The 55610-nt window shown below is 69.0% G+C and carries 54 protein-coding genes (2 of these 54 only partly in view); 29 read left to right on the forward strand and 25 right to left on the reverse strand.

The genetic code is table 11. The features are described 5' to 3' along the window. The 6 genes from AZL_RS36770 to istB all read left to right on the forward strand — a co-directional run. Nucleotides 1–311, forward strand: the 3' portion of a protein-coding gene (locus tag AZL_RS36770) for an IncQ-type mobilization protein MobB (protein WP_042442206.1). The gene continues 187 nt to the left of window position 1, outside the view; only the last 311 of its 498 coding nucleotides appear in the window; the start codon falls outside the window, past its left edge; the stop codon is at nt 309–311. Nucleotides 312–517: 206 nt separating this feature from the next. Next, complete coding sequence (locus tag AZL_RS36775) at nt 518–1537, forward strand: DNA-primase RepB domain-containing protein (RefSeq protein WP_052293602.1); 1020 nt, start codon at nt 518–520, stop codon at nt 1535–1537. A 245-nt stretch (nt 1538–1782) separates the two neighbouring features. Further along, on the forward strand, nt 1783–2337 hold the full coding sequence (locus tag AZL_RS00290) for a hypothetical protein (protein ID WP_148219139.1): 555 nt from the start codon (nt 1783–1785) through the stop codon (nt 2335–2337). Beyond that, nucleotides 2334–2627 (forward strand): hypothetical protein, encoded by a 294-nt coding sequence (locus tag AZL_RS36170; protein ID WP_042442210.1) that lies wholly within the window; start codon nt 2334–2336, stop codon nt 2625–2627. Before AZL_RS00290 ends, AZL_RS36170 begins: the two co-directional genes overlap by 4 nt. Nucleotides 2628–2742: 115 nt before the next feature. After that, nucleotides 2743–4257: an IS21-like element ISAzs2 family transposase gene (gene istA, locus AZL_RS00300; RefSeq protein ID WP_012972683.1), complete on the forward strand. Its 1515-nt coding sequence runs from the start codon at nt 2743–2745 to the stop codon at nt 4255–4257. Between the two features lie 10 nt (nt 4258–4267). Next, on the forward strand, nt 4268–5023 hold the full coding sequence (gene istB, locus AZL_RS00305; protein ID WP_012972684.1) for an IS21-like element ISAzs2 family helper ATPase IstB: 756 nt from the start codon (nt 4268–4270) through the stop codon (nt 5021–5023). A gap of 563 nt (nt 5024–5586) precedes the next feature. On the opposite strand, the gene AZL_RS00310 is transcribed toward istB, so the two are convergent. The 5 genes from AZL_RS00310 to AZL_RS00330 form a co-directional block, all read right to left on the reverse strand. After that, complete coding sequence (locus tag AZL_RS00310) at nt 5587–5799, reverse strand: hypothetical protein (RefSeq protein ID WP_148219140.1); 213 nt, start codon at nt 5797–5799, stop codon at nt 5587–5589. Between the two features lie 361 nt (nt 5800–6160). Continuing rightward, entirely contained in the window at nt 6161–7036 is an 876-nt protein-coding gene (gene repC, locus AZL_RS00315; protein WP_012972685.1) for a replication protein C, IncQ-type, read from the reverse strand. Further along, nucleotides 7029–7976: a helicase RepA family protein gene (locus AZL_RS00320; RefSeq protein ID WP_148219141.1), complete on the reverse strand. Its 948-nt coding sequence runs from the start codon at nt 7974–7976 to the stop codon at nt 7029–7031. Before AZL_RS00320 ends, repC begins: the two co-directional genes overlap by 8 nt. 11 nt (nt 7977–7987) lie before the next feature. Beyond that, nucleotides 7988–8320 (reverse strand): hypothetical protein, encoded by a 333-nt coding sequence (locus AZL_RS00325; RefSeq protein WP_042442214.1) that lies wholly within the window; start codon nt 8318–8320, stop codon nt 7988–7990. Between the two features lie 3 nt (nt 8321–8323). Next, nucleotides 8324–8533, reverse strand: a complete 210-nt coding sequence (locus AZL_RS00330) for a hypothetical protein (protein WP_042442216.1) — start codon at nt 8531–8533, stop codon at nt 8324–8326. Nucleotides 8534–9273: 740 nt separating this feature from the next. Between AZL_RS00330 and AZL_RS00335 the strand changes: the two genes are divergently transcribed. The 4 genes from AZL_RS00335 to AZL_RS00350 all read left to right on the forward strand — a co-directional run bounded on the left by AZL_RS00335 (nt 9274) and on the right by AZL_RS00350 (nt 12320). Further along, on the forward strand, nt 9274–9519 hold the full coding sequence (locus tag AZL_RS00335) for a hypothetical protein (RefSeq protein ID WP_042442219.1): 246 nt from the start codon (nt 9274–9276) through the stop codon (nt 9517–9519). Nucleotides 9520–9662: 143 nt separating this feature from the next. Continuing rightward, entirely contained in the window at nt 9663–10106 is a 444-nt protein-coding gene (locus AZL_RS00340) for a ferritin-like domain-containing protein (RefSeq protein WP_042442221.1), read from the forward strand. Between the two features lie 151 nt (nt 10107–10257). After that, on the forward strand, nt 10258–10497 hold the full coding sequence (locus tag AZL_RS00345) for a hypothetical protein (protein ID WP_042442223.1): 240 nt from the start codon (nt 10258–10260) through the stop codon (nt 10495–10497). A 131-nt stretch (nt 10498–10628) separates the two neighbouring features. Next, nucleotides 10629–12320 (forward strand): hypothetical protein, encoded by a 1692-nt coding sequence (locus tag AZL_RS00350; RefSeq protein ID WP_148219142.1) that lies wholly within the window; start codon nt 10629–10631, stop codon nt 12318–12320. Nucleotides 12321–12538: 218 nt separating this feature from the next. Here AZL_RS00350 and AZL_RS00355 read toward each other — a convergent pair whose 3' ends face one another. Continuing rightward, a complete protein-coding gene (locus tag AZL_RS00355) occupies nt 12539–14362 on the reverse strand; it encodes a phosphoenolpyruvate carboxykinase (GTP) (RefSeq protein ID WP_012972690.1) in 1824 nt (607 codons plus the stop codon). Nucleotides 14363–14826: 464 nt separating this feature from the next. Then, nucleotides 14827–15678 (reverse strand): HugZ family protein, encoded by an 852-nt coding sequence (locus tag AZL_RS00360; protein ID WP_042442225.1) that lies wholly within the window; start codon nt 15676–15678, stop codon nt 14827–14829. Nucleotides 15679–16014: 336 nt separating this feature from the next. Between AZL_RS00360 and AZL_RS00365 the strand changes: the two genes are divergently transcribed. The 8 genes from AZL_RS00365 (at nt 16015) to ptsP (ending at nt 23423) form a co-directional block, all read left to right on the forward strand. Further along, the gene (locus AZL_RS00365) at nt 16015–16710 is read left to right on the forward strand and encodes a response regulator transcription factor (RefSeq protein WP_012972692.1); all 696 of its coding nucleotides are present in this window, start codon (nt 16015–16017) and stop codon (nt 16708–16710) included. 4 nt (nt 16711–16714) lie between these two features. Beyond that, on the forward strand, nt 16715–18496 hold the full coding sequence (locus tag AZL_RS00370; protein WP_012972693.1) for a stimulus-sensing domain-containing protein: 1782 nt from the start codon (nt 16715–16717) through the stop codon (nt 18494–18496). Between the two features lie 226 nt (nt 18497–18722). Continuing rightward, entirely contained in the window at nt 18723–19109 is a 387-nt protein-coding gene (locus AZL_RS00375) for a hypothetical protein (RefSeq protein ID WP_247894234.1), read from the forward strand. Between the two features lie 133 nt (nt 19110–19242). Next, a complete protein-coding gene (locus AZL_RS00380; RefSeq protein WP_012972695.1) occupies nt 19243–19701 on the forward strand; it encodes an HPr kinase/phosphorylase in 459 nt (152 codons plus the stop codon). Continuing rightward, nucleotides 19698–20744 (forward strand): RNase adapter RapZ, encoded by a 1047-nt coding sequence (rapZ, locus tag AZL_RS00385; protein ID WP_012972696.1) that lies wholly within the window; start codon nt 19698–19700, stop codon nt 20742–20744. Before AZL_RS00380 ends, rapZ begins: the two co-directional genes overlap by 4 nt. A 119-nt stretch (nt 20745–20863) precedes the next feature. Continuing rightward, the gene (locus AZL_RS00390; RefSeq protein ID WP_012972697.1) at nt 20864–21262 is read left to right on the forward strand and encodes a PTS sugar transporter subunit IIA; all 399 of its coding nucleotides are present in this window, start codon (nt 20864–20866) and stop codon (nt 21260–21262) included. A 9-nt stretch (nt 21263–21271) separates the two neighbouring features. Beyond that, nucleotides 21272–21574: an HPr family phosphocarrier protein gene (locus tag AZL_RS00395; protein ID WP_012972698.1), complete on the forward strand. Its 303-nt coding sequence runs from the start codon at nt 21272–21274 to the stop codon at nt 21572–21574. Continuing rightward, the gene (gene ptsP / locus AZL_RS00400; RefSeq protein WP_042442229.1) at nt 21564–23423 is read left to right on the forward strand and encodes a phosphoenolpyruvate--protein phosphotransferase; all 1860 of its coding nucleotides are present in this window, start codon (nt 21564–21566) and stop codon (nt 23421–23423) included. Before AZL_RS00395 ends, ptsP begins: the two co-directional genes overlap by 11 nt. A gap of 60 nt (nt 23424–23483) precedes the next feature. Here the strand turns inward: ptsP and AZL_RS00405 are convergent, their stop codons facing one another. Continuing rightward, complete coding sequence (locus AZL_RS00405; RefSeq protein ID WP_012972700.1) at nt 23484–24383, reverse strand: cytochrome c; 900 nt, start codon at nt 24381–24383, stop codon at nt 23484–23486. Continuing rightward, a complete protein-coding gene (locus AZL_RS00410) occupies nt 24380–25252 on the reverse strand; it encodes a thermonuclease family protein (RefSeq protein WP_042442231.1) in 873 nt (290 codons plus the stop codon). Before AZL_RS00410 ends, AZL_RS00405 begins: the two co-directional genes overlap by 4 nt. 366 nt (nt 25253–25618) lie before the next feature. Between AZL_RS00410 and AZL_RS00415 the strand changes: the two genes are divergently transcribed. Then, nucleotides 25619–27613: an adenylate/guanylate cyclase domain-containing protein gene (locus AZL_RS00415; RefSeq protein ID WP_247894235.1), complete on the forward strand. Its 1995-nt coding sequence runs from the start codon at nt 25619–25621 to the stop codon at nt 27611–27613. Nucleotides 27614–27678: 65 nt separating this feature from the next. On the opposite strand, the gene cobT is transcribed toward AZL_RS00415, so the two are convergent. The 3 genes from cobT to AZL_RS00430 all read right to left on the reverse strand — a co-directional run bounded on the left by cobT (nt 27679) and on the right by AZL_RS00430 (nt 31399). Further along, a complete protein-coding gene (cobT, locus tag AZL_RS00420; RefSeq protein WP_042442233.1) occupies nt 27679–29547 on the reverse strand; it encodes a cobaltochelatase subunit CobT in 1869 nt (622 codons plus the stop codon). 188 nt (nt 29548–29735) lie between these two features. Beyond that, nucleotides 29736–30740 (reverse strand): cobaltochelatase subunit CobS, encoded by a 1005-nt coding sequence (gene cobS / locus AZL_RS00425; RefSeq protein WP_012972704.1) that lies wholly within the window; start codon nt 30738–30740, stop codon nt 29736–29738. Nucleotides 30741–30814: 74 nt separating this feature from the next. Then, nucleotides 30815–31399 (reverse strand): J domain-containing protein, encoded by a 585-nt coding sequence (locus AZL_RS00430; RefSeq protein WP_042442235.1) that lies wholly within the window; start codon nt 31397–31399, stop codon nt 30815–30817. Nucleotides 31400–31609: 210 nt separating this feature from the next. On the opposite strand from AZL_RS00430, the gene AZL_RS00435 reads away from it, so the two are divergent. Together AZL_RS00435 and AZL_RS00440 are read left to right on the forward strand one after the other, a co-directional pair. Beyond that, nucleotides 31610–31885: a BolA family protein gene (locus AZL_RS00435; RefSeq protein ID WP_042442237.1), complete on the forward strand. Its 276-nt coding sequence runs from the start codon at nt 31610–31612 to the stop codon at nt 31883–31885. Between the two features lie 357 nt (nt 31886–32242). Further along, nucleotides 32243–32653 carry a ribbon-helix-helix domain-containing protein gene (locus tag AZL_RS00440; RefSeq protein ID WP_148219143.1) on the forward strand — a complete coding sequence of 137 codons (411 nt, stop codon included), beginning with the start codon at nt 32243–32245 and terminating at the stop codon, nt 32651–32653. A gap of 44 nt (nt 32654–32697) precedes the next feature. On the opposite strand, the gene AZL_RS00445 is transcribed toward AZL_RS00440, so the two are convergent. The 5 genes from AZL_RS00445 to AZL_RS00465 form a co-directional block, all read right to left on the reverse strand. Beyond that, a complete protein-coding gene (locus AZL_RS00445) occupies nt 32698–33330 on the reverse strand; it encodes a DUF2889 domain-containing protein (RefSeq protein WP_012972708.1) in 633 nt (210 codons plus the stop codon). A gap of 114 nt (nt 33331–33444) precedes the next feature. Next, nucleotides 33445–33906 (reverse strand): CBS domain-containing protein, encoded by a 462-nt coding sequence (locus AZL_RS00450; protein ID WP_012972709.1) that lies wholly within the window; start codon nt 33904–33906, stop codon nt 33445–33447. A 166-nt stretch (nt 33907–34072) separates the two neighbouring features. Then, nucleotides 34073–34564 (reverse strand): SRPBCC family protein, encoded by a 492-nt coding sequence (locus AZL_RS00455; protein ID WP_052293605.1) that lies wholly within the window; start codon nt 34562–34564, stop codon nt 34073–34075. Between the two features lie 117 nt (nt 34565–34681). After that, the gene (aroB, locus tag AZL_RS00460) at nt 34682–35827 is read right to left on the reverse strand and encodes a 3-dehydroquinate synthase (RefSeq protein ID WP_012972711.1); all 1146 of its coding nucleotides are present in this window, start codon (nt 35825–35827) and stop codon (nt 34682–34684) included. 64 nt (nt 35828–35891) lie between these two features. Beyond that, the gene (locus tag AZL_RS00465) at nt 35892–36578 is read right to left on the reverse strand and encodes a shikimate kinase (RefSeq protein ID WP_012972712.1); all 687 of its coding nucleotides are present in this window, start codon (nt 36576–36578) and stop codon (nt 35892–35894) included. Nucleotides 36579–37013: 435 nt separating this feature from the next. Between AZL_RS00465 and AZL_RS36550 the strand changes: the two genes are divergently transcribed. The 3 genes from AZL_RS36550 to AZL_RS00475 are packed head-to-tail and all read left to right on the forward strand — an operon-like array spanning nt 37014 to nt 40215. After that, nucleotides 37014–37154, forward strand: a complete 141-nt coding sequence (locus tag AZL_RS36550) for a hypothetical protein (protein WP_173380463.1) — start codon at nt 37014–37016, stop codon at nt 37152–37154. A 31-nt stretch (nt 37155–37185) separates the two neighbouring features. Continuing rightward, nucleotides 37186–39105, forward strand: coding sequence for a hypothetical protein (locus AZL_RS00470; protein WP_247894236.1), 1920 nt, complete (start codon nt 37186–37188; stop codon nt 39103–39105). A 42-nt stretch (nt 39106–39147) separates the two neighbouring features. After that, entirely contained in the window at nt 39148–40215 is a 1068-nt protein-coding gene (locus AZL_RS00475) for a site-specific tyrosine recombinase XerD (RefSeq protein WP_012972715.1), read from the forward strand. 172 nt (nt 40216–40387) lie between these two features. On the opposite strand, the gene AZL_RS00480 is transcribed toward AZL_RS00475, so the two are convergent. Both AZL_RS00480 and AZL_RS00485 read right to left on the reverse strand, forming a co-directional pair. Then, complete coding sequence (locus AZL_RS00480; RefSeq protein ID WP_012972716.1) at nt 40388–40699, reverse strand: polyhydroxyalkanoic acid system family protein; 312 nt, start codon at nt 40697–40699, stop codon at nt 40388–40390. A gap of 72 nt (nt 40700–40771) precedes the next feature. After that, nucleotides 40772–41074: a 4a-hydroxytetrahydrobiopterin dehydratase gene (locus tag AZL_RS00485; protein WP_012972717.1), complete on the reverse strand. Its 303-nt coding sequence runs from the start codon at nt 41072–41074 to the stop codon at nt 40772–40774. Between the two features lie 141 nt (nt 41075–41215). Here AZL_RS00485 and AZL_RS00490 point away from each other — a divergent pair, with 141 nt between their 5' ends. Further along, nucleotides 41216–41566, forward strand: coding sequence for a metallopeptidase family protein (locus AZL_RS00490; protein WP_086935320.1), 351 nt, complete (start codon nt 41216–41218; stop codon nt 41564–41566). A gap of 30 nt (nt 41567–41596) precedes the next feature. Here the strand turns inward: AZL_RS00490 and AZL_RS00495 are convergent, their stop codons facing one another. Both AZL_RS00495 and cobB read right to left on the reverse strand, forming a co-directional pair. After that, complete coding sequence (locus AZL_RS00495; protein ID WP_012972719.1) at nt 41597–42208, reverse strand: uracil-DNA glycosylase family protein; 612 nt, start codon at nt 42206–42208, stop codon at nt 41597–41599. Then, entirely contained in the window at nt 42198–42941 is a 744-nt protein-coding gene (gene cobB / locus AZL_RS00500; protein WP_012972720.1) for a Sir2 family NAD+-dependent deacetylase, read from the reverse strand. The genes AZL_RS00495 and cobB overlap by 11 nt, the downstream gene beginning before the upstream one ends. Nucleotides 42942–43049: 108 nt before the next feature. Here cobB and AZL_RS00505 point away from each other — a divergent pair, with 108 nt between their 5' ends. Beyond that, entirely contained in the window at nt 43050–43547 is a 498-nt protein-coding gene (locus AZL_RS00505) for a low molecular weight protein-tyrosine-phosphatase (protein ID WP_012972721.1), read from the forward strand. A 69-nt stretch (nt 43548–43616) separates the two neighbouring features. Then, complete coding sequence (locus AZL_RS00510; protein ID WP_042442241.1) at nt 43617–44813, forward strand: sensor histidine kinase; 1197 nt, start codon at nt 43617–43619, stop codon at nt 44811–44813. A gap of 33 nt (nt 44814–44846) precedes the next feature. On the opposite strand, the gene fliG is transcribed toward AZL_RS00510, so the two are convergent. Together fliG and AZL_RS00520 are read right to left on the reverse strand one after the other, a co-directional pair. Next, a complete protein-coding gene (fliG, locus tag AZL_RS00515) occupies nt 44847–45869 on the reverse strand; it encodes a flagellar motor switch protein FliG (RefSeq protein WP_012972723.1) in 1023 nt (340 codons plus the stop codon). A 200-nt stretch (nt 45870–46069) separates the two neighbouring features. Continuing rightward, nucleotides 46070–47461, reverse strand: coding sequence for a leucyl aminopeptidase family protein (locus AZL_RS00520; protein ID WP_012972724.1), 1392 nt, complete (start codon nt 47459–47461; stop codon nt 46070–46072). A gap of 418 nt (nt 47462–47879) precedes the next feature. On the opposite strand from AZL_RS00520, the gene AZL_RS00525 reads away from it, so the two are divergent. Both AZL_RS00525 and AZL_RS00530 read left to right on the forward strand, forming a co-directional pair. After that, on the forward strand, nt 47880–49037 hold the full coding sequence (locus tag AZL_RS00525; RefSeq protein WP_012972725.1) for a GGDEF domain-containing protein: 1158 nt from the start codon (nt 47880–47882) through the stop codon (nt 49035–49037). 85 nt (nt 49038–49122) lie between these two features. Further along, entirely contained in the window at nt 49123–49761 is a 639-nt protein-coding gene (locus AZL_RS00530) for a glutathione S-transferase family protein (protein WP_012972726.1), read from the forward strand. 212 nt (nt 49762–49973) lie between these two features. Here AZL_RS00530 and gltB read toward each other — a convergent pair whose 3' ends face one another. After that, the gene (gene gltB, locus AZL_RS00535) at nt 49974–54533 is read right to left on the reverse strand and encodes a glutamate synthase large subunit (RefSeq protein ID WP_012972727.1); all 4560 of its coding nucleotides are present in this window, start codon (nt 54531–54533) and stop codon (nt 49974–49976) included. 245 nt (nt 54534–54778) lie between these two features. Beyond that, a protein-coding gene (locus AZL_RS00540; RefSeq protein WP_012972728.1) for an NAD(P)-dependent oxidoreductase crosses the window boundary here: on the reverse strand, nt 54779–55610 show its 3' portion. Its footprint extends 614 nt past the window's final position; 832 of the gene's 1446 nt are visible here — the last part of the coding sequence; its start codon lies beyond the right edge, outside the window; it ends in the stop codon at nt 54779–54781.

Consider the following 55610-nt stretch of genomic DNA (forward strand, 5'->3'; position numbering starts at 1 on the left):
CGGCCATGGCGTCACTGACGGAGGAGACCAGGCGCACGTTGGAGCGCGTGACCCAGCAATCGGCGGCGGGTCATCAGCAGGCAGTGACAGCGGTCAGGGGCTCGACCCAGGCAGCCCAGCAGGCGGCGGACCAGTTGCGGGCGGGGATGCTGCGGGTAGAGGACCAGACCAGGCGCTTGCTGGAGGGGCTGCGCGACGCGAGGGAGACGCCGCCGCCCAGCCCGTGGCCCCCGGCGCTGGTGGCGGCCGTGGTGCCGCTGGCGGCGGTCCTGTGGCTCGCGTGGCGGGTGGGGGTGATGCCGAGCCTGTGATGCTGGAAGGGGACGATGCCGATGCAGCCGGACGATTCCTTCGTCGGTGGGCGGCGGCCGAGCGCCGCAGGCTGACCGCCAACGCCACTCGGCAGACGATCACCGGAGAGGGACTGCCGTCCCTGTCTCTGGGGGGCGGGGGCAAATCTGTTGACGCCGGCGAGCGGCGTCAACGTCAGCAGAAACCTGAAGAGGAGCGCCGACCAATGCCGCAGCCGACCTGTTCCCCCGCGACTGGCCCGGCCTTGCAGCGCGTGCAGGCCCTCGCCGGGCTCGTCCCCTCAGGCGACCGCACCCTTGATCAGGTTCGCCGCCAGCTGGCCGCGTTCGGAGCCGAGACCTACGAGTTCCAGCCGTTACCGCCGAAAGGGTCCGACCTCCCCAAGGAGCGGATCCGCCGGTCCGACGGCGCCGGGGTGGAGCGGTCGCTCGGCTGGCTCAAGCGGATGAACATGCAGGGGTATGACATCTACATCCGCCCGGCCGCACCGGACGGGCACGCCGCGCCGTTCGTGTTCGTGGACGACATCGGCAGCGACGTCGTCCAGCGCCTTGAGGCCGACGGGCTGCCCCTCGCCGTCGGCATCGAGTCCAGCCCCGGCCGTTACCACGGGTGGGTGCGGGTGGGCACCGGCCCCGTGGATCGCGCGGAGGTCACCGAGGCTGCCCGCCTCGTCGCGCAGCGGTATGGGGGCGACCCCTCGTCCGCGGATTGGCGTCACTACGGCAGGCTCGCCGGGTTCACGAACCGGAAGCCCGAGCGGCGCACCCCAAGCGGCCAGCCCTTCGCGATGCTCCGGGCAGCCTCGGGCGGCAACGTCGCCCCGGCCGCCGAGAACCTGCTCTCCGACGCCCGGCAGGCGATCGAGTGGGCCGAGCGCGCCCGCCAGCGAGCCGAGCAGGAGCGTCGGAGCCTCGCTGCCTACCGAGGCGACCGACGCCAGCTGGAAGGCGCTATGGCGGCATTCCTCGACGTCCGCGAGAAGGTCCGCACCGCCAAGGAGGGCGACCAGTCGGCCCGAGACTACGGTGCCGCGTTGGCGCTGCTGCGCCGCGGCTACACCGACGAGCAGGTGGCCGCCGCCATGCGGCAGGCGTCCCCTCATGCAGAACAGCACAGGTCCAGTCGGGATTTCGACTATGCCGAGCACACGGTTGCCAAGGCCCGCCGCACCATCGATTCCACGCCCTCGCCTTCGAGGGCGCCCGGACCACGGAGACGATGATGCGCGACGATGACGCCGACGACCTCCCCCCTGAGCACACCCCATACGCCGACCTGCTGCGTTGGCTGACGCAGCGCCTGGGGCGCCGTCCGACTCTCGCTGAGGTGGCCGAAGTCCGCGCAGCGCAGCGCGAGGCAAGCCGCCGCCGGGCGCGGAGGGCGCCCCGGCCCACGCTTGGAGGACAGCGGGCGCCCTCCCCCCGGGAGATCGTCCGCGAACTCCTCACCGGCCCGGAGGGCGTGGCCATGCTGGCCGCCATCGGCATGTTGCCGGTACTGCTGGCAGGGCTGGCGCAGACGCGCCGCCACGACGAATGGCTCACGAGACCGGAGACCGTCCAGCGCCTCGCCAAGGCCGCCGCCGAAGCGCCTCGGACTCCTCAGTTCGAGCTCCCCATGCGACGCCAGATTGCTGGGCTTCGCGCCTACTTGGAGTGGAAGCTCGGGCTTGACGACGAACCTGTTCCGGTCGGGTTCATGCCAGCCGAAGTCGAGACCGTGAATCCCAACGTCGCCGCCGCTGTCAACGCAGGGACCGACGATGCTGCCCGAGCGCTGCTGGCACAGCTGGAGGCCATTTCAGAAAGCGGCGCTCGGCTGATGTTGCGGCGGCTGCGCGACGAGGGCGCCCAGCTGCTCCAGCAATATGGCGCCTCACTCGGATGGCGGACGGGCGAGCCGCCAATCGGCCTGGTTCAACCGCCGCCTCCACCGCCACTCCCGAGTGAGGCAGAGGAGGACTGGGCAGCTATCTCGGCAGCCACGGCGCCGACGCCACCGTCTCCAGGCAACCCCCGATGAGCGTTGCCTACCGAATCGTCGGCGGCATCACCGAGACGGCGGAGATCCCGGCAGAGGGGCTGCCGGTGATGCTCTCCCGCGCCGACCTGCACCCGCGTCTCCTGCTGCCGGGGCAGGAGGGCGAGCACTGGCCCGCCCTCCTGCCCGTCGTCAGCGAGATCTCGGCGCGCGTGGCGCCGTGGGCCACTTGGTGGTGGGGCCCGACCATCGAGGGCGACTGGCGGGCACCTGCATATTTCGGCGGAAAGCACCCAGCGGGAACGGCGGAAAGCGCCCGGGCAGAACGGTGAAAGCGCCCAGCCGTTTCGGTGAATTCGCCCACCCGTAGGAGTGGTGGTATCGGGGTCCGAACCAGCCTTTGGCATCCCCATGATCTTTCCACGGCACAGGCCAAGGAGGATCGGGATGCCCCGAGCGAGGTCGGACATGCGGCGGATCAGAGAAGTCCTTCGTCTGCGGGATGAGTTTGGCGCCAGCCAACGGCAGATTGCCGATGCCTGCCGGCTGCCGCGCAGCACCGTGCGCGATTACCTGGAGCGGCTACGGGCCTCCGGGCTGCAGTACGCGGATGTGCTGGGCTGGACGGACGTCGAGCTGGAGGAGCGGCTGTTCCCGCCTCCGGTCACGTCGGCGCGCCCGGTGCCCGACTGGCGGCACATCAGCCGGGAACTCGGCCGCCGTGGCGTAACGCTGCGGCTGCTGTGGGAGGAATACCTGGAGGTCCATCCCGGCGGCTATCGCTACACCCAATTCGTCCAGCATTTCCGGGCATGGCAGGGTGCTCATGCCGAGCCGCGTCTGCGCCGGGAACATCGGCCGGGGGCGGCGATCGAGGTTGATTACGCTGGGATGACGCTGACCGTCGGGCTCGGCGCTGAGGCGCGGCAGGCCCAGGTGTTTGTCGCCTGCCTGCCGTATTCGGGCTACGTCTATGCCGAGGCGACCTGGACCCAGCAGGCGGAGGAGTGGCTGGCCTCCCACACCCGGCTGTTCGAACATCTGGGCGGCGTGCCGGGCAAGCTGGTGCCGGATAACCTCAAGGTCGGCGTCAGCCACGCCTCCTTCTACGATCCGGCGATCAACCCGGCTTATCACGATCTCGCCCGGCACTACCGCACCGCCGTCCTGCCGGCCCGGGTGCGGCGCCCGCGCGACAAGCCCAGCGCCGAGAACGGCGTGCAGCAGGTCGAGCGGCGGGTGCTGGCCCCGCTGCGCGATACGCCCTTCGCCACGCTGGACGCCGCCAACGCGGCCTTGCGCGACAAGCTGGCCACCCTCAATGCCGCTCCCTTGAGCCGCCGGCCGCAGGACACGCGCGCCGGCCTGTTCGCCGCCGAGGAGCAGCCGACCCTGCGCCCCTTGCCGCCGGACCGCTTCGTGCCGGGCACCTGGGCGCGCCACAAGGTCCCGCCCGACTATCATCTCGCTCTCGACGGCGGCGTCTACTCGGTGCCCCACACGCTGATCGGCAAGACGGTCGACGTGCACAGCACCGCCGGCGTGATCAGCGTCTTCCTGCGCGGCAAGCGGATGGCCTGCCATGTCCGCCGGCAGGACGGCGCCACCGTGACGCTGGACGCCCATCGCCCCGCCAACCACCGGGCCGTCGCCCGCTTCACCCCCGATGCCATCCAGACCGAACTGGCCGCCATCGGCCCGGCCGCCGCGCTGCTGTTCGAACGCATCCTGGCCGGCGCCGATCACCCCGAACAGGCGGTGCGGGCCGGGATCGGCCTGATCCGCTTGGCGGCCACCCACGGCACCAGCCGGCTGGAGCAAGCCTGCCAGGCGGCGCTGGAGGCCAACGTCGGATCCTACCGCTACGTCCAGCGCTGGTTGACCGCTCCCCCGGCCACAACGGCGGACGCGGCCGGTGCCGGCGAGCACACCAATCTGCGCGGCCCTTCCTACTATCACTGACGGAGATACGATGATGAAGCACGTCAACCACGAGCGGCTGCGCCAGTTGCGGCTGTACGGCATGGCCAAGGGGTTGGAGGCGCTGGAACGCCTGCCCGATCGCGGCCAACTGGCCTTCGACGAGCAGTTGGGCACGCTGATCGAGCGGGAAGCGGCAGAGCGCGCCAACACCGCACTCGCCAGCCGACTGAAACGTGCCCGGCTGCGCCAGACGGCCTGCCTGGAGGACCTCGACCTGCGCACCCCGCGTGGGCTCGATCGCGGTGTTGTGCGCGAGCTGGCCACCGGGCGCTGGGTGAAGGAGAACCGGCCGGTTCTGATCACCGGCCCGACCGGGATCGGCAAGACCTGGCTGGCCTGTGCACTCGGCAACCAGGCGGCGCGGGAAGGCCACAGCGTACTCTACACCCGGCTGACCCGCCTGCTGGACGATCTGGCCACCGCCCGCCTGGACGGTTCGCTCGCCCGGCTGCTGCGACGGATCGCCCGGCTCGACCTGCTGATCCTGGATGACTGGGCGATGACCGAGCTGACCGCGCCTCAGCGCCTGGACCTGATGGAGGTGATCGATGACCGCCACGACCGGGCCGCAACCATGCTGGCCACCCAAGTTCCCGTGGCCAACTGGCATCGGCTCATCGGCGATGCCACCTACGCCGACGCCATCCTCGACCGCCTCGTGCATCGGGCCTACCGCATCGACCTGCATGGCGACTCCATGCGCCGCACCAAGGCCGATGCCGCCAGCGAAACCCCCGACACCTAAGGCCGGTGCTTGGCAACCAAACCCACAACCTTCATAACGTAAATCCAGGGTTCGGCCCCGGCTCCCACCAGCTTGCAATTCGGGTGGGCGCTTTCGCCGAAACGGTGGGCGCTTTCAACCGAAACGCCTGGGCGAATTCGCCGAAATACGCAGGCACCGACCGATGGCAGCGATCGCCACCCCGGCGGGCTCGCACTGGCGCGCAGCGCGGTCATCATGCTGACCACGGCTGGCGAGCCCACCTGGACGGTCAGGGCCGCCTACCACGAGGCGTTTCACTGCGCCGACGATTGGTTGACCCTGGAGGAACGGTGCGTGCTCGACGCCGCCGTGGACCGTGGGCAGGGGTGGCCCACAGCGTACCTGCGATCGCGGGTCGAGCGGCGGGCTCGACTGTTCGAAAATTTCGCAATGTACATCGAGGATGGCGGCAGCGTCATTGCGGGACGACGGGTGCCGGAGGCTGAAATCCTCGCTGCCGTCTACACCGGCGAGATTGGCCGCCGGGTACTGGCGCGTCAGTCTGGCGCCAGCCCTGCGGGCCTCCTCGCTCGACTCCGGCGTTACTGGCCCTCGCGAGGCACGTCATCAACCACGACCAACAGTTCGTCCGGCCGGAATCCCTCGCTGGAATAGATCGCCACATCTGGATCGAGATCCGCCACGTCGTCGGCCAGCTCTTCAATCGACAGCCCAGCGAGCCACCCCTTCGTGAGATGCTGCTCAATGGCGCCGCCACGGACGGACTCGCTCATCATTATCACCCGCAAATGCATGCCCTGCTCCATCTTCGAGGGGCGACACCCGCCCTCCCCTCCGGGGAGGGGGAGAAAATCAGGGCCGCCCAGGTCCGGGCGAGATGGTGCTCACCGTGCGCGTGGTCGGCAAGGTCCTTTCTCTCCCTCCCCGGAGGGGAGGGCGGGTGTCACCTCCGGTTGCTGCGACTGCAAGGAGCAGCAGTTCCCTGCCAGCAAGCCGCCGACCGCGCGCCCAGCGCGGGCGGGGGCGTAGGAGATTTTAGTATCTCCTAGTAATGGACCGAATCTCGATTTTATATCAGTAGGTTACGAGCAACTGTGACGGCAAAACGACACGGGTGCGCGGGCAATTCGACACGGGTGCGCGGGCAAAACATCACTACCGCCGCCTTGGCCGAGGGGCGCGACGGACGGTCACGATCGACCGCAGGTTCTCGTCGGCCGACCAGCCCGGCAGGCCCGCGACCTCGGCGAGGGCGGCACGCAGAATGACCCGCCGGTCACGGCGCTGACGGTCCGATGTCGGGGGCTCACCGTACAAGCGGTCAGCGAGGCCGTCCAGCGCGACAGGCCAGTAGCCGCCGGGTCTGACCTGCACCGAGAGGGTGAGGTGCAGCAAGCGCCCGGCCTCGGTCAGCTGCCTGTGCTCCAGCAGGTTGATGCGGCTGTGTTGGGCTCCTCCGAGGACGGCTGTCGCGAACCGGGCGTTGAGCACCACCCGGAGTTCCCCTCCGACCTCGTCGGCGTCGAACCCGATGAGGTTCTGCCGGGCGCCCGACTTCATCCGCCGAGCGTTACCACCCTCCCGGCCGAGCTCGGCGTAGTGGATCCCCCGAAGCCGCCAGAGAGACTCTGCGACGCGACGATACGCATCCCCTCCATGGGCCAGCCCGGCCTCTCTGACGACTGCGTAGACGGTTGTCCGGAGCCTGACGTGCTCGTCATCGACTACCCCGCCCTCCGTCTCCAGCCCGTCCACGATGGCGATCCGGTGAGCCTCGCTGTGTGCCGCGTCCAACCGCTTGCCATCCATGCCCGCGAGGGCACAGACGGCGAGCAGCACCGACAGGTCGTCGGCGCCCAGGACAGGGCCACCGACGCGGAGAACGGCGCCACCGTGGGTGGTCGTCAGGTCGAGGTGGCGGTTTCGGGCCGCCGTCCTCCCCCGCCGCGGTAGCGGCCGGAAAAGCGGCAGCCCCATGAGCCCGGTGTCCACAAGGGCATACTCAGTCAACGTGAGGCGGGTGTCAGGCATAATCCCGCTCCCGCTTCTTCTTGCCGCCGTTGCCCTCGCGGGGGAGCGGTGGATCTCTTCCTTCGAGCACACCCCCAGCTTCGCGGTACAGCCATTGGTCCGCTTGCGGGGGGGCGTAGTTGACCTTGGTCAGCGCGAATCGCACCCAACGCCGCCGCTCTTCCGGTGCGATGTTGCGCGCCTCGGCATCGTCGGCCGACATCGTGACGAGATTGCTCTGCCATCGTGCGTTGTCGGTGATCGCCGAGGCTCCCCGCGCAGCTTGCTGATGGTCGCCTTGTCCGCCGAGGGACGCCGACTTGCTGGTGTGATGGAGCACGAGCCCGGCCGCACCGCACGCAGCGAGGATACGCTCCAACTCGGCGAGCACCCGCCCCATGGCTGCGTTATCGTTTTCAGACAGCCCCGCCAAACACCGGTTCATTGTGTCGATTGTCACCAGCCGAGCGCGTAGCTCCATGAGTTCCTGCTCCAACGTGAGCAGGTCCTCACTGGCCGTGAACCGGGTGCCGTTCCATTCCCCGAAGGAGAAGCCCCGGCCGTACACGCTCTTGATGCGGAGCCGGGCCAGCACTTCGGGATCCGACAGAAGACCAGGGACGGCAGCGGCCACCGAATGGAGCCGGTGGGCCAGAATGTCGGGCGGGTCCTCCGCGTTGACGATGACGACCGTGCCAACCGGCGGGTGCTCGCCATACAAGCCCCAGAAGTCGCGTCCGGCGGCAATGCTGATGGCCGTCTGAAGCGCGAGCATCGACTTGCCTGCGCCGCCGGGGCTTACCAGCATGCCCAGCGTTCCGACCAGCAAGCCCGGCACCACGAAGTCCAGTTCCGTGGGGTGACGGGAGAGGATCGCTGACACGTCCAAGTAGTCGGCGAACAGCTGGCGCGGAGGCAGGAGGAGATCGTCCTCCGCCTCCACGGTCAGCGCGGAGAGCATGGAGGGGCGCCTCACGAAGCACCCCCCACACCCAGCATGGCGGCAGATTCCGGATCCCAGAGCCAGAGCCCTGCCGCGACGTGAATCCAGTCCTCGTCGCTCCACAGTACGTGCCCGTGGATGACGAGGATGACACCGGGATCCGCAGCCTCGAAATCGACGCGGACGCTCTCGGGGCAGGAGGGTCCCTTTGCCCCAAGAGCCGCCACGAGGCGACCGGACGCCTCACGCGCCGTTGCGCGAGCGGTAAAGTAGCTTTCGTCCGGCGAAGAGGCAAAAATGAACACACGAGCGGTGTCAAAGGAATCCAGATGACCCGTCGCCGTCAGCTTGGGGCGAGCCATGCTTCAGCCCTCCCCACGCTGACGGCGGGCAATCTGCTCCGCCTTGGTGGGACGGCCCCGGCGGGGCGCCGCCGGGACCGAGGACGGCTGAGCCTCGCCCGCCAAGCTGGCGACCCAGCCCGGCAGTTCCGCGACCAGGATATGGATGGCGCGGCCAATACGGACATGCGGCGGCGGCGCAGGAATCCCGCGCGGCCGCTTGTCCGGCTGCATGAACGATTTTTCGAGGACGTGTTTAGGAATCCCGGTCAGCACTGAGGCATCGGGAATCCGTACGGTAAGTGGCGTTGCCACCATGGTGCACCTGCCAGCGGCAGGCACGCTTTAGTCGTGGCGTTTAACTGTTTTTAGGAATTCGGTTAACAGGACAGAGGACTACGTATATCGGGGATTGCGGCGTTCGGATAGCGATTCACGGAATACGTATAGCGAGGTCTGTGGTCGACTCTTCGCGGCCCTAGGCTGTCCCTATAAAGTTGAACCTCCCCAGAAGGTAGGCGAACTCATCCGAACCGTCAAGAGGATTATCCGTTTTTTCTGTTGACAAAGATGACGCACGTCTGGACAGCCGAACATGGCTCTTGGACCAATTTGGACCACGAACCTCGAGTCGCCACGAACCTGCACGAATGTCCAAGAAACTCTAATATGCTGAAAGTAAACGAATTTCTCAGAAAATCCAGTAAACCCAGTACCCCCAAAAGGGCTTCCCAAGCTTACGACGAGGGTTCGATTCCCTTCACCCGCTCCAAACGCCGGATGCTCCGTCTTTGCATCCGCCGCTATGGCGCTTCCCTCTTGAAAACCCGGTTTTGAAAACGAGCGGTTCGTATCCATGGGAACGGACGGGCGCTCTCTTTCGCGTTGGGAATTCGCCGATGGGGTGGTTGCGGTGGTGGGCGGCGATCCTCGAAACTGGATGGGTCTTGTCCGCCAGCCGAAGGGAAAAGCCCATGCCGCCGATCGAAAGAGCCCGCCGGCTGAGCCGGTCCCTGCAGGCGCGCTTCCGCATCGATCTGTTTTCCGCCCTTGTGGAGCGCGAGTTCGAGCGGCGTCTGGCGGAAACCATTCTGGAGGCCGAGCGCGATGCCTACCGGCGCGGACGCGAGGACGGGCTGGCGGGGCTCGACAGCGGCCTGGCCAGTCCTGCGCGTCCGCAAGCGGCGGAACGGCCCGAAGGTCCGCCGATGACCATGTAAGGTCCGTCACCCTGCCCCCAGCAGGCATAATGCCGGGAGTCCCGGCCGCCTCCGATCATCGCCGGCACCTGCGGCCGGAGGGAACATTCGGCCCTGCGCCGGGGTTGTCGCAACGCAGGGGACGCACCGGAGGATTCGCCGCCATGGAAAAGACCGAGATCGTCGATACGCTCAACGAGCTGATCCGCATCGTCGAGGACAGCCATGAAGGCTACCGGCAGGCCGCCGAATCCGCCGAGGACGAGGATTTGAAGGCGCTGTTCAACGACCTCGCCGCCCAGCGCGGCGCCATCGTCCGCGAGATCCAGCGGCTGGTCGCCGAACAGGGCGGGGCGCCGGACATGGGCGGCACCATGCTGGGCGGAGCCCACCGTTTCTTCCTGGAACTGAAATCGGCCGTGCTCGGCCATGATCGCGCCGCCATCATCACCGAGGTCGAACGTGGCGAAAGCGAATGCCTGCGCCGGTATGACGAGGCGATGGCGAAGGCGCTTCCGCTGCCGATCACCGCGGTGATCACCCAGCATCTGGCCCGCATCCGCGTCGACCGTGACCGCATGGCCGCCCTGCGCGGGGTGGTGGCGTGATGGTGCGTCGCAGCATTGCGGGGGTGAAAAAGCGGGCGTAGGCTTTTTCCCGTGGACGCACCGCCCCGGTACGGCCACAGGGTCGCAGGGAAGCCCCTGCCGAGCATCCGGCTCCGGTGGCCGGATGTCCACTCCATCTGGACATGGATCGATGAACAGCGACAAATCGAAAAACGCGGATCCGGTCGGCGGCGATCTGGTGACGAAGGGAGCTTTCGCCCTCTATCACGCCGAGAACGCCCATCGCGTGTCCGAGTTCAAGAAGTCCCAGAATGCCGAAGCGGCGATCGCCGCTGATTTCGACGCCTACCGCACCCGCTATCTGCGGAAGTTCAAGGACATCTTCGACAGCTTGTCCGAACAGGGTCTGACCGTCACCCGCGCGGTGTGATCCGGCCAGGGGAACGGCGCCCGGCCCGGCGGCGAACCGCCGGGCGCCGCCGCCGCGGAGTCCGGCGCGAACAGCCCTGAAACGATTGGGAAAGTCACGGGGCCGCCGCTATACTGCGCGGCATGGCCCGTATGCTGTTCCTCCGCGACATCGATGCCGACGTGCAACTGCGTTGCCGCAGTTGCGGACATGGCGGCGTGCTGCCCCGTGCCATGCTGGAGCGGCGCTTCGGTCCCAACTACCCGGTCCTGTCCATCGCACCGCATTACCGCTGTTCGCGTTGTGACTCCCGCGACATCGAAAGCCGGCCGATCCTGGCTGTACCGCCGGCCGATTCCCAGATCGCCGCCAGCGACGAACCATCCTTCAACGCGCCGTTGGCGGCGCTGAACGGTCTGCTCGCATCGCTGCGCGGTGATGCCCCGGACAAGGCCGGGGATGGAGGGCCCGTGGATGGCAGGATGGAAGATCCGGATCCCGCCACTCCCCCGCCGCTATCCGCCGTTGTTCCCCTCCCCAGCCGTGGCAAGTCCCCGTCCGGGTTGCCGCTGTCCGAGTTGCCACTGTCGGACCTTGTCGCCGATGGCCCGGCGGAGGATGGGGCGGTTCCGTTGTGGGAGCCCGTCTCACTCGCCGACATGGCGGCGCGCCTCGGCCGCGCCGATCCGCCCGAGGCGGATTGCGACGAGGCGGGAGACGATGACGACCGGCCGGAACCGCTCCCCAGGGAGTCCGCCGAAGCCGTCCCTCCCGATGACGGGGACGACGAAACGCTGACGGCGATGCGTCGGCTGCTGGCGCGGGCCTATGAGGTCGATGAGGATCAGGACGATGCCGCGCTTGATCGGGATGACCGTTACGGCCAGGGCGCATATGGCCGGGAGGAGTTCGGTCAGGGGGAGGACGAGCCGCCGGTCTTCTCGCACAGGACGCTGGTGCGCCGGGATTTCCGGGATGACCATGCCGGCGCCGAGGCCGATCCCTGGCTGGACGGCCCTGACCCCGGCGAACGGGATGAGGATTTCGAGGCCGGGGATTTCAAAGACGGGGAGCCGGAGGACGAGGAACCGTCGGAAGAGGAGATCCTCTCCTTCGCCATCCGCGATCCGGAAAGGCCGGCCCCCGTCAACCGCCCGGCCAAGCCCGTATCGTCTCCGCCGGCCGCCGAGCCGCTGGATTTCGATCAGCACCGTGCCGAACGCCGGGCCCTGCGTCCGCCACCGCCCGACGATGAGGAAGGGTTTGATCGGACCCTGGCCGCCCTGCGCTCGATGATCGAGGACGCGGCCAGTGAACCGGGCAATCACCCGACCGGTGAATTGGACGAGGATAAGGCGCCGCCGCCGCGCGGGGAGCCGCGTGGCGGCGGCAAGGCGGCCGACAAGCGCGCCTTCCGCACGGATGGCTTTCACGGGAATGAGGACGATCCGGTGGCGGAGACCGCCGGTCCGGACTTGGAGCTTTCCGGTTTTGACGCCCCCGACTTGGACAGCCCGCAACCGGCTGGCCGCCGTTCCGCCCAGGAACGCGAGATCGAAGAGGCGATGAAGGCCCTGCGCGGGCTGATCGAGGAGGAGGTGCAGCAGCAGGCTCCGCCGCCCCCATCCCAGCCGCCATTTCCGCTCTCGCCGAAGCCCCGCACCGGCAAGGCGCGTCCGCGTGCGGCGGCGACACAGGACGCGGAGCCGCCGGAGGCTCGGCCGCCCGCCGCGCCGCAGGAGGAGGGAAAGGCCGCGAAGCCCGCCGGGGAGCCGACACCGCTCAGCAAGACCATCGCCGCCCTGCGCGGCATGCTGGAATTGGACGGCCGCCGCAAGCGTTGAAGCGGCCGTCCGGTCGTCTTCCGTCGCCGCCGCCCGGTCCGTTTCCGGTTTGGCAAACGTCCGGCGGCGTTGTGGGAAAAAAACGGAAAAGCCAGCGTCTGGGAAATCAGGGGCGAAGGCGATGGGGAGGCCGTCCTTTTCCCCGACTTCCCGTCCAGACAAGGAAAAGGGGCCGCCTCGCGGCAGCCCCCATCCTTACCTGCGGGTACCCCAGCCGATCAACCGATGCGCCAGACCTCCGGGCTGTCCTCCAGCCGCTTCAGCACGGCGAGGCGCTGCTGCTCGATCTCCTCGGGCAGGCGGTCGCCGAAGCGGTTGAACAGTTCCTCCTGGTCCTTCGCCTCGGCCTCGGCCTCCTTGCGGTCGATGTCCATGATCTTGGCGAACTTGTCGGCCGGGAAGCTCAGGCCCGACCAGTTCAGATCCTGGTAGCGCGGGGAATAGCCGAAGGGCGACGCGGCGACGTCGGTGGCGCGGCCGCGGACGCGGTCGACGATCCACTTCAGCACGCGCATGTTGTCGCCGAAGCCCGGCCAGACGAACTTGCCGTTCTCGTCCTTGCGGAACCAGTTGACGCGGTAGATGCGCGGCAGGCTCTCGATCTTGCCTTCCATCGACAGCCAATGGTTCCAGTAGTCGGCCATGTTGTAGCCGCAGAAGGGCAGCATGGCGAACGGGTCGCGGCGGATGGCGGCCTGGCCGACGGCGGCGGCGGTGGCTTCCGAACCCATGGTCGCCGCCCAATAGACGCCTTCGCGCCAGTTATAGGCCTCGAACACCAGCGGGAAGGTCTTCGACAGGCGGCCGCCGAAGATGAAGGCGCTGATCGGAACGCCGGCCGGATCCTCCCAGGCCGGGTCGATCGACGGGCATTGCGCCGCAGGCGCGGTGAAGCGGCTGTTCGGATGGGCGGCGGGACGGCCGCAGCCGGGTGCCCAATCCTTGCCCTGCCAGTCGATCAGGTGGGCCGGCACCTCGTCGGTCAGCCCCTCCCACCACACGTCGCCATCGTCGGTCAGGGCGACGTTGGTGAAGATGACATTGTGGTCCAGCGTCTTCAGCGCGTTCGGGTTCGACTTCACGCTGGTGCCGGGGGCGACGCCGAAGAAGCCGGCCTCCGGGTTGATGGCGCGCAGCGTGCCGTCGGGCTGCGGCTTGATCCAGGCGATGTCGTCACCGATGGTGCGGACCTTCCAGCCCTCGAACTCCTTGGGCGGGACCAGCATGGCGAAGTTGGTCTTGCCGCAGGCCGACGGGAAGGCGGCGCCGACATAGGTCTTCTCGCCGGCCGGGCTTTCCACGCCCAGGATCAGCATATGCTCGGCCAGCCAGCCCTGCTCGCGGCCCATCGCCGAGGCGATGCGCAGCGCGAAGCATTTCTTGCCGAGCAGCGCGTTGCCGCCATAGCCGGAGCCGTAGGAGACGATGCGGTGCTCCTCGGGGAAATGGACGATGTACTTGTTGTCGGCGTTGCAGGGCCAGGCGACGTCCTGCTGGCCCGGTTCCAGCGGGGCGCCGATCGAATGCAGGCAGGGGACGAAATCGCCGTCGCCCAGGATGTCCAGCACCTTCTGGCCCATGCGGGTCATCAGCCGCATGTTGACCGCGACATAGGGGCTGTCGGACAGCTGCACGCCGATATGCGCGATGTCGGAGCCCAGCGGCCCCATGCTGAACGGCACCACATACAGGGTGCGGCCGCGCATGCAGCCCTCGAACAGGCCGTCCAGCTTGGCCTTCATCTCCGCCGGATCCATCCAGTTGTTGGTCGGACCGGCTTCCTCGCGCGTCTTGGAGCAGATGTAGGTGCTGTCCTCGACACGGGCGACATCGCCCGGATCGGAGCGGCAGAGGAAGGAGTTGCGGCGCTTGGCCTCGTTCAGGCGGATGAAGGTGCCGGAGGCGACCATCTCGTCGCAGAGACGGTCATATTCCTCCTGCGATCCGTCGCACCAGTGAACCCGCTCCGGCTTGCATTTCAGCGCGATCTCCTCGACCCAGGCCAGGAGCTTCTTGTTCCGCGTCCGTGTGTTACCAGTCATATCGTCCCTCTCGAAGGCTGGGCCGGTACCGTTGCGCTGGTCCGGCCGTTCTTTCGTCCGTTGTCGTGTCAGATGGACGGCGCCCGCCGCGTCAGCGGCGTGCCGGTCCGAACGGGCGGCCGGGCTGGATGCCCGCCGCGATGCGCCGCACCGGCGGGGTACGGCAACGATACGGGGCAAAAGGCGGTCCTGAGGCGACAGGTCTGGGGGCCGATGGCCCGGACGGGAAACGGGTCGATCCGTTATGGTCCACTGAAGTGTTCTCCTGGTTGCGCGTGCCCGGATACCGCGTTCTTGTTGTTGGTGCGGCGCCCGGTGGTGTCGAAGCGACCTCTCGGCTGGTCGTTCAGGCTGACGGTTGGCTGTTCGCCTCTCTCGCTATCGTCCTTGCGACTGACCGTTCTTGTTTTGTTATTGGTTTTGTTATTGGTCTTCTTGCCGTTCTTGTTGGGCGTCGGGGCCACTCAACCGCCCTCGCCGCCGGCTGTTCCGGTTCCAGCCCCTTCGCTCCCGGATGTCGATCCTCCGGGTTGTCCGCACCCGTCCTGCGGCCGGATGAGCGTATCCAGCATCAGTTTAGCCGATTCGGGGTCAGGGATTCTCTGTTCAAAATCGACGCGGGCGACGTACCCCCCGCGTCGCAGGTCGCACCCCTCCGGGTCGAGTCCGGTCAGGCTCCAGCCTTCGCGGGAGCTGGCGCCGTCTCCATCGGCTATCGGGACCAGCCGGGAGCCGTAGCCCTCGCCGTTCAGCTGGTCGAGCAGCGCCGCCTCCCCCGCCGCCAGCGCGGGAGCCGGGGCGGGAAGGTCCAACTCGGCGGCGGACAGCCGGTGGATGCGGCCGAAGCCGGCGACCAGATGGGCGCGCTCAACCGCCACGCGGTAGATCGCGAAATCGGCGAAACCGGCATAAAAGGCGGCGTCGGGATGGCGGCGCAGATAGCGTTCGCGATGGACCGGGTCGTCCGACCGCTCCGCCCGGCCCAGCACCGACAGGCGGGCGCCGGTCAGCGGCTGGGCCAGACCGGCGGTCGCGTCGAACAGCAGCCCGACCCGGCCATCGGCCAGCAGGTTGCGGGTGTGGTCGGCCAGCGTGGAGAGCAGAAGCAGCGGGCTGCCGTCATGGTCGAACGCCACCAGCACCAGCGAGGGATAGGGCCAACCCGCCGCATCATCACCGTCACCGGTGCCGTCATCGGCCGGCCGCCGCGCGGTCGCCAGCGCCGCGCGGTCGCACGCGCGCATCAGGCGCCGGGCGCGCAAGGCTGGTGCCTGGGCGGCCGCGACCGGGCCGCCCCGGTTCCTGTCCGGCGGCATCGCGTCCCCCTGTCCGTCCGGCGTGGCGCCGGCCGGAGAGGACGCGGAAAGGGCGTTCGAAAAACTCATGCCGAAACGAGTGCGTTCTCCCGCGCGGCACCGTTGTTCGGCGCCGCATTGCCGCCATATTGGACCATGCAAATGCTGCGGGAAAAGGGAAAATTGCCGCTGGTACCTGGAGTCTGGCGTAAAGTATTGGAATGACCACTCGTGCCATGCCCGATGTTTCCGCTAACATTACGAAGCGCCCGCACTTCGGCCCCCGCCCACCCGACCTGACTTGCCGAACCGACCTGACTTGCCCCCGACCTGACTTGAATGGGATCTCCGACGATCATGGCCCACACCGTCGCCCTGGTGGATGACGACCGCAACATCCTGGCCTCGGTCTCCATCGCGCTGGAGGCCGAGGGCTTCGACGTGCGCACCTATACCGACGGCGCCGAGGCGCTGCGCGGACTGAGCCAGCGCCCGCCCGACCTCGCCGTGCTCGACATCAAGATGCCGCGCATGGACGGCATGGAGTTGCTGCAACGCCTGCGCCAGACCAGCCAGATGCCCGTCATCTTCCTGACCAGCAAGGACGACGAGCTGGACGAGCTGATGGGCCTGCGCATGGGGGCCGACGACTACATCAAGAAGCCCTTCTCGCAACGGCTGCTGATCGAGCGCATCCGGGCGCTGCTGCGGCGCGAGGCGCTGCGCGGCGAGACCGCCGAGGCCGATCCGGGCCAGATCATCACCCGCGGCCCGCTGCTGCTCGACGGCGCCCGTCATGCCTGCAACTGGAAGGGCCAGCTGATCGACCTGACGGTGACGGAGTTCCTGCTGGTGCGGGCGCTGGCCCAGCGGCCCGGCCATGTGAAGAACCGCGACCAGCTGATGGACGCGGCCTATGGCGAGCATGTCTATGTCGACGACCGCACCATCGACAGCCACATCAAGCGGTTGCGCAAGAAGTTCAAGGCGGTCGATCCCGACTTCTCCCAGATCGAAACGCTCTATGGCGTCGGCTACCGGTACAAGGAATAGCGCGGTGTCCGCATCCGGCGGGGGAACGAGCGGCGGCGGCAAGGGCGGTGGCAAGGGCGGTGGCAAGGGCGGCGGCGCGGCCGGCCGCGGCAGGCCGGCGCGGCGGCGCGGCGTGTCGCCGCTGACGCTGCGCATCCTGGCGGTGAATGTGCTGGCGCTGGCGCTGCTGATGGCCGGGCTGCTCTATCTCGGCCGCTACCAGGACCGGCTGATCCAGGCGGAGACCGAGGCGCTGGCGACCGAGGCGCGCATCTTCGCGTCGGCCCTTGGCGAGGGGGCGGTGAACCGCATCCTGACCGCCCCTTCCCCCACCGGCGACGAGAGCGGCGAACGGTTCGAGCTGGCGCCCGAGCTGGCGCGGCCGATGATCCGCCGGCTGGCGGAGGCGACGGCGACCCGTACCCGCCTCTTCGACATCGACGGGCATATGCTGTCGGACAGCCGGGTGCTGGTGGGGTCGCAGGGCCGCATCGAAATCCGCGAGCTGCCGACCCCGCCGGCCGGCGACCCGGTCTCCCGCGCCATCAACGATCTTTACACCCGCCTGATCGACGTGGTGCCGAGCCGCGAGGGCCTGCCGGTCTACCGCGAGCGGCCGGGCCAGCCCAATCCCGACGTGGAACGGGCGCTCGGCGGTGAAACGGCGGCGACCGTCTGGCGTTTCGACGGGCCCGGCGGCGATCCGGAGCTGCTGCTGACCGTGGCGGTGCCGGTCCAGCGCTACCGCGAGGTGCTGGGGGCGGTGCTGCTGACCCGGAGCGGCGGCGAGATCGACCGCGCCATCCGCTCCGTCCGGTTCGACATCCTGCGGGTGTTCGCCGTGGCGCTGCTGGTGACGGTGGCCCTCTCCTTCTATCTGGCCGGCACCATCGCCCGGCCGATCCGCCGGCTGGCCCAGGCCGCCGACCGGCTGCACACCAGCCATGGGCGCCATGCCGGCATCCCCGACCTGACCGGCCGCGGCGACGAGATCGGCGAGCTGTCCGGCGTGCTGCGCGAGATGACCGACGCGCTGTGGACGCGGATGGACGCCATCGAACGCTTCGCCGCCGACGTGGCGCACGAGATCAAGAATCCGCTGACCTCGCTGCGCAGCGCGGTGGAGACCGTGGCCCGAGTCAGCGACCCGCGCCACCGCGACCGGCTGATGGCGATCATCGCCGACGACGTGCAGCGGCTGGACCGGCTGATCAGCGACATCTCCAACGCGTCGCGCCTCGATGCCGAGCTGTCGCGGGCGGAACCGGAACCGGTGGACATCGGCCTGCTGCTGACCATGCTGGCCGAGCTGCGCCAGGCGGTCGCCGAAACCGTCGCCGAAACCGCCAGCCAGCCGGTGGCGGCCGGCGAGGCTGGCGAGTCCGGGGGGGAGGGATCCGAGCCGCCGCGCGTGGTGGTGGACGTGCCGGCGGGAGAGCGGCTGGTGGTGCCGGGACTGGAGGGGCGCTTGACCCAGCTCTTCCAGAACCTGATCGACAACGCCCTGTCCTTTTCGCCGCCCGGCGGCCTGGTGCGGCTGACCGCGAGACGCAGCGGCCGCAGCGTCAGGGTGGTGGTGTCCGACCAGGGGCCCGGCATCCCGGAAGGCAAGGAGGAGGCGATTTTCGACCGTTTCTACACCGAGCGGCCGGCGGGTGAAAAATTCGGCACCCACTCCGGTCTCGGTCTATCAATCGTTAAACAGATAGTTGGTGCACACAATGGTTTTGTACTCGCGCGAAACCGCCAGGTATCGGACGGGACTATCGAGGGTGCCGACTTCATCGTGACTCTGCCGTTGCTGTAGGCCGGGCCGCGGAATTTCATAGAACCTTTCTCACTCTCGGCTAGACAAGCCTGACTGAAGAACCGATCATGGCTTTGGTCGTTCTCGCTTGTCGGCTGATGAGGCGGCCGAACCTTGTCGGTTCGGTTGTTTTTTTCCGGCTCCATACGGCAACGGGAGGGTGGCCATACCCCGGAACATCGATGTTGGGGTTGCCATGCCTGAGTCCGTTCCACCCGAAGCTTCCGTGCATCTCCTGCCACCGTCCGGCGGCCATTCCGTCGCCACTCCTTCGGGGCAGGCCGAGGTTGTCGATCTGCGCCGCTACCGGCTGTCCCGCCTGATCCGCGACGCCGGCCGGCAGCAGGGGGAGCTGGCGAAGCTGATGCGGGATTCCGCGCGGGAGCGGACCCAGCTGGCGGAGGCGCTCCAGGGCGCGCAACGCCATCTCGCCAGCATCGCCGACAATTACAAGGTGCTGCTGGTCCGGCTGAAGCGGGAGAAGGACTTCCGCGACGCCTGCCAGGAGGCGGCCGAACTGGATGATCTGGAGGAGATGATCCGGCGGCGCGATGCCCTCGCCCTGGAGTTGGAGGCGATCCGCTGCATGCCCCGCGGCGCCGCCGGTGGGTGACCCGCCTCTTCCGGACCGAAAGAGCGGTCACAAGCGGATGGGGGGGACCCGGACAGGTTTCCCCGCCTGACCCCTCCGGCAACATTCCGTTTCCATTGACAGAACCAGCGCCACGTCTCACCTTCGCGAGACTATGGTGACGATTCACGGCACCTGCGTCTTGCTCTCCGGAATCGGCGTGCTGCTGCGTGGGGAGTCCGGACGGGGAAAATCGGATTTGGCCTTGCGACTGATCGATGGCGGTGCCCTGCTGGTCGCGGATGACCGGGTGGCGCTGAGTGCCGAATCCGGTCGCCTGACCGCCTGTGCCCCGCCCGCCCTGGCCGGGCTGCTGGAGGTGCGCGGGGTCGGCATCCTGGCCGTTCCGTCCGCCGCCTCCGCTCTCCTCGGCCTTGTCGTCGATCTCGTTCCCCGCCCGGAGGTCGAGCGCCTGCCGGAGGCGGAGACCGAGACGCTGCTGGGCATGGCCCTGCCCCGTCTCGCCCTGCACGCCTTCGACGCCTCCACCCCCGCCAAGATCCGCCTTGCCGTCGCCAGCCTGTGCTGTGGCCGGCTGGACCGGGTGCCCGCCAGCCTGTCGGCCCTGTCATGACATCCGCCGACACCAGCTCCTCCGGCATCACATCCGTCGAGGCGGCGCCCGATCCCGCCGGTGGTGCCACCGCCCGCGGGCGCATCGTGCTGGTCACCGGCCTGTCGGGGGCCGGGATGTCGGTGGCGCTGAAGGCGTTGGAGGATCTCGGATACGAGGCGGTCGACAATCTGCGCCTGTCGCTGGTCCCCGCCCTGATCCGGCAGGCCGATCCGAAACGCCGGCCCTTGGCGCTGGTGATCGACAGCCGGACCCGCGACTTTTCCGCGCAGAGCTTTCTCGACGAGCTGGAGGAGCTGCGGCGCGGCGCCGAGCTGGAGGTCAGCCTGGTCTTCCTGGATTGCGGCGACGAGGTGCTGCAACGCCGCTTCACCGAGACGCGGCGGCGCCATCCGCTGGCGGAGGACCGGACGGTGCCCGACGGCATCCAGCGCGAACGCGCGCTGCTGTTCCCGCTGAAGGAGCAAGCAGACGTCACCATCGACACGACGCAACTGTCCATTCATGATTTGCGGCGCATCCTGTCCGGACATTTCCGCCGTGACGCGCAGGCAGCCCTCCAGGTGTTCGTGACCTCCTTCTCCTTCCGCCAGGGACTTCCGCGCGAAGCCGATCTGGTCTTCGACGTGAGGTTCCTGACCAACCCGCATTACGATCCGGATCTGCGGCCGCTGACCGGCCTCGATCCGGCCGTCGCGGCGCGGGTGGAGAGCGACCCCGACTATCCCGGCTTCTTCCGGAACCTGACGGAGATGCTGCGCCCGCTGCTGCCGCGCTACAACCAGGAGGGCAAGAGCTATCTGACCATCGCCATCGGCTGCACCGGCGGCAAGCATCGTTCGGTCTTCATCGCCGAACGGCTGGCGGCCTGGCTGAAGGAGCAGGGGCTGCGGGTGAACCTGAGCCACCGCGAACTCGACCGGCAGGGGCTGCGGACCGGCGGCCAGAACGGCAACGGCATCACCGGCAACACGGCGGCCGGCACCGTGGCCAACCATCCGGCCAACCATCAGGCCAACCATCAGGCCAACCATCAGGGATGATGCAAATTGCGCCTTGACGACCATGTGTCCAACCAACGATCCAGATGCGATGTGCGCGGCCACCCTGCGGCGGCCCTCGCGCAGGTCTCCGGGGAGGACCCAACCTTGAAGGATGTCCCATGATCGGTATGGTTCTTGTCACCCACGGACGGCTGGCCGAGGAATTCATCGCCGCACTGTTCCACGTCGTGGGCGAACAGCAGCAGGTGCGGGCCGTCTGCATCGGGCCGGAAGACGACATGGAACAGCGCCGCCAGGACATCCTGAATTCGGTGGCGGAGGTCGATGACGGGTCGGGGGTGGTGGTGCTGACCGACATGTTCGGCGGCACGCCGTCGAACCTCGCCATCTCCATCATGGACAAGGCGAAGGTGGAGGTGATCGCCGGCGTCAATCTGCCGATGCTGATCAAGCTCGCCAGCGTGCGCAAGACCGAGCCGCTCGACAAGTCGGTGATCGCCGCCCGCGACGCCGGGCAGAAATACATCAACGTCGCCTCCACCCTCCTGTCGGACTGACCGCCCGCGATGAGCCACCCCGACGACACGGCATCCGCCGATGGCGAAATCCGCCGCACCGCCACGATCACCAACCAGCGTGGCCTGCATGCCCGCGCCTCGGCCAAGTTCGTCAAGCTGGTCGCCACCTTCGATGCCGAGATCTCGGTGCGCCGCGGTGAGTCCGTGGTGTCCGGCGAATCGATCATGGGGCTGATGATGCTGGCCGCCGGCCCCGGCACCAGCGTGGAGCTGCGCGCCAGCGGCGCCCAGGCCGACGCGGCGATGGACGCCCTCCTGGACCTGATCAATCGCAAGTTCGATGAAGAGTGACCTGCCCCCCGGCGTTCCGGCCGGCGGACCGGTGGCCAGCCCCGACCGCGGCGGCTCCGGCGGATCGTCCTCCCCTGACAGCTGGAGTGGTTCGGCCGGTGGAGCCGGGCGTGCCCTGCGCGGCCTCGGCGTGTCGCCCGGCATCGCCATCGGCCCGGCCCATGTGGTGGAGAGCGGCGCCGTCGCCATCCCCGAATATGTGGTGGAGCCCGACGCGGTCGAAGCCGAGGTTGCCCGTTTCAACGAGGCGGCGACCAAGGCGCGGCGCCAGATCAAGAAGCTGAAAAGCAAGGCGCTGGTCCTGCCCGACTCGGCGTCGGAGGAGATCGGCTTCCTGCTCGACGCCCATCTGTCGATGGTCACCAACTCCCGCCTGACCCGCGGGGTGGAACAGCGCATCAAGCGGGAGCGCATCAACGCCGAGGCCGCCATCCAGGCGGAGATCGCCGCCATCGCCGCCACCTTCGCCGGCATGGACGACGCCTATCTCGCCGGCCGCATCGACGACATCCGCGAAGTCGGGCGGCGGCTGACCCGCAACCTGCTGAAGCAGGAATACCGGGCCTTCAGCACCCTGGCCCCCGGCAGCATCATCCTGGCGGAGGAGCTGACCCCGGCCGACACCGCCCTGCTCGACCCCTCCGTCGTCGGCGGCTTCGCCACCGTGCTGGGCGGGGCGGAAGGGCATACGGCCATTCTCGCCCGCTCGCTCGGGCTTCCGGCGGTGCTGGGCGCGCCCGGCCTGCTGGCCGGCGTGCGCAACGGCGTGACGGTGATCGTCGACGGTCTGCAAGGCCGGGTTCTGATCGATCCGCCGGCCGAGCTGCTGGCCGATTACGGCGAGCGCCGCGCCGCCCGCGAGCGCGAGCGCCAGGGATTGAAATCCTTGCGCAAGCTGCCCGCCGTCACCCGTGACGGCACCGCCGTCACGCTGATGGCGAATCTGGAGCTGCCCCGCGATCTGGACCATGCGCTGGAGCATGGCGCCCAGGGCATCGGCCTGCTGCGGACCGAGTTCATGTTCATGAACCGCGACCATCTGCCCGACGAGGAGGAGCAGTACGCCGTTCTGCGCACCATGATCGAGGGGATGGGCGGCCGCACCGTCACCGCCCGCACCATGGATCTGGGCGGCGAGAAGCTGGCGGGCTGGATGGCCGGGCGCTATGGCGAGCCGGCCAATCCGGCGCTGGGGCTGCGCGCCATCCGCCTGGGCTTGCGCGAACCCAAGCTGCTGGAAACCCAGCTCGCCGCCATGCTGCGGGCCGGCGCCCATGGGCCGCTGCGCATCCTGCTGCCGATGATCGCCTCGGTGGCGGAGGTGCAGAAGGTGCGCGAGATGATGGGGCAGGTCGCCCGCCGCCTGCGCCGCCGCGGTGTCGCCATCGCCGACCCGCTGCCGCCGGTGGGCGTGATGGTGGAGGTGCCGGGCGCGGCGCTGGCGGCCGACGCGCTGGCCTATGCCGCCGACTTCTTCTCGATCGGCACCAACGACCTGACCCAGTACACGCTGGCGATCGACCGTGCCGACGAACAGGTCGCGACCCTCTATGACCCGCTGCATCCGGCCGTGCTGCGGCTGATCCAGTTCACCGTGGAGGCGGCCTTGCGCGCCCGCATTCCGGTGTCGGTCTGCGGTGAGATCGCCGGCGATCCGCGCTATTCCGCCCTGCTGCTGGGGCTGGGGGTGCGCGAGCTGTCGATGGCGCCGCCGTCGGTGCCGGCGGTGAAGAAACGCATCCGCGCGCTCGACCTGGTGGAGGCGGGCCGCCGCGCCCGCGTCATCATGGACCAGAGCGACAGCGGCCGCATCGCCACGCTGCTGGACGATTTCAACGCCATCCTGTGACTGCCGGGGAGAGGGGGCGCGAAGGCCCCGTCTCGCCCCTGCTCACCGGGACGCCTTCCGTCAGGGCGCCTTCCGTCCCGCCATGTGGCCGAGATAGGCGACGACGCGGTCCAGGTCGGCATCGCTCAGCATCGCCGGATCGAAGCCCGGCATCTGCTGGCCGGGCCAGGTCCGGACGGAGCGCGGGTCGCGGATCAGCTTCTTGAGCCCGGCGGGCGTCAGATATTCGGTCGGGTTCATCGGCCGGTTCAGGTCGGGGCCCATCGCGGCGCTGCCGGCGCCGTTCAGGGTGTGGCAGGCCATGCATTGGGTGACGAACACCGCCTGCCCGGCGCGGACCGGCGACTCGGCGGCCAGCCCCGGATCGACCGCCAGTTGCGGCCAGCGCCGCAGCGGATCGTCGGAGCCGACGATGCGGGCCAGCTGGTAGGGCCATTGCTCGCTGCGCACCCCCGACGCCTCCGGCCGCAGCCACACCAGATAGAAGGGACCGGCGGAGACCTCCTTGCCCGGCAGGTTCGGCCAGGGCTGATCGGCCGGCTCGACCGCCAGGAAGGCGACGGCGCCGTCGGGGCCGGTGCGCAGGCACAGCTCCGGCGGCAGCTGCGCGGTGAAGCCGTCCGACGCCACCCCCTCCAGCACGCCGCCCGGCGGGAAGGCGGCGGTGCCGAGCAGGCTGGCCAGCGGAACGGCGCGATAGCGCATCGGCCGGCCATAGGACACGTCGGCGGGGATGTCGACGGTCACCGTGTCCGGCCGGGTCAGCAGACTGTCGCGGTCGAACACCCGCTCGGTTCCGGCGAGGGCGATCGTCAGCGCCGGCCCGCCGGCCAGAACCGGACGCGGCGGCACGGCGATGAGCAGTGCCGCGGCGAGCGGAACGGCCAGCATGGTTGGCAGGATGGTGGGCAGACGCCTGGCCAGGCGTCCGACCATGCGCGCGATCGACGGCTTCATCATTCCGGATCATCCTCCCCTTCGTCGTCATTCCATGGGTCGTCATCGTCGGCGCCCGCGCGTCGCGGGGTTGCCGACACCGCTTCCCGTTCCAGCCGCTCGATCTGTTCGGGATGGGTGATCTCGATCATGGGGCCATTGCGCAGCGTGATCCAGCCCCGCACGCGCAGGCGGCGTCCCTCGTAGGACAGCGGGTCGATGCCGGCGCGGGTGACCTCGCGCATCGCGGCGCGGCCGATATGGATGGTGACGTCGCTGCGCCAGTCGGCGCCGAAATCCAGCCAGCTCTCGCCGCCGCCCTTGGTGACGGCCAGCACCACTCCCTCGACCAGCTGGAAGCTGTCGCGGTCGCGGGCGAGCCCCTCCGGATCGGCGGCGTCGCGCACGGCATAGACCCGGCTGCGCCACAGCCCGCGCCCGGCATTGCGCGCCGCTTCCTCGCCGGCCAGCAGCTCGGCGGCATAGGCGCGGGCGTCGGGCCGGGTGTGGACCCGCGCCAGCCCGCGCGCCAGCAGCGCCGATTGCAGCCACAGCCCATCCTCCCGCACCAGATGGGCGAGCAGCCGGCCATGGCGGTCCACCGGTGCCGGTCCATGCAGCGCGACCCGGCGGCCCAGCGCCAGGTCGCTCAGCGCCATGGTCGCCGCCTCCGCCAGCGGCCAGACGCGGCCATCGGCCGGGTCGGCGTGCCGCGGCGGCTTGGCCGCCTCGATGCCGGCCAGCCGGACCCGGCGCCCGTCCTCCAGCTCCAGCGTGTCGCCGTCCAGCACGGCGGTGACCCGCGGCGACTCCGCCGGGGCGGCGCCGGTCAGCAGCAGCCAGCCCAGCAGCAGGACCGGCAGCCGTAGGAGCGGGAGCGTGACAAGGCGCATGGCGAGCCGTCGTTGCGGAACATCCGCCGCCGGGCGGGATTCTGACCGGTATGACGACCGCGATCTCCTTCCGCAAGCGTGACGAGGTGGCATGACGGTGCGGCGCTGGGCGCACGGGCGCATCCCCGCCGCCGATGAGTTGTTCCGGTTCATCCGGGATCTTCCGCCCGGAACGGCATTGCACCCCGGTCACCGGGTCAGGTTGATCGTCGGCGATTAGCCCCTCGCATGGCGGCACGGGCATGACCGTATGAAATCCAGGTAAGGATACCGTCCCGCGGGTTGCCGCGGGACGGGCGGGCGGGTAGGCTGCCGGGCATGTCCGAACCCCCGTCAGCGCTCCACCCGCCCGCCCCGGCACGTCTTGTGACGACCGTGACCCCGGCCGGCAAAGCGGCGCCGAAGCCGGGAGCGAAATCCGGATCGAAGCCCGCCGGGCGCCGGCGGCTGCGGCTGCCCATCGCCGCGGTGCTGGTGGCGGGCTTCGGGTCGCTGATGCTGGCGGCGGTGGCCAGCGTGCTGGTCCTTGGGCTGTTCAGCGCCGGGACCAACACTTTCGCCCTGCTGAACGACAAGGCCGATCTGGCGTTGGCCGGGGTGGAGGTGCGGGTCCGCCACCAACTCGACCCCGCGCGGGAAATGGCGCGCTTCGTCGCCGGGCTGATCGAGCGCGGCGAGTTGCACCCCGGCGACACCCCGGCGATGACCGACACGCTGCGCGGCGCCCTGGCCGGCGCGCCGGACGTCACCGGTCTCGCCTTCATCCGCCCGGACCTGACCGGCGTACGCATCGCCCGGCTGAATGGCGAGCTGAGCGTCGAACGGATCGACATGCAGGGCGAGAGCGACATTCCGCCTGAAATCCTGGATGGTCCGAACCGCAGCGCCGCCAGCTGGGCCGATCCGCGCTGGTTGAAGGATGCCCAGAACAGCTTCGTCAACGTGTATCAGCCGGTGCGGCGCGACGGTCGCTATCTGGGGCAGGTGGCGGTCGGCGTCTCGCTCGGCGACCTGTCGCGTTTCCTCCAGGTATTGTATGTGGATCAGGGGCTGAACGCCTTCGTGCTCTACGACCAGAGCCATGTTCTGGCCCACCCGGCGCTGGTTGGCCGCAGTTTCGATTTCTCCGGCAAGCGGGACGGCCCGCCGCTGCCGCGTGTCGATCAGGTCGATGATCCGGCGTTGGCGGCGCTGTGGTCGAACGGCGTTCCGGTGCAGTCGCTGAAGAAACGGGTGGAGGCGCGCAGCGTGCGCGTTCTCGGCAGCGATTACATCTTCCTGACCCGCAAGATGGCGGGATACGGCCAGCAGGACTGGATCATCGGCATCGGCTACCGCGACGGCGAAATGAATGTCGAGGTCCGCCGGCTCTACATCACCGGCGCCGTCGGTTTGGTCATCCTGCTGGTGTCGGTCGGGGTGGCGCTGCTGGTCGGGCGGCGGATCAGCCGGCAGGTGGCGCGGCTGGCCGAGGCCGCCGACCGTGTCCGCGCCTTCGAATTCCGCGCCATCCCCGACCTGCCCGATTCCCGCCTGCGCGAGATGGCGCGGGCCGCCACCGCCTTCAACGCGATGGTCGCCGGCCTGCGCTGGTTCGAGACCTATGTGCCGAAGGCGCTGGTGCTGCGCCTGATGCGCCAGCGCGAGACCGAGGGCGGGCTCGATTCGGTCCAGCGCGAGGTGACGGTGATGTTCACCGACATCCGCGGCTTCTCCCGCATGGCCGAGCATATGGCGGCCGCCGACACCGCCGCCCTGCTGAACGAGCATTTCACCCTGCTCGCCGCCTGCATCGAGGCGGAGGGCGGCACGGTGGACAAATTCATCGGCGATTCGCTGATGGCCTTCTGGGGGGCGCCCGAGGCGCAGGAGGACCATGCCGTCCGCGGGTTGCGCGCGGCGCTGGCGATCCACCACGCCATCCGCGCCGACAACCGTCGCCGCGTCGCCGACGGCCGGGCGCCGATCCATGTCCGCGTCGGCCTGCACAGCGGCCCGGTGGTGGTGGGCAACATCGGCTCCGACAGCCGGATCAACTACACCATCGTCGGCGACACCGTGAATGTCGCCGCCCGCATCGAGGAGCTGTCGGCGGCGCTCCAGGGCGAGTCCGAGGTGATCGTGCTGACCAGCGGCGTCACCGCCGCCAAGGGCAAGGACGCCGTCCCGCTGGTCCGCCAGGGCGGCCGGTCGCTGCGCGGCCGCACCGGCATGACCGAACTCTGGCGTCTCGTGCTGGAGGAGGAGAGGAAGGAGGCGGCGAAGGCGGGGGGCAATCCCGCGCCATCACCGCCTCTTCCGTCGGTGCCGGTTCCGGATGAGGGCGTCAAGCCAGCGTTGGCAGGTAAGGATACGCTCTGAACCGAGGCGATATTACCAGCCAAGTCACTGACAAAGCTGGAAATACCCCGGCCAGTTTCCTTACCTCAGCGCCAAGTGCGGCGGCCACCGCGGCGGTCGTCCTCGTCGAACAGCTCGGCCAGCTTGTTCATCATGGTGCCGCCCAGCTGTTCGGCATCGACGATGGTCACGGCGCGGCGGTAATAGCGGGTGACATCATGGCCGATGCCGATCGCCACCAGCTCGACGGGCGAGCGGGTCTCGATCTGCTCGATGGTCTGGCGCAGATGGCGTTCCAGATAATTGCCGGCATTCACCGACAGGGTCGAATCGTCCACCGGCGCGCCGTCGGAGATCACCATCAGGATGCGGCGCTGTTCCGGCCGGCCGAGCAGCCGGTTGTGCGCCCATTGCAGCGCCTCGCCGTCGATGTTCTCCTTCAGGATGCCTTCGCGCAGCATCAGGCCCAGATTCTTGCGGGCGCGGCGCCACGGCATGTCGGCGGCCTTGTAGACGATATGGCGCAGGTCGTTCAGCCGGCCGGGATGGGGCGGCTTGCCGCCGGCGACCCAGGCCTCGCGGGCCTGGCCGCCCTTCCAGGCGCGGGTGGTGAAGCCCAGCACCTCCACCTTCACCGCGCAGCGCTCCAGCGTGCGGGCGAGGATGTCGGCGCTCATCGCGGCGATGGAGATCGGCCGGCCGCGCATGGACCCGGAATTGTCGATCAGCAGCGATACCACCGTGTCGCGGAAGTCCATCTCCTTCTCCTTCTTGAAGGAGAGCGGCAGGACCGGGTTGGCGACGACGCGGGCGAGCCGGGCGGCGTCGAGGATGCCTTCCTCCAGGTCGAAGCTCCAGGAACGCTGCTGCTTGGCCATCAGCCGGCGTTGCAGCCGGTTCGCCAGTTTGGAGATCACGCCCTGAAGATGCAGAAGCTGCTGGTCGAGCAGATGGCGCAGCCGCTCCAGCTCCGCCGGGTCGCAGAGGTCGGCGGCGTCGACCACCTCGTCATACTGGGTGGTATAGGCCTTGTAGGCGTTGGGATCGGGCTCGTTGCGGCGGTTGGCGTCGTTGCGCCAGGGCTGGCCGGGGCCGGCGGGCTCCTCCGCCCCCTCGCCCTCGCCCATCTCCATGTCGCCTTCCTCGCCGGAGCCGTCCTCGGCGCTGTCGCCGGCCTCCGACGAGTCCTGCATCTCCGACGAGGCCATGGATTCGGAGTCGGACTGGTCCTCGTCCTGGCCGCGGGTCTGGCCGTGCTGGGGCGACTCCTCGTCCTCGGAGGATTGGGTCTGCTGGTCCTCCTCCTCCTGGTCGGCCTCCTGGCCGACCTCCATGTCGAGATCGGCCAGCAGGCGGCGGACGGCCTTGGCGTAGGCCTCCTGATCGCCGGCATGGGCCGCCAGCCCCTTCATGTCCCGGCCCAGCCGCTCCTCGACCCAGGGACGCCAGAGATCAACGGCATGGGTGGCGGCGGGCGGCGGCGGGGCGCCGGTCATCACCTCGCGCGCCATCAGCCGCAGGGCTTCGGACAGCGGCACCTGGCCGCGATCCTCGAAGCGGTCGAAGCCCTGACGGGTGTAACGATCCTCCAGCGCCGCTTCCAGGTTATGGGCGACGCCGGCCATGTCGCGGCTGCCCACCGCCTCGCAGCGCGCCTGTTCCAGCGCGTCATAGGCCTGGCGGGCGGCATCGCCCAACGGCATGCGGTGCGCATGCACCGTGGCATCGTGATGGCGCAGCCGCAAGGCCACCGCATCGGCCGCTCCGCGCAGCTTGGCGACATCGACGGGGTTGAGGTCGCGCGCCGGCAGCGGCACCCGCACCCGCTGGCCCGCCACCCCCGGCGGATCGGACGAAAAGCCGACCTGGACCTCCGCCCGCCGGGACATGGCGCGCACCGTGGCAGTGGTGGACCGCTTGAAGGCCTCGACGGGGGTGTCGTTCTGGGTGGTCATCGCGGGGGCGTCTTTGTTCTTGGGAGAGTTACGGCGCGGTTGGCGGGATCGGCACGGCGCGAACGGACCAAGCCGGGCTTGCACCACGCTCGCAGGTCATCGCCCGGCCATGCCGCCCGTTCCGATCCATGTGAAGCCTCGTATGCCGCGCCCCGGCCTTACCGAGGGACAGGGCGCAACGCACGAGATCACACGAGGGTCGCCTGGACCCCCGTCTCCGGCAGCTCGACGCCGAAGCAGCGCTGGTAGTATTCGGCCACCGTCGGTCGCTCCACCTCGTCGCACTTGTTGAGGAAGGTGATGCGGAAGGCGAAGGCGACGTCGTTGAAGATCTTCGCGTTCTCGGCCCAGGTGATCACCGTGCGCGGGCTCATCACGGTGGAGATGTCGCCGTTGATGAAACCGGCGCGGGTCAGGTCGGCGAGACGGACCATCGAGGCCACGCTGTCGCGGCCCCTGGCGTCGTCATAGGACGCGACCTTGGCCTGGACGATCTTCACCTCGGCATCGACCGGCAGGTAGTTCAGCGTCGCCACGATGTTCCAGCGGTCCATCTGGCCCTGGTTGATCTGCTGCGTGCCGTGATAGAGGCCGGTGGTGTCGCCCAGACCGACGGTGTTCGCGGTGGCGAACAGGCGGAAGGCCGGGTGCGGGCGGATGACGCGGTTCTGGTCGAGCAGCGTCAGCTTGCCCTCCACCTCCAGCACGCGCTGGATCACGAACATCACGTCGGGGCGGCCGGCGTCATACTCGTCGAACACCAGGGCGCAGGCATGCTGGAGGGCCCAGGGCAGGATGCCCTCGCGGTATTCGGTGACCTGCACGCCGTCGCGCAGCACGATGGCGTCCTTGCCCATCAGGTCGATGCGGCTGATGTGGCTGTCCAGGTTGACGCGGATGCAGGGCCAGTTCAGCCGGGCCGCCACCTGCTCGATGTGGGTCGACTTGCCGGTGCCGTGATAGCCCTGGACCATGACGCGGCGGTTGTAGGCGAAGCCGGCGAGGATGGCCAGCGTCGTGTCCCGGTCGAAGCGGTAGGCGCTGTCGAGGTCGGGCACATGTTCGGTGCGCTGGCTGAAGGCCGGCACCTGCATGTCGCTGTCGATGCCGAAGACCTCACGCACCGAGACCGTCGTGTCGGGCTTGTGGTCGAACAGGGCCGAGCTGGCCTGGGTCGCTCCTTGGGAAGCCATGGGTGGTTTCTTACGTTCCAGCGAGTGTCGGTTGTCCGGCGGCCGCGGGATTGACCCGGCCCGCCAACGGGGGTTCAGGCAGCATAACAGGCTTTCAGCGTATTGTAGGCCTGATTGATCTCTTTCAGGCGTTCTTCCGCAGCCTTGTCGCCGCCATTGGCATCGGGATGGTGCTTTTTCGCCAGTTCCCGATAGCGTGCCTTGATGCGCGTGAAGTCGACGGGTGGTGTCAGATCCAGGACCGCCAGCGCCTTTTCCTCGTCGGTACGGGCGTGGCTCCGCCGGTGCGCCTTTTCCTCGTCCTTTGTCTTGCCGGCGTCATGGCCGAATTCGAAGCTGAAGCTGTTGACCACGCGGTCGCGGATGAAGCGCTCCTGCGTCGCCCATTTGCCGAGCGGCCAGCTCGGCCGCTGCCAGGTGGTGTCGCGCCGCACCTCCGCCTCGATCTGGTCGGTGGACATGCCGGCGTAATAGTCCCAGGCGCGGTTGTACTCCCGTACATGATCGAGGCAGAACCACCAGTATTCATTGAGGCTGCTGCGGCTCTTCGGCGCACGGTACTCCCCGGTGGCGACGCAATCGGGATGGTCGCACACACGGGTGGCCGCCCGCGGCGCGGCGTAGCTGTCATAACTGGAGCGGGTGCGGTTCCTGGTCATCGGCCAAGTATGGGAAGAGCCGTCGCCTCTGGCAAGCACGCCGAATCAGGCTTCCGTCATCCGCAATCCGCGGGACCCGGCGCTTGACAACGGCTTGACAGGGCGTCGATCGCGCCATCTCCTGACTGAAGGGATGGGACCGCCGGGAACCGCGTTCCCGGCACCCGTCCATTCCATCCCGAACCAGTGCCAAGACAGCAGGACCCCGCCATGGAATACGCCACCCGTATCCGCGAGAAGCTCACCGCCGGACTGGCGCCGGACCGGCTCGACGTCGTCGATGACTCCGCCCGCCATGCGGGGCATGCCGGCGCGGACGCCGCCGGGGAAACCCATTTTCATGTCACCATCGTCTCGGGCGCCTTCGCTGGCAGGTCGCGGGTGGAGCGTCAGCGGATGGTCTATGCCCTGTTGGCCGAGGAGCTGCGGGAGCGGGTGCATGCGCTGGGGCTGACCACCCAGGCTCCGGGCGAAGGGGGGGCCTGACACCTCCCGCCGGCACAGCGGGGGCTTTTTCGGGAAGACCGGTCGCCGGCACGGCGCATCATCATCGCTCCGCAAATATAGCGCGAAGGGGTGGCCGAAATAACATACATATGCATGCAACTAAGGCGCGATTTTTGGAATTGATGCAACAATGAGAAACGTTAGCGTGGTTGCATTTCCTGGTGCGTTTAGTAGAGTGCAGTATATGCAACCATTTATCGCGCCGTGGCGGACACAAACTTCGCATGTCCGCCGGCGGCTTCGTGGAAGGGGCTGCGGATGGCGAAGCGTGGGCCGAAAAAGAAGCGTACGACTCCTTCCCAGACGGGGGTGGAACCGCTGAGGAGCCAGAACATCATGATCGGCGGTCACCGCACGAGCATGCGGCTGGAACCATCGATGTGGGATGCTCTGGAGGACATCGGCCGTCGGGAGGGTCTGACCGTCAACCGTCTCTGCACCCAGATCAAGGAGCGGATCGAGGAACAGGCGCGCCGTCGGGGCATAAATCCGGAAGACGCGGATGTCACGCTGACATCCGCGGTTCGCGTCTTCATCGCCTCCTATTACCGCCGCGCCTGTACGGAGGATGGGCACATGCGCGCCGGCCATGGCGGCAGCGATCCGTTCATCGGCACGCCGTTCGACCTGCCGCCGGCCGACGAGGCCGACGGGGGCAAGGCCGCGGTCGCCGCCGAGGGCGGATACCCGCCGGGATCGGCATTGTCCAGTTCCGCCGGCTCCTCCCATCCCCGTCTGGACGCCTGACCGGCGCCGCTGCGGCGTCAGGGCGGTTCCGCGGGACAGCGAGTCTACTCCGCCGCCTCTTCGTGGGCGGCGTCTCCGTTTTCGGGATCGGCTGTCGGGCCGGTATAATGGCCGGGCCAGGTCTTGCGAGCCACCTCGCCGTTGCTGTCGAAGATGTGGCACATGTTCAGCAGCACCGGCCGCTTGCCATCGTCCCGCGGCCGTTTTCCGGCCGCCTTGGCGCGCTCGGCGGCCTCGCGGGACAGGATCGGGAAGATGGTCTGAAAGGCGGTGGTCGCCATCGGTCCCAGCAGTTCGACCAGATGGGTGCAACCCTTCGGTCCGCCCAGCCGGGCCTTCACGGCATTGGTCCAGCCGGGCGCGATGCGCAAGCCAACCAGCGCCTGGAATGCCGGTGTGATGCTGCCGCAGGCTTGGTAGGGGCTGTGCCGGGTCACCGCCTCCACCGCCTTGACGGTCATCGTGTCGTCGACCGTCAGGCGCATCCACATCTCGTGGACCGGCGTTCCGGGCTCCACATGACCGCGCTCATCCGTCTGGAAGCCATAGCTCTTGACGTCGGTCAGGTGGCCTTCGATGTCCCACAGCCCGTCGGCGCGCCGGAAGCCCTCGCAGGTGACGCGGCGGGTGTGGATCGGCTCGCGCGCGGCGGGGGCGGACAGCGAGGGCGCGGACATCGGGCGTTCCAGTTCAGCGGGAATAATGGCTCACCCTGGACTATCGGCGGGGCCGGGCGCCCGGTCAACCCGGCCCCGCCGCAATGCAGCGTTACCTATGGGTCAATCTTGCCGTCAACCCAGCGTCGCTTCCGCCGAATAGCCGGAGCCGAACATATAGGCCTCGCGGCTGCGCAACTCGTCCTCCAGATGGGTGCGCACCACCGCGAACAGGTCGCGGATCGACACCATGCCGACGACCTCGCCATCCACCGCCACCGGCAAGTGGCGATAATGGCGCCGCTCCATCAGGTCGAGTGCCGCCAGCGCGGTGGCCGAAGGTTCCAGCGTGTCGGGATCGGCGGTCATCACCGAGGACAGCGGGGTGGTTTCGGGGTCGAGGCCGGCCGCGACCACGCGGGTGGTCATGTCGCGTTCGGTGACGATGCCCTTCAGTGCGCGGCCTTCGGTGACCAGGACCGCGGCGATGCGCCGTTCCGCCATCAGCGTGGCGGCGTCGCGCACGGTGGCCCCCGGAGGCAGGCAGGAAAGCTCCTGGTTCCTGATGACATCAGGCATCAGTCGGCGTGTCGGCATGTGTCCCATCTCCTTCATGATTGCAGGTTTTGTGGACGAACGATGCACTCGACCGCGATTCCCCAGCGCGGCATGCCGATCCTGTCAGCTTTCTGTGCTGATCGTCAATGTAACTGATTGTTGTCTACTTGTTCAGTATGCCGGGTCCTCTTCGCCGGCGGAGCCGTTACTGGCCGGATTCCAGGCGCTTGCGCAGCCCGTCGAAGCCGCTGGTGTAGATGCCGGCGACGGCCTTGCGCGCTTCGGCATCGGGGGCGCCGTTGGGCTCGAAGCGGGAGGACCAGACGATGCGGGTGTTGTGGGCATCCACCGCGCTCAGCCGGATGGTGGAGCGGTAGTTCCTCACCGGAAGCGGCCCGTTCAGCAACGCATAGCGCAGCCGGTGCCTGGCGTTGGACAGGCCGGTCAGCCGTTCCTCGATGCTGCCGCCGCCCTTCAGCGCGATGTCGCGTTCCTGCCTGCCGGCGGTCTTGCGCAGTGTGCAGCCCTCGACGGCCGGATGCCAGTCGGCGATGGCGCAGAAGGGGGCGATCTGTTTCCACACCTGCGCGATCGGCGCCTTGATCGTCGCCTGCTCGCGAACCTCCAGCGCCATCGCCGGCGCCGCCGCCAGCAGCGCCGCCGTTACCAGAGCCGACATGCCAAGCATCGCCTTCATCACCCATCCTCCCCGGTCATGCCGCGGCGGAATGGCCGCGGTCTTGTCGGGGAACTATGGGCGGGCGACCGCCGACGTGGCTATTGTGCGAAAGACGGATTGTCCGCGACTCGGGCGTCAGGCCGGCGTCACCGCCTCCTCCAGCACGGCGCGGACGGCGTCGGCGTCGACGTCGCGGCGGGTGAAGGCATTGCCGATGCGGTCGGCCAGGATGAAGGTGATGCGGCCGTCCCGCACCTTCTTGTCCTTGGCCATCGACCGCACCAGCCCATCGACGTCCCAGGTGACGCCGGGGATGTCGGCCGGGCGGACCGGCAGCCCGACATCGGCCAGATGGGCGCGGGCGCGCCGGGCATCCTCGGCCGGGCACAGCCCGAGCCGGACCGACAGGTCGAAGGCCAGAACCATGCCGATCGCCACCCCCTCGCCATGCAGCAGGGTCTGGCCGAAGCCGGTCGCCGCCTCCAGCGCATGGCCGAAGGTGTGGCCGAGATTCAGCAGGGCGCGGTCGCCGCTCTCGCGCTCGTCCACCCCGACGATGTCGGCCTTGGCCCGGCAGCTGACCGTCACCGCATGGCGCCGCGCGTCGCTGTCGCCGTCCACCACGCGCCGGCCGTTCCCCTCCAGCCAGGCGAAGAAGTCGGGCTGGCGGATCAGGCCGTATTTCACCACCTCGGCATAGCCGGCCAGCACCTCGCGCCGTGGCAGGGTGTCGAGCGTGGCGGTGTCGGCGATCACCAGCCGGGGCTGGTGGAAGGCGCCGATCAGGTTCTTGCCGTGGCGGCTGTTGATGCCGGTCTTGCCGCCGACCGAGCTGTCGACCTGGGACAGCAGGGTGGTCGGCACCTGGATGAAGTCGATGCCGCGCAGGGCCGTGGCGGCGGCGAAGCCGGTGATGTCGCCGATCACCCCGCCGCCCAGCGCCAGCAGCATGGTGGACCGCTCGATCCCGCGGCCCAGGATGTCGTCCATCAGCTGCTGGAAATGGTCGAAGTCCTTGGTCTTCTCGCCGGCCGGCAGGATGATGGCCGGCTGCGGCGCGATCCCCGCGTCCAGCATCGCGGCGTTCAGCGTGTCCAGATGCAGCGGTGCCACGTTGGCGTCGGTCACCACGATGGGCGCCCGGCCGCGGGTGACGGCGGCGATGCGCTCGCCGGCGTCGGCCAGCACGCCGTCGCCGACCAGGATGTCGTAGCTGCGGGCGCCCAGCTCCAGGCGGACGGTGTCGAGTTCGGCCGGGATGGAGGCGTTGACGGAGGTCATCGGGGTGGTCCGCGAGGCTGGTGGTTCGGGAAGGAGGGGGGCGATCCGGGTCAGGGGCTGTCGATCAGGGGGGATCGGCCTTGCCGGGTCGGCCGATGCGTTGGGTGGGGCCGTGGTCCTGGCCTTGCTGTCCCTGTCCAGCCCCAGCCCCAGGCCCTGGCCCATGGCGGCGGGGAAGCTGGACGCCGAAACGCGCCTCCAGGGCGTCGATCACCAGTTCCACCGTCACGTCGGGCGGGCGTTCGTCGCTGACCACGGTCAGGTCGGCCTCGGCATAGGTGGGATAGCGCTGCTCCATCAGCCGCTCCAGGATGGCGCGCGGGTCGCCCTGGTTCAGGATGGGGCGGTGGGTACGCCGGGCGGTGCGGGAAACCAGCACGTCCAGTTCGGCATGCAGCCAGACCGAAACGCCATGCTGGCGGATGGCCGCCCGGGTCTCCGGGTCCATGAAGGCGCCGCCGCCGGTTGCCAGGATATGCACCGGCTCGTCCTTCAGCAGGCGGGTGATCATGCGGCGTTCGACGGAGCGGAAGACCGGTTCGCCGTCGCGGGCGAAGATCTCGGCGATGCTGCAACCGGCCGCGGCCTCGATCTCGGCGTCGGCATCGCGGAAGGGCATATGCAGGCGCGTCGCCAGCCGGCGCCCGATGGCGCTCTTGCCGGCTCCCATCAACCCGACCAGCACCACGGTGCGCGGCAGCAACGGCTTCGCATCCTCCGCCGCCCCCATGCCCGGACCCTGGGCCGTCATCGCCTTGCGCAATCCCATAACATCCTTCCGATCCGCCCGATCCGCCACCCGCACTCTCCGGCGCCGGCATGCCGGCGTCCCCGCCCGCCGTCATACCGCTGCAACAGACAACACTCATACCCGCCGAACGCTCGCCGGCACAAGCGCCCCGGTCCGGTGGGCCTGTCGCGGGACAAGTCCCGGCCAGGTTCCGGTGGACGGGTTGCGCGGCGCTCCGACCTGTGGCTACACTGCGCCGCCGTCCGACAGGTCTCCCGATGGCGGGAGCCCCGGCAGCGGCCCCCCGGTCGCCGGCCAGCGCCCTGGCCGGGGGTGCGGATGCTTTAGCAGAAAAGCCATTGCTTGTCCCAAGCCCTGCGGGCGCAGGGCGTGGCGGATCCGCTTCGATCCTCCGCTTCGATCCTCCGTTTCCCGACACAACATGTTCCTGGTGCCATGAGCCGGTTTCTCTCGATCCTCTTCGTCCTGCTGTTGCTGGTGGTCGTCGGCGGCACGGTGTTCCTCGCCTCGTGGGACCTGCCGGCTCCGTCGAAAACGGTGGAGAAAGTCCTGCCGGATGAGCGCTTCCCGCGCTGAATCCCGCCCCTCCGCCGGGGTTGGCCGGCGGATGGCCGTTCCGCCGCCCGCCTGTTTTCCGGCCGGAGTCCTGCCCGGCTTTCTGGCCGGGGTGCTGACGGTCGGCTGGGCCGTCGCCGCCGCGGCGCAGCTGGCCGGTCCGCCGGTCCGGCTGACGCCTGACGCCGCCGCGCAGGGCCCGGCCCGGAATCCCGCCCCGTCCACGCCTCCTCCTCCGGCCTCAACCCCAACCCCAACCCCAACCCGGGTCACCGTGCCGCCCTATCCGCCCGCGGTCGCCCAACCCCCCGCCGTCTCCCCGGTGGTGGCGCGGCCTGGACCGGTGGCGCGCGAAGCGCTGGGCGCGCCCGATCCGGACGGGGCCGGCCCCCTTGGCGGCGTGCAGGGGCTGGGCGGCGATGCCTGGCGCGGCATCGGCCGGGCGGAGCTTCTGCCCCTGCTCGCCGCCTTGCCTGTCGATACCCCGTCCCCCACCGTCAAGGCGCTGGAGCGCCGGCTGCTGCTGAGCGCCGGGTCTCCCGCCGTCTCTACCGGAGAACCGCCGCCGTCCCGCCGCTTCGGCGCCCTGCGCATCGAGAAATTGGCCCGGCTCGGCGATCCCGCCGGGGCGGCCGATCTGGCCGGGCTGCTGCCGACGGCCCTGGCGGCGGACGAGGCGGCGGCGAAGGCGCTGACCGATGCGGAGCTGGTGCGCGGCGGCCTCGATTGCGGGCGTGCGTTGGCGCGGGGCAAGGGCTTCGCCTCCGCCTATTGGACCAGGCTGGCCCTGTTCTGCCATGCCCGCGTCGGCGACCGCGCCGGCACAGACGAGGCGCTGGCGCGCCTGCGCGCCGCCGGCCGGCGGTCCGACTCCTTCCTGCTGGTCGCCGAGGCGCTGGCCGGTGCCGCCCCGCCGCCCGTCCGTTCGCTGTCCCTGCAAGGAGACGGCCAGGAGGGAGGAAGCGGGCCGGCGCTGCTGCTCGCCGCCATGCGCACGGCACGGATCGGCATTCCGCCCGACCGGTTGCCGCTGGACAACCCGCCGGCGCTGGCCGCCATCGCCACCAACCCCTCGACCGATCCCGCCACCCGCGCCGCCGCCGGCGAGCGGGCGGCCGCCTCCCTGTTCCTCGACGCCCGCCAACTGTTGGACATCTACGCCCAGGTGCCGGCGGTGGGCGACGAGCTGTTGCGGGTGCGCGACATCGCCCAGCGTGATCGCGGCGCCCGCACCCGCGCCCTGGTCCATCAGGCGATGGCGGCGGCGATGGAGGGGCGGCGGCGGGTGGCGCTCGCGACCCTGGCGGTGGAACTGGTCGATCCGCGCCTGCGCGCCGGGCCGGTCGGCGCCGCCGCCGCCTGCCTGCTCGACAGCGTGTCGCCGGCGGCGGACGCCGCCACGCTGGCCCCGGCGGCGGCACGGCTCTATTACGCGCAAGGGCGTTTCGATCAGGCCCTGCGCTGGCAGGATCTGGCCCTGCGCAGCGGGCGGAGCGCCGACACCGCCTGGCTGTGGCCGCTGGCGGTTGTGGCGACAGGGCAGGGCGCCGGGGATCCGCGCGCGCTGACCGCCTGGCTGGACGAGGTGCTGCGCGGCGCCGACGGCGTCGCCCGCAGCCGCGTCGCCGGCCAGTTGGCGCTTCTCCAGGCGACCGGCGTCGCGATTCCCGACGAGGCGTGGATGGCCGCCACCGATGGCGCCGGGCCGCCGAGCGGCAGCGATGCCGGTGTCGATCCCGCCTTGTGGCAGCGGCTTGGCGAGGCCGCGGCCGGCGGACGGATCGGCGAGACGGTGACCATCGCCCTGCTGCTGCTGGGAGAGACCGGACCGGTCGGGCTGCCGCCCGTCGTCACCGCCCGCGTGGCGGCCAACCTGACGGCGGTCGGGCTGGAGCCGGACGCCCGCGCGCTGGTCCGCGAGGCGATGGCCGCCATCGTCGACCCCACCGCCCCGCTCTCGACCGCCGAATGACCGCATGTCCGGGGAGCCCGCCACCACCATGACGCCGATACCATGACCGGCAGCAAGACCACCGGCAGCAAGATCACCGGCGGCAAGACCACCGCCGGCGGGGCGGGCGCCAAGCGGCGCGGCCGGCCCTGCAAGCCGCGTCCGCTCGCCGCCTCTCCCCATCTGGATGCCTTCCTCGACATGCTGACGGCGGAGCGCGGGGCGGCGGTGAACACGCGGCTGGCCTATGAGCGCGACCTTGCAGACCTCGGCCGCTGGCTGGCCCAGCGCGGCGTCGCGCTGGAAGGGGCGGGGACCGAGGATCTGCGGGCCTATCTGGCGGTGCAAGGCAAGGATGGCGCCCCGCGCACCGTGGCGCGGCGGTTGTCGGCGATGCGGCAGTTCTACCGTTTCCTGCTGTCCGAGGGGCGCCGCTCCGACGATCCGGCCTCGCCGCTCGACAGCCCCAAGCAGGGCCGCCCGCTGCCCAAGATCCTGAGCGAGGCGGAGGTCGGCGCCATGCTGTCCACCGCCGAGGCGCGCGGCGGGCCGGAGGGCTTGCGGCTGGTGGCCTTGCTGGAGGTGCTCTACGCCACCGGCCTGCGCGTGTCGGAGCTGGTCGGCCTGCCGATGACCGCGATCATGCGCGACGGCCGCGGCCTGCTGGTGCGCGGCAAGGGCGGCAAGGAACGGATGGTGCCGCTGTCCGATCCGGCTCTGGCGGCGCTGGCCGCCTACATTCCCGTCCGCGCCCATTTCATTCCGCCGGGCACCGGGGCGGGAGGGGGCGGGGCAGGGGGAGAGGGCGGGCACAGCCCCTTCCTGTTCCCGTCACGCATCTCCGCCGAAGGATACCTGACGCGCCAGCGCTTCGCCCAACTGCTGAAGCAATTGGCCATCGACGCCGGCATCGACCCGGAAAAGGTCAGCCCCCACGTCCTGCGCCATGCCTTCGCCACCCATCTGCTCGACCATGGCGCCGACCTGCGCTCGGTCCAGAAGATGCTGGGCCATGCCGACATCGCGACGACGCAGATCTACACCCATGTGGTGACGGAGCGTCTGAGGAAGGTCATGCACGATCACCATCCGCTGGCGCGCCGCCGGGTGGTAGAGGCGTCGGAGGAGTAGGGGAGGTAAGGATGGGTGGGGAGGTGTCGGCTGCCGATGCCCCCTCCCAACCTCCCCCGCTTCGCAGGGGAGAGACTATAAGTGTATTTTAAATCAAGTTCTTACTCCCTCCCTCACCCAGCGGGGGAGGGGCGGGGTGGGGGCATCGGCAGCCGATGATTTCCCATCATCCTTACTTCTTCTCCAGCATCAGCGTGCCTTGGCGCGTGACCTTGCTTCTGATCCGGTCGGCCAGCAGGGCGAGCGCCCAGGGCAGCCGCACCTCCATCTCGACGCTGTCGTCCAGCACGTCGATATGGCCGGCGATGGTCTGGGCCAGCGCCACGACGCGGAACTCCAGGCGGTCGCCGGTCCAGCTCTCCTCGACGCTGGCGGACAGGGCGCTCAGGCGCGCCCGCGCCTCGCCCATGCCGTCGACCAGCCGGCGCCTGGCCTCCGCCCGGCCGAGCGAATGGGGAATGGACAGGGTCAGGGGCTTCGGCATGGTCGGCGGCTCCGCGCTGAACGGGTCAGGGGTAACGCCGGGGACGGGCGTTTGCTCCCATGCCGGCCGGCCTCAACGGTCATGCAGGGGCGCCATCTGGTCCAGCCGGTGGGCGAACTCGATGTCGGCCGGGGTCACGGCGTCGGCGCTGCGGGTGTAGAGGATGACCTCGACCCGGCCGAGATCGTTGAACCATTCGGGATGATGGCCGGTCCGCTCGGCCAGCAGGGCGACCTGGCTCATGAAGCCCCAGGCGGCGGTGAAATCGGCGAAATGGTAGGTCTTGCGGATGGCGTCGCGCTCCAGCACCTCCGCCCAGCCGTGCAGTTCCTTCAGCGCCGTCTGACGCTGCGCGCCGACAAGACGATCGGACATGATGACCTCCCTTTCCTTCATCGCATTTTTGCCGCCCCCGCCGTCTTGGCGAACGGGCGGCGGTTCGCTACCTTCTGCGGCATGATACGGAAACCTTCAGGTCCCCATACGGTTCCGCCCACGGTCGAAGACCTGGAGCGCATGGCCGAAGAGGCGCTCGACACCATCCCGGCGGAGCTGCTCGCCCCGGTCGGGAACCTCGTCATCCATGTCGAGGATTTTCCCGATGAGGATACCGAGCGGGAGATGGAGCTGGAAAGCCCCTTCGACCTGCTGGGGCTGTATCGGGGGGTGGATCTGACGCGGCAAAGCGTCGCCGACCTGCGCGGCGGGCCGGACATGATCTTCCTCTACCGCCGCCCGATCCTCGATTACTGGTGCGAGACGGGGGAGGAACTGCCGGCCATCGTCCGCCATGTCCTCATCCACGAGATCGGCCATCATTTCGGCTTCTCCGACGACGACATGGAGCGGATCGAGGCGAGGGAGTAGGCGGAACAGGGGCGAGCAGGCGGGGGCCGCTCAACCCTCAAGCGCTTCGGCCACCCGGCGGCGCAGGGCGGGCGCCAGCTCCTCGTCGAACCAGGGGTTCCGGTTCAGCCAGGCGGTGTTGCGCCAGCTCGGATGCGGCAGCGGGATGAAGGCCGGTCCATACTCCCGCCAGCTCGCCACCGTCTCCGTCATCGTCGCCTTGCGCCGCCCGCCCAGATAGCGCGCCTGGGCGTATTGCCCGATCAGCAGAGTCAGCCGGATGCCCGACAGCGCCTCCAGCAGCGGCGGATGCCACAGCGGGGCGCATTCCGGCCGCGGTGGGTAATCGCCGCCCTTCGGCATGGTGCCGGGATAGCACAGCCCCATCGGCACCACGGCGATGCGGGATTCGTCGTAGAAGGTGGTGCTGTCCATCGCCAGCCACTTGCGCAGCCGGTCACCCGATGCATCGTCCCACGGGATGCCGCTGGCATGCACCCGCGCGCCGGGCGCCTGCCCGACGATCAGCAGCCTTGCGGTGGCGCCGCCGCGCAGGACCGGGCGGCAGCCATGGGGCAGCGCGGCTTCGCACAGCGTGCAGGCGCGCGCCTGCGCGAACAGGCGGTCGAGGGCTGGGCCGCCCTGACGGGTCTCATCGGACAAGCGTCAACAGATCCTGGACGAAGGCCGGCACCACCTGGGTCGCCAAGCCGTGGATGGAGCTGTGGAAATGGGAGGCGCCCTCCGACGGTTCCAGGTTCAGCTCGACCGTATAGGCGCCGGACGCCCGCGCCTCCGCCACGAATCCCGCGGCGGGATAGACATGGCCGGAGGTGCCGATCGAGACGAACAGGTCGCATTCCTCCAGCGCCCGCTGGATGCGCTCCATCTGATAGGGCATCTCGCCGAACCAGACCACGTCGGGCCGCATGCCGCCCTTGCGCCCACAGGTCAGGCAATGGTCATGGACCGACAGGTCGCCCCGCACCTCCACCACCGTGCGGCAATGCAGGCAGAAGGCCTTCAGCAGTTCGCCATGCATGTGCAGCGGCGCCGTCGATCCGCCGCGCTCATGCAGGTCGTCGATGTTCTGCGTCACCAGCAGGACCCCGCCCTTCCAGCGCCGCTCCAGCTCGGCCAGCGCCTTGTGCGCGGCGTTGGGCTGCACCGCCGGGTCGGCGAGGCCGCGGCGGCGGTCGTTGTAGAAGCGGTGGACCAGATCGGGATCGCGGGCGAATCCCTCCGGCGTCGCCACATCCTCCAGATCGACCTGGCTCCAGATGCCGTCGGCGCAGCGGAAGGTGTCCAGCCCCGATTCCTTGGAGATCCCGGCGCCGGTCAGGATGACGATGGAATCCGTCGGGCGCAGGCGGTTGGTCAGCGCGGGTGAGGGCATGGCATCCCCTTAGCGGTTCGGAAACCGGTCATGTGGAAGACTGCTGCGGCGTACGCCCGTCGCGTCCGGAAGTAAAGCCGCGCAAAACAAGGAAGAGGCATGTCAGGGGTGGTCAAGGTCCTGTTCGTCTGCACGGGCAACATCTGCCGCTCGCCCACCGCCGAGGGGGTGTTCCGCCATCTGGCCGGGCAAGCCGGTCTGGGCGCCGTCGTCGCCGCCGGGTCCGCCGGCACCCATGGCTATCACGTCGGCGAGCCGCCCGACCCGCGCAGCCGGCGGGCGGCGCTGGCCCGCGGCGTCGATCTGTCCGCCTTGCGCGCCCGCAAGGTGACGCCGGCCGACTTCACCCGCTTCGATCATATCCTGGCGATGGACAAGGGTCATCTGGACGAGCTGCGGCGCATCGCCCCGCCGGGCGCCGGCGCGGTGCCGCGCCTGTTCCTGGACGACGCGGCCGGGCTGGAGGGGAGGGAGGTGCCCGACCCCTATTACGGCGGTCCCGACGGCTTCGAACAGGTGCTGGATTTGTGCGAGGCCGGATCGCGCGGCCTGCTGGCGCGCCTGTCGCGCGAATGCGGCTTTCCGATTCGCGACCGCATCGGGTAACCTGTCGCGGTGCCCCGGCCGCTTGGTCTATGCTGTCGGGATAGGGCCTATCCGGAGCATCCCAAAACCATGACCAGCGCAGCCACCGGCACCATGACGCCCGGCGGGATCCTCGACGGCATCGTGCTGTTCGAGGCCTTCACGCCGGAGGAGCGCGCGGCGGTGGCCGCCCGCGGGCGGGTGTTCGACGCGCCGGCCGGCACGATGCTGATGCGCGAGGGCGACAGCGCCAGCTCGCTCTACGTGCTGCTCGACGGCACGGTGCGGGTGGTGCGCAGCGACCCCTTCGGCGGTCAGGTCGAGGTCGGCTTCCGCCGCGCCGGCGACTGTTTCGGCGAAATGGCGCTGATCGACGGCGGCTCCCGGTCGGCCTCGGTGATCGCCGCCGCCCCGGTGCGGGTGTTCGAGCTGGAGCGCGATCTGTTCCTGGCGCTGATCTCCCCGTCGCCCGCCCTGCTGGCGAAGCTGCTGCGCGAACTCAGCCGCATGATCCGCGACGTGTCGGAGCGGGTGGTGCGCGAGGATCTGGAACGCCGCACCCGCATCGCCGAATCGGCGCTGGCCCGCCAGCGCGCCATCACCCAGGCGGTGACCGGGCTGGCGCATGAGCTGAACACGCCGCTCGGCGTCTGCGTCACCGCGGCCAGCCACTTGCAGGATCTGGCGGCTTGCGGTGGCGGTCCGCTGTCCAGCGAGGAGCTGCGCGAGCCCGCCGCCCTGCTCGGCGCCAATCTCGGCCGCGCGGTGGAGCTGGTGGAGACCTTTTCCGCCATCGCCGCCTGCCAGACCGCCGAACCGCTGGAGGCGCTCGACCTGCGCCGCATGGCGGAGGAGATGGCGGCCCTGTTCGCCGTCCAGCATCCGGACCTGCCGCTGACCATCCGGGTCGCGACCGGCCCCGCCTGTCCCTGGCTCGGCTATGCCCAGCATCTGGGGCGGGTGCTGCAACAGCTGTTCGCCAACGCCGCCGCCCACGGCTATGGCGGCGGCCCCGGCGTGGCGGAGGTCGAGGTGGAGGCGGCGACGCTGGACGCGATTCCGGCTTGGCGCCTGACCGTCCGCGACCGTGGCGCCGGCATCCCGGCGATTCATCTGCCCACCCTGACCGACGCCTTCTTCACCACCGCCCGCGGACGGGGCCACAAGGGGCTGGGGCTGGCCGTGGTTTTCAACACGGTGACCGGTCCGCTCGCCGGCCGTTTCGCCATCGACAGCAGGCCCGGTGACGGCACGACGGTGACGGTCATCCTCCCGCAGGAGTTGTGAGCGCCCCGGCTCCCGGTCCGTAGGGCGTCCGGGTCAGTAGATCAGTTCGTTCTCGCCGCTGCCCTCGGCCAGGACCAACTCGCCGCGGGCGGCCAGATCCTTGGCCAGCTGCACCATGTACATCTGCGCCTCGTCGACGTCGCGGACGCGGACCGGACCCATGGCGGCCATGTCCTCGCGCAGGATCTTGGCGGCGCGTTCCGACATGTTGGAGAAGAACAGGTCCTTCAGCGACTCCGACGCCCCCTTCAGCGCGGTGCCCAGCTTCTGCTTGTCCACCGTGCGCAGCATGGTCTGGACGCCGCTGGGATCGAGCTTCGACAGGTCCTCGAAGGTGAACATCAGCGACTTGATGCGCTCGGCGCTGTCGCGGTTGCGTTCCTCCAGCGCCGCCATGAAGCGGTGCTCGGTGGTGCGGTCCAGGCCGTTGAAGATCTCCGCCAGCATCTCGTGGCTGTCGCGCCGGCTGGTGCGGGCGAGGTTGGTCATGAACTCGGTGCGCAGCGTGCGCTCGACGTCGTCCAGAACCTCCTTCTGCACCGCCTCCATGCGCAGCATGCGCATGATGACCTCCATCGCGAAGCTCTCCGGCAGCTGGGTCAGCACGCGGCCGGCATGTTCGGGACGGATCTTGGAGAGGACGACGGCGACGGTCTGCGGATATTCGTTCTTCAGATAGTTGGACAGCACCGACTCGCTGACATTCGCCAGCTTGTCCCACATGGTGCGGCCGGCGGGACCACGGATTTCCTCCATGATCTGGTCGACCTTGTCCTTGGGCAGGGTCTTCAGCAGCAGGCGTTCGGTCGAATCGAAGGAGCCGACGAGCGAACCGGTCGCCGACATCTGTTCGGCGAACTCGACGAACAGCCGCTCGATCAGGTTGGCCGACACGGTGCCCAGGTTGGCCATCACCTGGGACAGTTCCTTGATCTCCTCGTCGTCCATCAGCGAGAACAGCTTGGACGAATGCTCCTCGCCGAGCGCAAGCATCATGATGGCGGCCTTTTCCGGGCCGGTGAGGGTCCGGTAATCCTCACGAACCTTCAACGCCATCTGTCCGCCTCCACAACGCCGCCGCCCGCCGCCCTCAGGGCCGGGCCGGCTGGCGGTTCATTCTTGCACGTCCGGTTTTCGATTGTTCTCTTGTAATACGATCCCTTGAGCCGTTCCATCCCCGTGGAAGGGCGGGGCGGGGACAAATTTCGCCTGTCCCCGCCCCGTCCTCCCGCCTTTCACGGCCGGTGGCTGTGGCCTCAGCCGAAACGCTTGGCGATCACCGCATAGGCGGCGCGCAGCCCCAGCGCCTCGCCACCCTCCGGACGGCCGGGGCGATTGCCGCCGTTCCAGGCATAGGTGTCGAGATGGGCCCAGGGCGTGCCCTTGGAGACGAATTCCTGGAGGAACAGCCCGGCGGTGATGGCGCCGGCGAAGCCGTGGGTGGTGACGTTGTTGATGTCGGCCACCTTGCTGTCCAGCCCCTTGCGGTAGGGCGCCCACAGCGGCAGCCGCCACATCGGGTCGTCCACCGCCGTTCCCGCCTCGGTCAGGTCGTTGGCCAGCGCGTCGTCGTTGGACATCAGCGCCGGCAGCTCGGGGCCGAGCGCCACGCGGGCGGCGCCGGTCAGGGTGGCGAAATCGATCAGCAGCGCCGGCTTCTCCGAATCCGCCTCGGCCAGCGCGTCGCACAGGACCAGGCGGCCTTCGGCGTCGGTGTTGCCGACCTCGACCGTCAGCCCCTTGCGGGTCTTCAGCACGTCCTGCGGCTTGAAGCTGTCGCCGGAGACGACATTCTCCACCGCCGGAGCCAGCACGCGCAGCCGCACCGGCAGCCCGGCCATCATGATCATCCGGCCGAGCGCCAGCGCATGCGCCGCCCCGCCCATGTCCTTTTTCATGATCAGCATGGCCGACGACGGCTTCAGGTCCAGCCCGCCGGTGTCGAAGCAGACGCCCTTGCCGACGATGGTCACCTTCGGGTGGTCCGGGTTGCCCCAGCGCAGGTCGATCAGCCGTGGCGCGCGCGGGCTGGCGCGGCCGACGGCATGGATCGCGGGATAGTCGCGGTCGAGCAGATCCTGGCCGACGATCACCTCGACCGCGGCGTCGAACTCGGTCGCCAGATCCTGCGCCGCCTGGGCCAGCTCGGCCGGGCCCATGTCACAGGCCGGGGTGTTCACCAGATCGCGCACGAGATAGGTCGCGGTCGCCGCCCGCTCCACCTCGCCGTGATCGGCTCCCTCCGGCCAGACCAGGCTGGCGAAGCCCTTCTCGGGCGGCTTCCTGTAGCGGCCGAAGCGATAGCTGCCGAGCGCCCAGCCCAGCGCCGCCCGCGTCGCCGCCCGCGCGTCCAGCGCCCCCTCGATCTCGCTGTCGATCCGGTAGGAGCCGGCCGGCAGCGAAGCGGGCAGGCCGGCGAAGGCCCACAGGTCGTCGATCGCCGACACGCCGACCAGAACCCGCGCGATGGCGCCGTCCGGTCCCGGCAGGAAGACGGTCGATCCGGCCTCGCCGGTGAAGCCCAGCGCCTTGACCCAGGAGGCGGTGGCCGGCGACTGCGCCGCCAGCCAGTCGGCCAGTCCGGCCTTGGTCACGGGGGTGAGGGCGACGGTGTCCGGGCCGTCGACGGCTAGCAGGGTGGCGAGCAAGACGGGGAATCCTTCCTACGAAATCACTTCACGCATCCGATGCGGATGCCCATCCCCAAGGATGGCGCGTGAAGCGCCCGCTGGAAAGGGGGTGTGGAACAGGATGAAACGCTTTCCGGCCCGGTGTTTTCCATCCATGGCGGTAGGGAAAATTTAACCATCAACAGAATTTCGTTGTCTGACTATCAAGTTGCGGTTCCAAAATAAAGTGAATAACGGCATATTGAAAATTAAAATTACTCTAAATGAGTGTGCTACCCAAGAGCGGCATGGCAAAAATATCGCCTCCGATATCTGTTCATATAAAAGAAATAATCCATCGGCTGTTTTGAACTGATCAGCAATGCCTTATCAATTTGTTCACCAGAGAGGATCGTCAAGCTATAAAGGTTGATCCGACCAACCGCCGTTGCCGTCCATGATCACGCTCGACATCACCACCGTGCTGTTTCTGTACCAGTCGTCGCTTCTGGTCGGCGCGGCGGTGTTCCTGCTCGCGCGGCGGCGGCGGGCGGCGTCCTCGGGGTTTGGCACCCTGGCGGCGGCCTTTTCCCTGGTGGGAGTCGGGGGTGTCCTGGCCGGGTTCGGCGAGCAGGCCATGGTGCCCAAGCATGTCTGGACGCTGGGCAGCCTCACGCTCGGTCTGTTCGGGCATGGCCTGCTGGTGCTGGGGATGGAGCGCCTGCGGTCGGGGCGTCTGCCCCGCGCCTGGCATCTGCTGGCGGTCTATCCCGTTCCGTTCTGGATCGCCGCCGTGATTACCGGCTTCCATCTGGACAATCACATCCGCGCCTCGATCTTTCATCTGAACGCCGCGCTCTGCCTGCTGCTGGCGGCCCGGATCATGAACCGGCTCCGGCGGGTCGAACAGCTGCCGTCCTGCCTGCCGCTCGAAACGGTCCTGACGCTCAGCGGCCTGTCTTTCCTGTTCGGCGCCGGGGTCATCCTCTTCGTCGCGGATTTCGTGCCCTGGCTGGCTCTGGAGTTCTTCGTCCAGATCCTGGGCAATTTCGCCATCGCGATCCTGATCTACAACATCGCGACCGACCGGGCGGAGCGCAAGCTGGCGCTGATGGCGGAACTGGACAGCCTGACCGGCATCGGCAACCGGCGCTGGCTGGAGAAGATGGCGCCGAGCCATCTCAGTCCGGGCGACACCATCTTCTATATCGACCTCGACCATTTCAAACGGATCAACGACCGGTTCGGCCATGCCGCCGGCGACACCGTGCTGGTCGCCGTGGCGGCGACGCTGCGCAACCTGAAGCGTCCCGAGGATGTGCTGGCGCGGATGGGAGGGGAGGAGTTCCTGCTGTTCCTGGCGGAACTGCGGGTCTCCGAAGCTCTGACGATCGCCGAACGGATTCGCGAGGCCATCCAGGCGATCCCGTTCCAGTATCAGGGAATCCCCTTGGGGGTGACGGCCAGCATCGGCGTCGCCCAGGTCTCGCGGCAGGGAGAGCCATGGCCGGAGCTTGTCCATGCGGCCGATATGGCGCTCTATGAGGCGAAGCATGGCGGACGCAACCGCGTCGTGCATGCCTCGCAGGTTTCGCAAGACCGCATGTCGGCATAGGATAGGGGGGCGCCGGCATTCGATCCGGCATTCGATCCGGCATTCTCCCGCTCCCCTGTTCCCCCCCCGCGAGAGGCGCTCCCCGATGACCGACCTGACCCTGGTGGTGGGCAACAAGGCCTATTCGTCCTGGTCGCTGCGCCCCTGGCTGGCGATGAGGCAGGCCGGGCTGGCCTTCGCCGAGACCCTGGTCCAGCTGCGCCAGCCCGACACCGCCGCCCGCATCGCCGCCCATTCGCCGTCGGGGCGGGTGCCCTGCCTGATCCATGGCGGGCTCGCCGTCTGGGATTCGCTGGCGATCTGCGAGTATGTGGCGGAACTGGCGCCCGAGGCCGGGTTGTGGCCGGCGGACCGGGCGGCGCGGGCGGTGGCGCGCTCGGTATCGGCGGAAATGCATTCCGGTTTCGCCTCGTTGCGCGGCACCATGTCGATGGACCTCAAGCGCGACCGCAAGGGCGAGGGCATGACCGAGGCGACCGCCGCCGACATCGCCCGCATCGAGGCGCTGTGGGCCGATGCCCGCAGCCGCTTCGGCGGCCCCTTCCTGTTCGGCGCCTTCACCATCGCCGACGCCATGTTCGCCCCGGTGGTGACCCGGCTGGAGACCTACGGCGTCGCGGTGAGACCGGAGACGCGCGCCTATATGGACGCCGTGCTGGCGCTGCCGGCGATGCGCGACTGGACCGCGGCGGCGAAGGCCGAACCGTGGGAGTTCGCGCCGTGAGCGAGGCCGGCTTCCATCCCGTCGGCCGCCGGTCGGCGGTTCTGGCGACAGGGGGCGAGTTCGACAGCATCGTCATGGAACGGGAGCTGTTGCCGGTGGCCTGACAGCCAGCGGCCCAAAGAAGAACGGCGCGCCGTCCTGCCGGATGGCGCGCCGTTCCCATATCCACCCGCCGCCCCGCCGGTGAGGGCGGGGCGGGAGAGGGCAAGTCCTTACTCCGCCGGGATGGCGCGCGGCAGGGTCACCGGCACGGCCAGACGGTGCAGCATCTCCTTCGGCACCACCTGCCAGAAATGGCCGAGTTCGCGCTGCCAGTCGTTGAGGATCTCGGCGGCGAAACGGCTCTGCGTCTCGGCGACATGCTCCTCGATCAGGGCGCGGAGCTGGGCCTCGTAATGGGGCACCTCGATCCGCTGGTAGACGACGCTCTCCTCGTTGATGAAGAGCGGCAGCGTGTCGTCCGGGTCATACAGGTAGGCCATGCCCCCGGTCATGCCGGCGGCGAAATTGTCGCCGACCCTGCCCAGGATGACCGCCGTGCCGCCGGTCATGTATTCGCAGCCGTTGGAGCCGCAGCCCTCGACCACCACGGTGGCGCCGGAGTTGCGCACCGCGAACCGCTCGCCGGCCTGGCCGGCGGCGAACAGCTTGCCGGCGGTGGCGCCGTACAGCACCGTGTTGCCGATGATGGTGTTCCGGTTGGACTCCAGCGGGCTGTTGGTGGCGGGACGGACGACGATGGTGCCGCCCGACAGGCCCTTGCCGACATAGTCGTTGGCGTCGCCCATCACCTCCAGCTTGATGCCCTGCACCGCGAAGGCGCCCAGCGACTGGCCGGCGGTGCCGCGCAGACGCACGGTGATGTGGCCGGGCTGCAACCCGAACATGCCGAACTTCCGCGTCACCATCGAGGACAGCCGCGTGCCGATGGCGCGCTGCGTGTTGCGGGCGTTGTAGGCGAGCTGCATCTTCTCGCCCTCCTCGAACAGCGGACGGGCGTCGGCGACGATGCGGGCGTCCAGCGTGTCCGGCACCTCGTTGCGGCCCTGGAGCGTGCAGTAGCGCGCGTTCTCGCCGGGATCGACCTGGGCCAGCAGCGGGTTGAGGTCGAGATCGTCGAGATGCGCGCCGCCGCGGCTGACCTGATGCAGCAGGTCGGTGCGGCCGATCACCTCGGTCAGCGAGCGGAAGCCGAGCTTGGCCAGGATCTCGCGGACCTCCTCGGCCAGGAAGGTGAAGAGGTTGACCACCTTCTCCGGCGAGCCGACGAACTTCTCGCGCAGCTTCTCGTCCTGGACGCAGACACCGACCGGGCAGGTGTTGGAATGGCACTGCCGGACCATGATGCAGCCCATGGCGATCAGGCTGGCGGTGCCGATGCCGTACTCCTCCGCGCCCAACATGGCGGCGATGACGATGTCGCGGCCGGTCTTCAGGCCGCCGTCGGTGCGCAGCCGCACGCGGTGGCGCAGCTTGTTCAGCGTCAGGACCTGATGCACCTCCGACAGGCCCATCTCCCAGGGCAGGCCGGCGAACTTGATCGAGGTCTGCGGGGAAGCACCGGTGCCGCCGGAGTTGCCGGAGATCAGGATGATGTCGGCGTTGGCCTTCGCCACGCCGGCGGCGATGGTGCCGATGCCCGACCGGCTGACCAGCTTCACCGTGACCTTGGCGTCCGGGTTGATCTGCTTCAGGTCATAGATGAGCTGGGCCAGATCCTCGATCGAATAGATGTCGTGGTGCGGCGGCGGGCTGATCAGGGTCACGCCCGGCGTGGCGTGGCGCAGCCGCGCGATCATCTCCGTCACCTTGAAGCCGGGAAGCTGGCCGCCCTCGCCGGGCTTGGCGCCCTGGGCGACCTTGATCTCCAGCTCGCGGCACTGGTTCAGATACTCGGCGGTGACGCCGAAGCGGCCCGACGCCACCTGCTTGATGGCGGAGTTCCAGTTGTCGCCGTTCTTGTCCGGGCGGAAACGCGCCGGATCCTCGCCGCCCTCGCCCGAGTCGGACTTGGCGCCGATGCGGTTCATCGCGACGTTCAGCGTGCCGTGCGCCTCGGGCGACAAGGCTCCCATCGACATGCCGGGCGTGATGAAGCGCTTGCGGATCGAGGTGATGCTCTCCACCTCGTCCACCGGAACGGCGGGCTTGATGGTGCGGAACTCCAGGAGGTCGCGCAGCTGCATCGGCGGCCGCTTGTTCACCTGCTCGGAATATTTCTTGAAAGTGGTGTAGCTGTCGTTGGTGACGGCCTGTTGCAGGGTGTGGATGATCCCGCCCTCCCAGCCATGGCGGTCGCCCGACTTGCGGAAGCGGTAGAAGCCGCCGACCGGCAGCGGCAGCGCCTCGCCGGCATAGGCCAGCGCGTGCTGCTCCAGCACCTTCTTCTGGATGCCGTTCAGGCCGATGCCGGAGATGCGGCTGACCATCGCCGGGAAATGCTCGGCGACCAGGGCGCGGCTGAGGCCGATGGCCTCGAAGTTGCCGCCGCCGCGGTAGCTGCTGATGACCGAGATGCCCATCTTGGACATGATCTTCAGCAGGCCGTCGTCGATCGCCTTCTTGTAGTTCGTCATCGCCTTCTCCAGCGACAGCGAGCCGAGCAGGCCGCGGCGCTGGCGCTCGGCCACCGCCTCCTGGGCCAGATAAGCGTTGACGGTGGTCGCGCCGACGCCGATCAGCACCGCGAAGTAATGGACGTCCAGGCATTCCGCCGTGCGCAGGTTCAGCGAGGTGAAGGTGCGCAGGTTGGAGCGGATCAGGTGGGTGTGGACCGCGCCCGTCGCCAGGATGGCCGGGATGGCGGCGCGGTCGGCGCCCATCGCCTCGTCGGTCAGGATGACGTGGTTGGCGCCGCCGCGCACGGCGTCCTCCGCCTCCTGGCGGATGCGGCGGAGCGCGTCGCGGAGCGCGTCGGGGCCGCCCCCACCATCGGCATCGACCGGGAAGGTGGCGTCGATCTCCGCCGCCGTCTCGCCCATATAGGCGCGCATGGCGCGGAATTCGGCGGTGGTCAGCACCGGGCTGTCGAGTTGCAGCAACCGGGTCTGGCTCTCATCCTCGTCCAGGATGTTGCCGAGGTTGCCCAGCCGCGTCTTCAGGCTCATCACCCGGCGCTCGCGCAAGCTGTCGATGGGCGGGTTGGTGACCTGGGAGAAGTTCTGGCGGAAGAAATGGTGCAGGCCGCGATACTTGTCCGACAGCACGGCGATCGGGCTGTCGTCGCCCATCGAGCCGACGGCCTCCTTGCCGTCCTCCGCCATCGGGTGGAGGATCAGCTCCATGTCCTCCATGGCGAGGCCGAAGGCCATCTGCCGGCGGCGCAGCTCCTCCTTCTCCATCTCCGACGCCTCGCCCTTCAGCGCGGCGGTCTTGACCAGCTCGTCCAGATGCGTGGTGTTCTTCACCCAATGGCCCCAGGGCTTCTGGGCGGCCAGATGGTCCTTCAGCTCACGGTCGTTGAACAGCTTGCCGGCCTGGAGATCGACGGCGATCATCTCGCCCGGGCCGAGGCGGCCCTTCTCGACCACCTGGTTCTCCTCGATCTTGACCATGCCGGTCTCGGAGCCGCCGATGATCAGGCCGTCGGTGGTGATGGTGTAGCGCATCGGGCGCAGGCCGTTGCGGTCCATGCCGCCGACGACCCAGCGGCCGTCGGTCATGGCCAGTGCCGCCGGGCCGTCCCACGGCTCCATGACGGAGTTGCAGTAGGCGATCAGCGCCTTGTGGTTGTCCGGCGTGGTCTGCGAGCTGGTCAGCGCCTGCGGCACCAGCATCATCTTGACCATCGGCGCCGTGCGGCCGGCGCGCACCATCACCTCGAACACGCTGTCGAGCGCGCCCGAGTCGGACAGGCCGACGCCGATCACCGGCTTCAGGTCGCCCATGTTGGCGCCGAACACCGGATGCTCCATCCGGGTCTCATGCGCCTTCATCCAGTTGACGTTGCCCTTCAGCGTGTTGATCTCGCCATTGTGGGCGAGCATGCGGAAGGGCTGGGCCAGCGGCCAGGTCGGGAAGGTGTTGGTCGAATAGCGCTGGTGGTAGATGGCGAAGGACGACTCGAAACGGTCGTCGGTCAGGTCCGGATAGAAGGTGGACAGCTGTTCGGCGAGGAACATGCCCTTGTAGATGATCGAGCGCGCCGACAGCGAGCAGATGTAGAAGTCGCTGATCTGCTCGCCATGCACCGCCTTCTCGATCCGGCGGCGGATGATGTAGAGGTCGAGCTCGAACTGCTCGTCGGACACGCCCTTGCTGTTGCCTATGATGATCTGCTCGATCTCGGGCCGGGTGGCGTTGGCCTTCTCGCCGATGATGTCGACGTTGATCGGCACCTGGCGCCAGCCATAGATGTAATAGCCGAAGGCCAGGATCTCGGTCTCGACGATGCAGCGGCAGGCTTCCTGGGCGTCCAGGCTGATGCGCGGCAGGAAGACCTGGCCGACCGCCAGATTGTTCTCCGGCGGCAGATGGCCGATGATCTTGACGTGGTCCTTGAAGAACTTCTGCGGCACCTGGACATGGATGCCGGCGCCGTCGCCGGTCTTGCCGTCGGCGTCCACCGCACCGCGGTGCCAGACCGCCTTCAGGGCCTCGATGCCTTTCTCGACCACCGAACGGCGGGGCTTGCCGTCGATCGCGGCGATGAAGCCGACGCCGCAGGCGTCATGCTCGTCGGCCGGATTGTAGGCGTGGGCAGTGGTCAGCGCCGCGGCGTTGGCGCGGAAATCGGCGACGAACTGCTCACCCTGGTTCAACTCGGTGGTCATGGAACGACCCTTTCACAGTCTGGACGTTGACCTGGGGGACCGAAGGGAAGGCCCCCTGGGGTAGACGGTGGTTCTGGTGTGGAGAGGGCGGCTTGCCCTCTCCCCAACCCTCCCCCGCTCTCGGCTGGCCGAAGGCCGGTCCGATCGCGGGGGAGGGGACTGCCGCCGCCGTCCCATAAGGCACCCACTCCCTTGAAGAGGGGGAGGGTCGGGGAGGAGGCAAGCGGCTTGGTGACGTGAGCGCCTTACTCCGCCGCGACCGCCAGCTTGGCGCCGGCGGTCTGGGCGTAGGCGTGCATCGCCTCGGCGGCGTCGCGGCCGTCGCGGATCGCCCACACCACCAGCGAAGCGCCGCGCACGATGTCGCCGGCGGCGAAGACGCCGTCCAGGCTGGTCATCTTGCTGCGATGGTCGACCAGCAGCGTGCCCCAGCGGGTGACGGTCAGGTCGGGCGAGCCGAACAGGCCCGGCAGATCCTCCGGCTCGAAGCCGAGCGCCTTGATGACGAGGTCGGCCGGCTCGGTGAAGTCGGAGCCCTCGATCACCTGCGGGGTCTGGCGGCCGGTGGCGTCGGCGACGCCGAGATGGATGCGCACGGCGCGGACGCCGGTCACCACGTCGTCACCGGTGAAGGCCTCGGGTGCCGCCTGCCAGACGAACTCGACGCCCTCCTCCTCGGCATGGGCGACCTCGCGCTGCGAGCCCGGCATGTTCTTGCGGTCGCGGCGGTACAGGCACTTGACCGAGGTGGCGCCCTGGCGGATCGCCGTGCGCACGCAGTCCATCGCGGTGTCGCCGCCGCCGAGCACCACCACCTTCTTGCCGGCGGCGTTCAGCGAACCGTCCTCATAGGCCCCGACCGTGTCGCCCAGCCCGACCTTGTTGGAGGCGGTCAGGTAATCCAGCGCCGGCACGATGTTCCCCAGCCCCGAGCCGGGGGCCTTGATGTCGCGGGCCTTGTAGACGCCGGTGGCGATCAGGATGGTGACGTGGCGCTCGCGCAGCTCGGCCAGGGTGGCGTCGCGGCCGACCTCGAAATTCGAATGGAAGATGACGCCGGCATCGGCCAGGCGCTGG

Source organism: Azospirillum sp. B510, from assembly GCF_000010725.1.
GTDB lineage: Bacteria > Pseudomonadota > Alphaproteobacteria > Azospirillales > Azospirillaceae > Azospirillum > Azospirillum lipoferum_B.

Bases quoted from the DNA above. Each gene is read 5' to 3' on its own strand.
- AZL_RS00390 (WP_012972697.1), top strand. From the start codon at position 20,864: ATGATCGGTATGGTTCTTGTCACCCACGGACGGCTGGCCGAGGAATTC.
- AZL_RS00365 (WP_012972692.1), top strand. From the start codon at position 16,015: ATGGCCCACACCGTCGCCCTGGTGGATGACGACCGCAACATCCTGGCC.
- ptsP (WP_042442229.1), top strand. From the start codon at position 21,564: ATGAAGAGTGACCTGCCCCCCGGCGTTCCGGCCGGCGGACCGGTGGCC.
- AZL_RS00380 (WP_012972695.1), top strand. From the start codon at position 19,243: ATGGTGACGATTCACGGCACCTGCGTCTTGCTCTCCGGAATCGGCGTG.
- AZL_RS00355 (WP_012972690.1), bottom strand. From the start codon at position 14,362: ATGACTGGTAACACACGGACGCGGAACAAGAAGCTCCTGGCCTGGGTC.
- AZL_RS00510 (WP_042442241.1), top strand. From the start codon at position 43,617: ATGACCAGCGCAGCCACCGGCACCATGACGCCCGGCGGGATCCTCGAC.
- AZL_RS00450 (WP_012972709.1), bottom strand. From the start codon at position 33,906: ATGCCGACACGCCGACTGATGCCTGATGTCATCAGGAACCAGGAGCTT.
- aroB (WP_012972711.1), bottom strand. From the start codon at position 35,827: ATGACCTCCGTCAACGCCTCCATCCCGGCCGAACTCGACACCGTCCGC.
- AZL_RS00335 (WP_042442219.1), top strand. From the start codon at position 9,274: ATGCCGCCGATCGAAAGAGCCCGCCGGCTGAGCCGGTCCCTGCAGGCG.
- AZL_RS00290 (WP_148219139.1), top strand. From the start codon at position 1,783: ATGCTGGCCGCCATCGGCATGTTGCCGGTACTGCTGGCAGGGCTGGCG.
- AZL_RS00345 (WP_042442223.1), top strand. From the start codon at position 10,258: ATGAACAGCGACAAATCGAAAAACGCGGATCCGGTCGGCGGCGATCTG.
- AZL_RS36775 (WP_052293602.1), top strand. From the start codon at position 518: ATGCCGCAGCCGACCTGTTCCCCCGCGACTGGCCCGGCCTTGCAGCGC.
- AZL_RS00330 (WP_042442216.1), bottom strand. From the start codon at position 8,533: ATGCAGCCGGACAAGCGGCCGCGCGGGATTCCTGCGCCGCCGCCGCAT.
- fliG (WP_012972723.1), bottom strand. From the start codon at position 45,869: ATGGCGTTGAAGGTTCGTGAGGATTACCGGACCCTCACCGGCCCGGAA.
- AZL_RS36550 (WP_173380463.1), top strand. From the start codon at position 37,014: ATGAGCCGGTTTCTCTCGATCCTCTTCGTCCTGCTGTTGCTGGTGGTC.
- AZL_RS36170 (WP_042442210.1), top strand. From the start codon at position 2,334: ATGAGCGTTGCCTACCGAATCGTCGGCGGCATCACCGAGACGGCGGAG.
- AZL_RS00435 (WP_042442237.1), top strand. From the start codon at position 31,610: ATGGAATACGCCACCCGTATCCGCGAGAAGCTCACCGCCGGACTGGCG.
- AZL_RS00490 (WP_086935320.1), top strand. From the start codon at position 41,216: ATGGCCGAAGAGGCGCTCGACACCATCCCGGCGGAGCTGCTCGCCCCG.
- AZL_RS00480 (WP_012972716.1), bottom strand. From the start codon at position 40,699: ATGCCGAAGCCCCTGACCCTGTCCATTCCCCATTCGCTCGGCCGGGCG.
- AZL_RS00320 (WP_148219141.1), bottom strand. From the start codon at position 7,976: ATGCTCTCCGCGCTGACCGTGGAGGCGGAGGACGATCTCCTCCTGCCT.
- AZL_RS00325 (WP_042442214.1), bottom strand. From the start codon at position 8,320: ATGGCTCGCCCCAAGCTGACGGCGACGGGTCATCTGGATTCCTTTGAC.
- AZL_RS00395 (WP_012972698.1), top strand. From the start codon at position 21,272: ATGAGCCACCCCGACGACACGGCATCCGCCGATGGCGAAATCCGCCGC.
- istA (WP_012972683.1), top strand. From the start codon at position 2,743: ATGCCCCGAGCGAGGTCGGACATGCGGCGGATCAGAGAAGTCCTTCGT.
- AZL_RS00465 (WP_012972712.1), bottom strand. From the start codon at position 36,578: ATGACGGCCCAGGGTCCGGGCATGGGGGCGGCGGAGGATGCGAAGCCG.
- cobB (WP_012972720.1), bottom strand. From the start codon at position 42,941: ATGCCCTCACCCGCGCTGACCAACCGCCTGCGCCCGACGGATTCCATC.
- AZL_RS00485 (WP_012972717.1), bottom strand. From the start codon at position 41,074: ATGTCCGATCGTCTTGTCGGCGCGCAGCGTCAGACGGCGCTGAAGGAA.
- AZL_RS00360 (WP_042442225.1), bottom strand. From the start codon at position 15,678: ATGCCGCCGGACAGGAACCGGGGCGGCCCGGTCGCGGCCGCCCAGGCA.
- repC (WP_012972685.1), bottom strand. From the start codon at position 7,036: ATGCCTGACACCCGCCTCACGTTGACTGAGTATGCCCTTGTGGACACC.
- AZL_RS00340 (WP_042442221.1), top strand. From the start codon at position 9,663: ATGGAAAAGACCGAGATCGTCGATACGCTCAACGAGCTGATCCGCATC.
- cobT (WP_042442233.1), bottom strand. From the start codon at position 29,547: ATGACCACCCAGAACGACACCCCCGTCGAGGCCTTCAAGCGGTCCACC.
- rapZ (WP_012972696.1), top strand. From the start codon at position 19,698: ATGACATCCGCCGACACCAGCTCCTCCGGCATCACATCCGTCGAGGCG.
- gltB (WP_012972727.1), bottom strand. From the start codon at position 54,533: ATGACCACCGAGTTGAACCAGGGTGAGCAGTTCGTCGCCGATTTCCGC.
- AZL_RS00410 (WP_042442231.1), bottom strand. From the start codon at position 25,252: ATGCGCCTTGTCACGCTCCCGCTCCTACGGCTGCCGGTCCTGCTGCTG.
- AZL_RS00470 (WP_247894236.1), top strand. From the start codon at position 37,186: ATGGCCGTTCCGCCGCCCGCCTGTTTTCCGGCCGGAGTCCTGCCCGGC.
- AZL_RS00530 (WP_012972726.1), top strand. From the start codon at position 49,123: ATGACCGACCTGACCCTGGTGGTGGGCAACAAGGCCTATTCGTCCTGG.
- AZL_RS00430 (WP_042442235.1), bottom strand. From the start codon at position 31,399: ATGACCAGGAACCGCACCCGCTCCAGTTATGACAGCTACGCCGCGCCG.
- AZL_RS00440 (WP_148219143.1), top strand. From the start codon at position 32,243: ATGATCGGCGGTCACCGCACGAGCATGCGGCTGGAACCATCGATGTGG.
- istB (WP_012972684.1), top strand. From the start codon at position 4,268: ATGATGAAGCACGTCAACCACGAGCGGCTGCGCCAGTTGCGGCTGTAC.
- AZL_RS00455 (WP_052293605.1), bottom strand. From the start codon at position 34,564: ATGAAGGCGATGCTTGGCATGTCGGCTCTGGTAACGGCGGCGCTGCTG.
- AZL_RS00310 (WP_148219140.1), bottom strand. From the start codon at position 5,799: ATGCATTTGCGGGTGATAATGATGAGCGAGTCCGTCCGTGGCGGCGCC.
- AZL_RS00445 (WP_012972708.1), bottom strand. From the start codon at position 33,330: ATGTCCGCGCCCTCGCTGTCCGCCCCCGCCGCGCGCGAGCCGATCCAC.
- AZL_RS00405 (WP_012972700.1), bottom strand. From the start codon at position 24,383: ATGATGAAGCCGTCGATCGCGCGCATGGTCGGACGCCTGGCCAGGCGT.
- AZL_RS00350 (WP_148219142.1), top strand. From the start codon at position 10,629: ATGCTGTTCCTCCGCGACATCGATGCCGACGTGCAACTGCGTTGCCGC.
- AZL_RS00525 (WP_012972725.1), top strand. From the start codon at position 47,880: ATGATCACGCTCGACATCACCACCGTGCTGTTTCTGTACCAGTCGTCG.
- cobS (WP_012972704.1), bottom strand. From the start codon at position 30,740: ATGGCTTCCCAAGGAGCGACCCAGGCCAGCTCGGCCCTGTTCGACCAC.
- AZL_RS00475 (WP_012972715.1), top strand. From the start codon at position 39,148: ATGACCGGCAGCAAGACCACCGGCAGCAAGATCACCGGCGGCAAGACC.